The sequence below is a fragment of the Aeromonas sp. R2-1 genome (assembly GCF_040908425.1).
Taxonomy (GTDB): Bacteria; Pseudomonadota; Gammaproteobacteria; order Enterobacterales; family Aeromonadaceae; genus Aeromonas; species Aeromonas caviae.
The window spans coordinates 113,938-170,184 of the sequence record NZ_JBFODR010000042.1 but is presented as its reverse complement, the minus strand read 5'-3'; the positions used below and the strand labels follow the sequence as shown (position 1 = coordinate 170,184).

58 protein-coding genes and 2 tRNA genes (2 of these 60 cut by a window edge) are annotated in these 56,247 nt (G+C 61.4%); 29 read left to right on the top strand and 31 right to left on the bottom strand.

The window, feature by feature from the left end:
* From leuS to AB5Y80_RS15970, 15 genes are all read left to right on the top strand, one after another.
* On the top strand, nt 1–1,098 hold the final stretch of the coding sequence (gene leuS, locus AB5Y80_RS16040) for a leucine--tRNA ligase (protein WP_368173179.1). 1,479 nt of this gene lie to the left of the window's left edge; 1,098 of the gene's 2,577 nt are visible here — the last part of the coding sequence; its start codon lies off the left edge, out of view; it ends in the stop codon at nt 1,096–1,098.
* 112 nt (nt 1,099–1,210) lie between these two features.
* Nucleotides 1,211–1,693 carry an LPS assembly lipoprotein LptE gene (gene lptE / locus AB5Y80_RS16035; RefSeq protein ID WP_043153202.1) on the top strand — a complete coding sequence of 161 codons (483 nt, stop codon included), beginning with the start codon at nt 1,211–1,213 and terminating at the stop codon, nt 1,691–1,693.
* Between the two features lie 27 nt (nt 1,694–1,720).
* Nucleotides 1,721–2,752 carry a DNA polymerase III subunit delta gene (gene holA, locus AB5Y80_RS16030; RefSeq protein ID WP_368173178.1) on the top strand — a complete coding sequence of 344 codons (1,032 nt, stop codon included), beginning with the start codon at nt 1,721–1,723 and terminating at the stop codon, nt 2,750–2,752.
* A 40-nt stretch (nt 2,753–2,792) separates the two neighbouring features.
* Complete coding sequence (gene nadD / locus AB5Y80_RS16025; RefSeq protein ID WP_368173177.1) at nt 2,793–3,446, top strand: nicotinate-nucleotide adenylyltransferase; 654 nt, start codon at nt 2,793–2,795, stop codon at nt 3,444–3,446.
* Nucleotides 3,447–3,658: 212 nt separating this feature from the next.
* Nucleotides 3,659–4,000, top strand: a complete 342-nt coding sequence (gene rsfS, locus AB5Y80_RS16020) for a ribosome silencing factor (protein ID WP_010673762.1) — start codon at nt 3,659–3,661, stop codon at nt 3,998–4,000.
* 21 nt (nt 4,001–4,021) lie between these two features.
* Nucleotides 4,022–4,489 (top strand): 23S rRNA (pseudouridine(1915)-N(3))-methyltransferase RlmH, encoded by a 468-nt coding sequence (gene rlmH, locus AB5Y80_RS16015; protein ID WP_368173176.1) that lies wholly within the window; start codon nt 4,022–4,024, stop codon nt 4,487–4,489.
* Between the two features lie 64 nt (nt 4,490–4,553).
* Entirely contained in the window at nt 4,554–6,467 is a 1,914-nt protein-coding gene (mrdA, locus tag AB5Y80_RS16010; RefSeq protein WP_010673761.1) for a penicillin-binding protein 2, read from the top strand.
* A complete protein-coding gene (gene rodA, locus AB5Y80_RS16005; protein WP_039041107.1) occupies nt 6,464–7,567 on the top strand; it encodes a rod shape-determining protein RodA in 1,104 nt (367 codons plus the stop codon). Before mrdA ends, rodA begins: the two co-directional genes overlap by 4 nt.
* The gene (gene mltB, locus AB5Y80_RS16000) at nt 7,567–8,565 is read left to right on the top strand and encodes a lytic murein transglycosylase B (protein WP_223955692.1); all 999 of its coding nucleotides are present in this window, start codon (nt 7,567–7,569) and stop codon (nt 8,563–8,565) included. The genes rodA and mltB overlap by 1 nt, the downstream gene beginning before the upstream one ends.
* Nucleotides 8,507–9,442 (top strand): septal ring lytic transglycosylase RlpA family protein, encoded by a 936-nt coding sequence (locus tag AB5Y80_RS15995; RefSeq protein WP_052816020.1) that lies wholly within the window; start codon nt 8,507–8,509, stop codon nt 9,440–9,442. The genes mltB and AB5Y80_RS15995 overlap by 59 nt, the downstream gene beginning before the upstream one ends.
* A 165-nt stretch (nt 9,443–9,607) precedes the next feature.
* Entirely contained in the window at nt 9,608–10,837 is a 1,230-nt protein-coding gene (locus AB5Y80_RS15990) for a D-alanyl-D-alanine carboxypeptidase family protein (RefSeq protein WP_039041110.1), read from the top strand.
* 279 nt (nt 10,838–11,116) lie between these two features.
* Entirely contained in the window at nt 11,117–11,380 is a 264-nt protein-coding gene (gene ybeD, locus AB5Y80_RS15985; protein WP_010673756.1) for a DUF493 family protein YbeD, read from the top strand.
* Between the two features lie 93 nt (nt 11,381–11,473).
* The gene (gene lipB / locus AB5Y80_RS15980; protein WP_010673755.1) at nt 11,474–12,166 is read left to right on the top strand and encodes a lipoyl(octanoyl) transferase LipB; all 693 of its coding nucleotides are present in this window, start codon (nt 11,474–11,476) and stop codon (nt 12,164–12,166) included.
* A gap of 85 nt (nt 12,167–12,251) precedes the next feature.
* Nucleotides 12,252–13,217 (top strand): lipoyl synthase, encoded by a 966-nt coding sequence (gene lipA, locus AB5Y80_RS15975; protein WP_109111910.1) that lies wholly within the window; start codon nt 12,252–12,254, stop codon nt 13,215–13,217.
* A gap of 145 nt (nt 13,218–13,362) precedes the next feature.
* Nucleotides 13,363–13,851 (top strand): GNAT family N-acetyltransferase, encoded by a 489-nt coding sequence (locus tag AB5Y80_RS15970; protein ID WP_010673753.1) that lies wholly within the window; start codon nt 13,363–13,365, stop codon nt 13,849–13,851.
* 33 nt (nt 13,852–13,884) lie between these two features.
* Here the strand turns inward: AB5Y80_RS15970 and nqrE are convergent, their stop codons facing one another.
* The 6 genes from nqrE to AB5Y80_RS15940 all read right to left on the bottom strand — a co-directional run bounded on the left by nqrE (nt 13,885) and on the right by AB5Y80_RS15940 (nt 19,562).
* Entirely contained in the window at nt 13,885–14,484 is a 600-nt protein-coding gene (nqrE, locus tag AB5Y80_RS15965) for an NADH:ubiquinone reductase (Na(+)-transporting) subunit E (RefSeq protein WP_010673752.1), read from the bottom strand.
* A gap of 191 nt (nt 14,485–14,675) precedes the next feature.
* The gene (locus tag AB5Y80_RS15960; protein ID WP_368173175.1) at nt 14,676–14,969 is read right to left on the bottom strand and encodes a hypothetical protein; all 294 of its coding nucleotides are present in this window, start codon (nt 14,967–14,969) and stop codon (nt 14,676–14,678) included.
* Nucleotides 14,970–15,286: 317 nt separating this feature from the next.
* Nucleotides 15,287–15,790 carry a GNAT family N-acetyltransferase gene (locus AB5Y80_RS15955; RefSeq protein WP_368173174.1) on the bottom strand — a complete coding sequence of 168 codons (504 nt, stop codon included), beginning with the start codon at nt 15,788–15,790 and terminating at the stop codon, nt 15,287–15,289.
* 39 nt (nt 15,791–15,829) lie between these two features.
* A complete protein-coding gene (locus AB5Y80_RS15950) occupies nt 15,830–17,011 on the bottom strand; it encodes a MerR family transcriptional regulator (RefSeq protein WP_368173173.1) in 1,182 nt (393 codons plus the stop codon).
* A 150-nt stretch (nt 17,012–17,161) separates the two neighbouring features.
* Nucleotides 17,162–18,892, bottom strand: a complete 1,731-nt coding sequence (recJ, locus tag AB5Y80_RS15945; protein ID WP_010673748.1) for a single-stranded-DNA-specific exonuclease RecJ — start codon at nt 18,890–18,892, stop codon at nt 17,162–17,164.
* Nucleotides 18,858–19,562 carry a disulfide isomerase DsbC N-terminal domain-containing protein gene (locus AB5Y80_RS15940; protein WP_039041117.1) on the bottom strand — a complete coding sequence of 235 codons (705 nt, stop codon included), beginning with the start codon at nt 19,560–19,562 and terminating at the stop codon, nt 18,858–18,860. The genes recJ and AB5Y80_RS15940 overlap by 35 nt, the downstream gene beginning before the upstream one ends.
* Nucleotides 19,563–19,821: 259 nt before the next feature.
* On the opposite strand from AB5Y80_RS15940, the gene mscL reads away from it, so the two are divergent.
* Complete coding sequence (gene mscL, locus AB5Y80_RS15935; protein WP_010673746.1) at nt 19,822–20,232, top strand: large-conductance mechanosensitive channel protein MscL; 411 nt, start codon at nt 19,822–19,824, stop codon at nt 20,230–20,232.
* Between the two features lie 73 nt (nt 20,233–20,305).
* Here the strand turns inward: mscL and xerD are convergent, their stop codons facing one another.
* Nucleotides 20,306–21,205 (bottom strand): site-specific tyrosine recombinase XerD, encoded by a 900-nt coding sequence (gene xerD, locus AB5Y80_RS15930; protein ID WP_042014490.1) that lies wholly within the window; start codon nt 21,203–21,205, stop codon nt 20,306–20,308.
* Between the two features lie 183 nt (nt 21,206–21,388).
* Between xerD and fldB the strand changes: the two genes are divergently transcribed.
* The 5 genes from fldB to AB5Y80_RS15905 all read left to right on the top strand — a co-directional run bounded on the left by fldB (nt 21,389) and on the right by AB5Y80_RS15905 (nt 26,315).
* Nucleotides 21,389–21,907, top strand: a complete 519-nt coding sequence (fldB, locus tag AB5Y80_RS15925) for a flavodoxin FldB (protein ID WP_041212516.1) — start codon at nt 21,389–21,391, stop codon at nt 21,905–21,907.
* 510 nt (nt 21,908–22,417) lie between these two features.
* Complete coding sequence (locus AB5Y80_RS15920; protein ID WP_368173172.1) at nt 22,418–23,818, top strand: TldD/PmbA family protein; 1,401 nt, start codon at nt 22,418–22,420, stop codon at nt 23,816–23,818.
* Between the two features lie 106 nt (nt 23,819–23,924).
* The gene (locus tag AB5Y80_RS15915) at nt 23,925–25,265 is read left to right on the top strand and encodes a TldD/PmbA family protein (protein ID WP_182935335.1); all 1,341 of its coding nucleotides are present in this window, start codon (nt 23,925–23,927) and stop codon (nt 25,263–25,265) included.
* A gap of 142 nt (nt 25,266–25,407) precedes the next feature.
* Complete coding sequence (locus AB5Y80_RS15910) at nt 25,408–25,785, top strand: VOC family protein (protein ID WP_041212513.1); 378 nt, start codon at nt 25,408–25,410, stop codon at nt 25,783–25,785.
* A 224-nt stretch (nt 25,786–26,009) separates the two neighbouring features.
* On the top strand, nt 26,010–26,315 hold the full coding sequence (locus tag AB5Y80_RS15905; protein WP_167824698.1) for a type 1 fimbrial protein: 306 nt from the start codon (nt 26,010–26,012) through the stop codon (nt 26,313–26,315).
* Between the two features lie 72 nt (nt 26,316–26,387).
* Here the strand turns inward: AB5Y80_RS15905 and AB5Y80_RS15900 are convergent, their stop codons facing one another.
* Entirely contained in the window at nt 26,388–27,314 is a 927-nt protein-coding gene (locus AB5Y80_RS15900) for a L,D-transpeptidase family protein (protein ID WP_041212511.1), read from the bottom strand.
* A gap of 443 nt (nt 27,315–27,757) precedes the next feature.
* Here AB5Y80_RS15900 and yegQ point away from each other — a divergent pair, with 443 nt between their 5' ends.
* Entirely contained in the window at nt 27,758–29,122 is a 1,365-nt protein-coding gene (yegQ, locus tag AB5Y80_RS15895; RefSeq protein ID WP_010675357.1) for a tRNA 5-hydroxyuridine modification protein YegQ, read from the top strand.
* 1 nt (nt 29,123) lies between these two features.
* A complete protein-coding gene (locus AB5Y80_RS15890) occupies nt 29,124–29,372 on the top strand; it encodes a YfhL family 4Fe-4S dicluster ferredoxin (RefSeq protein ID WP_010675358.1) in 249 nt (82 codons plus the stop codon).
* A gap of 204 nt (nt 29,373–29,576) precedes the next feature.
* Here the strand turns inward: AB5Y80_RS15890 and AB5Y80_RS15885 are convergent, their stop codons facing one another.
* The gene (locus tag AB5Y80_RS15885; RefSeq protein ID WP_039041125.1) at nt 29,577–29,969 is read right to left on the bottom strand and encodes a DUF1090 domain-containing protein; all 393 of its coding nucleotides are present in this window, start codon (nt 29,967–29,969) and stop codon (nt 29,577–29,579) included.
* 160 nt (nt 29,970–30,129) lie between these two features.
* Between AB5Y80_RS15885 and AB5Y80_RS15880 the strand changes: the two genes are divergently transcribed.
* On the top strand, nt 30,130–30,483 hold the full coding sequence (locus AB5Y80_RS15880) for a DsrE/DsrF/TusD sulfur relay family protein (protein WP_010675361.1): 354 nt from the start codon (nt 30,130–30,132) through the stop codon (nt 30,481–30,483).
* Nucleotides 30,484–30,486: 3 nt separating this feature from the next.
* Here the strand turns inward: AB5Y80_RS15880 and AB5Y80_RS15875 are convergent, their stop codons facing one another.
* The 16 genes from AB5Y80_RS15875 to rlmE form a co-directional block, all read right to left on the bottom strand.
* On the bottom strand, nt 30,487–31,698 hold the full coding sequence (locus AB5Y80_RS15875; RefSeq protein WP_368173171.1) for an MDR family MFS transporter: 1,212 nt from the start codon (nt 31,696–31,698) through the stop codon (nt 30,487–30,489).
* 142 nt (nt 31,699–31,840) lie between these two features.
* Nucleotides 31,841–33,979: a polyribonucleotide nucleotidyltransferase gene (gene pnp / locus AB5Y80_RS15870; protein ID WP_029314766.1), complete on the bottom strand. Its 2,139-nt coding sequence runs from the start codon at nt 33,977–33,979 to the stop codon at nt 31,841–31,843.
* A 180-nt stretch (nt 33,980–34,159) separates the two neighbouring features.
* Complete coding sequence (gene rpsO, locus AB5Y80_RS15865) at nt 34,160–34,429, bottom strand: 30S ribosomal protein S15 (protein ID WP_010675364.1); 270 nt, start codon at nt 34,427–34,429, stop codon at nt 34,160–34,162.
* A 135-nt stretch (nt 34,430–34,564) separates the two neighbouring features.
* A complete protein-coding gene (truB, locus tag AB5Y80_RS15860) occupies nt 34,565–35,515 on the bottom strand; it encodes a tRNA pseudouridine(55) synthase TruB (RefSeq protein WP_041215670.1) in 951 nt (316 codons plus the stop codon).
* A 1-nt stretch (nt 35,516) separates the two neighbouring features.
* Entirely contained in the window at nt 35,517–35,951 is a 435-nt protein-coding gene (gene rbfA, locus AB5Y80_RS15855; RefSeq protein WP_010675366.1) for a 30S ribosome-binding factor RbfA, read from the bottom strand.
* Nucleotides 35,952–36,006: 55 nt separating this feature from the next.
* The gene (infB, locus tag AB5Y80_RS15850) at nt 36,007–38,709 is read right to left on the bottom strand and encodes a translation initiation factor IF-2 (protein ID WP_043153231.1); all 2,703 of its coding nucleotides are present in this window, start codon (nt 38,707–38,709) and stop codon (nt 36,007–36,009) included.
* Nucleotides 38,710–38,729: 20 nt separating this feature from the next.
* Nucleotides 38,730–40,232: a transcription termination factor NusA gene (gene nusA, locus AB5Y80_RS15845; protein ID WP_039040286.1), complete on the bottom strand. Its 1,503-nt coding sequence runs from the start codon at nt 40,230–40,232 to the stop codon at nt 38,730–38,732.
* Between the two features lie 14 nt (nt 40,233–40,246).
* Nucleotides 40,247–40,705, bottom strand: coding sequence for a ribosome maturation factor RimP (rimP, locus tag AB5Y80_RS15840; protein ID WP_048207078.1), 459 nt, complete (start codon nt 40,703–40,705; stop codon nt 40,247–40,249).
* Between the two features lie 166 nt (nt 40,706–40,871).
* A tRNA-Met gene (locus tag AB5Y80_RS15835) sits at nt 40,872–40,948 on the bottom strand.
* 91 nt (nt 40,949–41,039) lie between these two features.
* Nucleotides 41,040–41,124: transfer RNA gene (locus AB5Y80_RS15830), tRNA-Leu, on the bottom strand.
* Nucleotides 41,125–41,131: 7 nt separating this feature from the next.
* Nucleotides 41,132–41,458, bottom strand: a complete 327-nt coding sequence (secG, locus tag AB5Y80_RS15825; RefSeq protein WP_010633113.1) for a preprotein translocase subunit SecG — start codon at nt 41,456–41,458, stop codon at nt 41,132–41,134.
* Nucleotides 41,459–42,223 (bottom strand): triose-phosphate isomerase, encoded by a 765-nt coding sequence (gene tpiA, locus AB5Y80_RS15820; RefSeq protein WP_048207072.1) that lies wholly within the window; start codon nt 42,221–42,223, stop codon nt 41,459–41,461.
* Nucleotides 42,224–42,354: 131 nt separating this feature from the next.
* On the bottom strand, nt 42,355–43,689 hold the full coding sequence (gene glmM / locus AB5Y80_RS15815) for a phosphoglucosamine mutase (protein WP_039040289.1): 1,335 nt from the start codon (nt 43,687–43,689) through the stop codon (nt 42,355–42,357).
* Between the two features lie 18 nt (nt 43,690–43,707).
* Nucleotides 43,708–44,553: a dihydropteroate synthase gene (gene folP / locus AB5Y80_RS15810; protein ID WP_253584482.1), complete on the bottom strand. Its 846-nt coding sequence runs from the start codon at nt 44,551–44,553 to the stop codon at nt 43,708–43,710.
* Nucleotides 44,554–44,637: 84 nt separating this feature from the next.
* The gene (ftsH, locus tag AB5Y80_RS15805; RefSeq protein ID WP_042865085.1) at nt 44,638–46,590 is read right to left on the bottom strand and encodes an ATP-dependent zinc metalloprotease FtsH; all 1,953 of its coding nucleotides are present in this window, start codon (nt 46,588–46,590) and stop codon (nt 44,638–44,640) included.
* A 45-nt stretch (nt 46,591–46,635) separates the two neighbouring features.
* Complete coding sequence (gene rlmE / locus AB5Y80_RS15800; RefSeq protein ID WP_010675375.1) at nt 46,636–47,265, bottom strand: 23S rRNA (uridine(2552)-2'-O)-methyltransferase RlmE; 630 nt, start codon at nt 47,263–47,265, stop codon at nt 46,636–46,638.
* Between the two features lie 97 nt (nt 47,266–47,362).
* On the opposite strand from rlmE, the gene yhbY reads away from it, so the two are divergent.
* Both yhbY and AB5Y80_RS15790 read left to right on the top strand, forming a co-directional pair.
* Complete coding sequence (gene yhbY, locus AB5Y80_RS15795) at nt 47,363–47,659, top strand: ribosome assembly RNA-binding protein YhbY (RefSeq protein ID WP_010675376.1); 297 nt, start codon at nt 47,363–47,365, stop codon at nt 47,657–47,659.
* 105 nt (nt 47,660–47,764) lie between these two features.
* Nucleotides 47,765–48,358, top strand: a complete 594-nt coding sequence (locus AB5Y80_RS15790; protein WP_103259668.1) for a PilZ domain-containing protein — start codon at nt 47,765–47,767, stop codon at nt 48,356–48,358.
* A 47-nt stretch (nt 48,359–48,405) separates the two neighbouring features.
* Here the strand turns inward: AB5Y80_RS15790 and greA are convergent, their stop codons facing one another.
* From greA to pomA, 3 genes are all read right to left on the bottom strand, one after another.
* On the bottom strand, nt 48,406–48,882 hold the full coding sequence (greA, locus tag AB5Y80_RS15785) for a transcription elongation factor GreA (protein WP_010675378.1): 477 nt from the start codon (nt 48,880–48,882) through the stop codon (nt 48,406–48,408).
* A 145-nt stretch (nt 48,883–49,027) separates the two neighbouring features.
* Nucleotides 49,028–49,921 carry a flagellar motor protein MotB gene (locus tag AB5Y80_RS15780; protein WP_042878323.1) on the bottom strand — a complete coding sequence of 298 codons (894 nt, stop codon included), beginning with the start codon at nt 49,919–49,921 and terminating at the stop codon, nt 49,028–49,030.
* 10 nt (nt 49,922–49,931) lie between these two features.
* Complete coding sequence (pomA, locus tag AB5Y80_RS15775; RefSeq protein WP_029314770.1) at nt 49,932–50,690, bottom strand: flagellar motor protein PomA; 759 nt, start codon at nt 50,688–50,690, stop codon at nt 49,932–49,934.
* A gap of 234 nt (nt 50,691–50,924) precedes the next feature.
* On the opposite strand from pomA, the gene xseB reads away from it, so the two are divergent.
* From xseB to dxs, 3 genes are read left to right on the top strand one after another with little or no spacing between them, the layout of a single operon-like run.
* Complete coding sequence (xseB, locus tag AB5Y80_RS15770; protein ID WP_010675381.1) at nt 50,925–51,176, top strand: exodeoxyribonuclease VII small subunit; 252 nt, start codon at nt 50,925–50,927, stop codon at nt 51,174–51,176.
* Nucleotides 51,177–52,067, top strand: coding sequence for a (2E,6E)-farnesyl diphosphate synthase (gene ispA, locus AB5Y80_RS15765; protein WP_368173170.1), 891 nt, complete (start codon nt 51,177–51,179; stop codon nt 52,065–52,067).
* A 21-nt stretch (nt 52,068–52,088) separates the two neighbouring features.
* The gene (gene dxs, locus AB5Y80_RS15760; RefSeq protein ID WP_323880015.1) at nt 52,089–53,954 is read left to right on the top strand and encodes a 1-deoxy-D-xylulose-5-phosphate synthase; all 1,866 of its coding nucleotides are present in this window, start codon (nt 52,089–52,091) and stop codon (nt 53,952–53,954) included.
* Nucleotides 53,955–54,175: 221 nt separating this feature from the next.
* On the opposite strand, the gene AB5Y80_RS15755 is transcribed toward dxs, so the two are convergent.
* The 3 genes from AB5Y80_RS15755 to AB5Y80_RS15745 all read right to left on the bottom strand — a co-directional run.
* Nucleotides 54,176–55,117 (bottom strand): ABC transporter permease, encoded by a 942-nt coding sequence (locus tag AB5Y80_RS15755; RefSeq protein ID WP_043153239.1) that lies wholly within the window; start codon nt 55,115–55,117, stop codon nt 54,176–54,178.
* A gap of 4 nt (nt 55,118–55,121) precedes the next feature.
* Entirely contained in the window at nt 55,122–56,096 is a 975-nt protein-coding gene (locus AB5Y80_RS15750; protein ID WP_194860084.1) for an ABC transporter permease, read from the bottom strand.
* 96 nt (nt 56,097–56,192) lie between these two features.
* Nucleotides 56,193–56,247 carry the 3' end of an ABC transporter substrate-binding protein gene (locus tag AB5Y80_RS15745; RefSeq protein WP_010675386.1) on the bottom strand. It continues 1,502 nt past the right edge of the window, so 55 of the gene's 1,557 nt are visible here — the last part of the coding sequence; its start codon lies beyond the right edge, outside the window; its stop codon occupies nt 56,193–56,195.

The following is a 56,247-nucleotide window of genomic DNA, read 5'->3' as shown; positions in this document are numbered from 1 at the left end:
GAGTCCTCCTGGTACTACGCCCGCTACTGCTCCCCGGACTACGACAAGGGCATGCTGGATCCGGCGGCTGCCAACCACTGGCTGCCGGTGGATCAATACATCGGCGGCATCGAGCACGCCTGTATGCACCTGCTCTACGCCCGCTTCTTCCACAAGCTGCTGCGTGATGCGGGCCTCGTGAACAGCGACGAGCCGTTCAAGCGCCTGCTCTGCCAGGGCATGGTGCTGGCTGACGCCTTCTACTACAAGGATGAGAAGGGCGGCAACGTCTGGGTCAGCCCCCTCGACGTCAAGGTGGAGCGTGACGACAAGGGCCGCATCACCAAGGCGGTCGACCTTGAGGGTCGTGAAGTGATCCACTCCGGCATGACCAAGATGTCCAAGTCCAAGAACAACGGCATCGACCCGCAGCTGATGGTGGAGCGTTACGGCGCCGATACTGTGCGTCTGTTCATGATGTTCGCCTCGCCGGCCGAGATGACCCTGGAGTGGTCCGACTCCGGCGTCGAGGGTGCCCAGCGCTTCCTGCGCCGTCTGTGGCGCATCACCTTCGAGCACGTCAGTGCCGGCGTAGCTCCGGCACTGAATGTGGCGGCACTCAGCGGCGACCAGAAGGCCGTGCGCCGCGAGCTGCACAAGACCATCGCCAAGGTGAGCGACGACGTGGGTCGCCGTCAGACCTTCAACACCGCCATCGCCGCCATCATGGAGCTGATGAACAACCTGGCCAAGCTGGGCAGCGACGAGCAGGATCGCGCCCTGATGCAGGAAGCGCTGGAAGCGGTCGTGGTCATGCTCTATCCCATCACCCCGCACATCGGCTTCGAGCTGTGGAAAATGCTGGGCAAGGAAGGGGACATCGATGTCGCGGCCTGGCCGGTGGCTGACGAAGCGGCCATGGTCGAGACCGAGAAGCTGGTGGTGGTACAGATCAACGGCAAGATGCGCGGCAAGCTGACCGTGCCGGCCGAGATAAGCCAGGCCGACGTCGAGAAGCTGGCCATGGCCGATGCGTCCGTACAGAAGTTCACCGACGGTCTGACCGTGCGCAAAGTCGTGTACGTGCCGGGCAAACTGCTCAACATCGTGGCCAACTGATGACGCCTCCCCTGGCGGCGGCCGACGGTCTGGGCCAGGGGCTGACGACACACGGATGATGACGGCGGGCCCTGCGCCCGCCGCTCTTCCCTTCATGCAAAGAGGATTTTTTATGGGCACCATCTTCACGCGCTGGATGGCCATCGTGCTGGCAGGACTGCTGCTGCAGGCCTGCGGTTTTCAGATGCGGGGCACCGCCATTCCCCCCGAGCTGATGACCATGAAAGTGGTCGGTGACAACAAGAGCGACTTCTACCGACTGGTCACCACCCGTCTCAAGGCCGCTGGCGTCGAACTCGCCGACAAGGAGGGCATCCCGGTGCTGACCCTGGCCGGGGTACGTAGCCGCAGCCAGGTCGCCTCGGTCGACTCCATCGGCCAGGACCGCGAATACCTGCTCAGTTACAGCACCCAGTTCACCGTGGTCATGCCGGGCAAACCGACCCAGGTCTTCCCCATCACCTTCAACCGCAGCTTCCTGAACAAGCCGGATGCGGCACTCGCCTCCTCCCGCGAGCAGGAGCAGCTGGGCAAGGAGATGCAGGAACAGGCCGCCAACCTGGTGATCCGCCAGCTCAGCCAGGTCAAGTTCTGATGCAAGTATCTTGATGAGAGTTCGTTGATGAGAGTCTATCCCGAGCAGTTTGCGGATCACCTCAAAGCAGGGCTCAAGCCCTGCTATCTCATTTTTGGGGACGAGCCCCTGCTCAAACTGGAAGCTGTCGACGCCGTGCGTCAGGTGGCACGCAAACAGGGCTTCGATGAGCGCTACAGCTTCGTGGTGGAACAGGGGCTGGACTGGAACCAGGTCTACGATGCCTGCCAGGCCATGAGCCTGTTCTCGGCACGCCAGATCATCGAGCTGGAGCTGCCGGCCAAGGTCGACAAGGAGTTGGCCGCCCGCATCAGCGAGATCGGCAAACAGCTGCACCCAGATCTGCTGCTGGTCCTGAGCGGTAATCGCCTCAACCAAACCCAGATGAAGGCAGCCTGGTTCGACAAGCTGAGCCAGAGCGGCACCTATGTGCCGGTCAACCACCCCGAGCCCCGTTTCTTCCCGCGCTGGATGAGCGCCCGCTTCCAGCGCTTCGGCCTCAAGGCGCTGCCGGATGCGGTCAACTTCATGTGCCACGCCTACGAGGGCAACCTGCTGGCCGCCAGCCAGGAGATAGAGAAGCTGACCCTGCTCTCGCCGCCCCAGCCCATCAGCGTCGCCTATCTGCAGGAAACCATCATCCGCCACGCCCACTTCACCCCGTTCCAGCTCATCGACACCCTGCTGGAAGGGAAGGTGAACCGGGCCCAGCGCATCCTGCTGGCCCTGCGCGCCGAGGGCACCGAGCCCGGCATGCTGGCCTGGACCTTGTGCCGCGAGCTGGAGCAGCTCACCGAGCTGGCGCTGGCGGCCAGGGCCGGTCAGCCGCTGGTGGAGCACTTCTCCCGCCTGCGCATCTGGCAGAGCCGCCAGCAGCTCATTCAACAGGCGCTGACCCGGCTGCCCTTCGCCAAGCTGCAGCAGTTGTGGCAGCTGATGGCCCGCCTCGACGACGCCCAGCGTCGCTTCGATACCGAGCAGGCCTGGCTGATGCTGCAGACTCTCGCCCTCGGTTTTCGCGATGGTACCCCCTTGCCGCTGGCGGGATCTGACGCATGATCCAGCCCGTCGACATCCCCGCCATCGCCGGAGGAAGCCCATGTTGAAACCGCCCATCGGCATTCTGGGGGGAACCTTTGATCCCATCCACATCGGTCACCTGCGCCCGGCCATCGAGGCCCGCGACGCCCTGGGCCTGGCCGAAGTGCGTCTGCTGCCGAACCATATTCCGCCCCACCGGGCCAGCCCCTTCTGCTCGAGCGAGCAGCGCCTGGCCATGGTCGCCCTGGCAGCAGCGGAAAACCCGGGCTTCGTGGTGGATGAGCGGGAGCTCAGGCGCGACACCCCCTCCTGGACCATCGACACCCTTGTCGAGTTGAGGAGCGAGCTGCCGGACACCCCGCTCTGCTTTTTGATGGGGATGGATTCCCTGCTCGGCCTGCCGAGCTGGCACCGCTGGCAGGAGCTGCTCGATTACGCCCACCTGGTGGTGAGCTACCGCCCAGGCTGGCAACCGGATTATCCCGTCCAGGTGGCCGAGCTGCTGGCCCGCCACCAGACCCGGGACATTCGGGCTCTCCATCGCCAGCGCCACGGTCATGTCTGGCTTTGTGACAACCTGCCCGTCGAGCTGTCGGCCACACGCCTGCGTGCCCTGCTCGCGGCAGGCCAGGATCCCAAATACCTGCTGCCCAACCCGGTCGCCGACTATATCCGGCGCCACGGGCTCTACCGCTCATCGGCAACGCAGTAAACGGCGCCACGCAGGCGGATCAGCCGACACGTCCGGGCGCACCGGGCCCGGCCCTGACTATTGCCAGGCCGGGTTGCACACTATAGTGATCGTCAAGGGGCCCCTCCCCCACGGGACGGCTCCCCGGGCGATGCTCCCTTTGCCAGGCTGGGAAACGGGAGTGACCATGATATAATCCGCCGCCCTCTGGCGCCGGAAGATAGGAGAAGACATTGCAAGGCCAAGAATTGCTCGCCTTTATCGTCGACAAGATCGATGACATGAAAGGCCGCGACATCATCACCCTCGATGTGCGCGGCAAATCCAGCATCACGGACACCATGATCATCTGCTCCGGCAACTCCAATCGTCACGTCAGTGCCATCGCCCACAACCTCGCCAGCGAGGCCCGTCATGCGGGGCTCGACCTGCTGAGCGTGGAAGGGGAACTCACCGGTGAGTGGGTGCTGGTGGACATGGGGTCGGTCATCGTCCACGTGATGCAGGATGAGTACCGCGACTTTTACCAGCTGGAAAAACTCTGGAGCGGCGCCGCCCAGGTCAATTCGCAATAAAGGGCGACAGCGTAACCAAAGATGAAGATCCAGTTGATTGCCGTGGGCACCAAGATGCCTGCCTGGGTAGAGCATGGCTTCGAAGAGTACCGTCGCCGCTTCCCCAAAGACATGCCGTTCGAGCTGGTCGAGATCGGCGCAGGCAAGCGCGGCAAGAATGCCGACATTCCCCGCATCCTGCAAAAGGAAGGGGAAGCCATGCTGGCCGCCGCCGGCCGCTCTCGTATCGTGACCCTGGACATTCCGGGCAAGCCCTGGACCACGGAGCAGCTCGCCGTGCAACTGGAAGCCTGGAAGCTGGATGGCCGGGATGTGGCGCTGCTGGTGGGTGGCCCGGAGGGGCTCTCCCCCGAGTGCAAGGCTGCCGCGGAGCAGAACTGGTCGCTCTCGCCCCTGACCCTGCCCCATCCCCTGGTGCGGGTACTGGTGGCCGAGAGCCTCTACCGCGCCTGGAGCATCACCACCAATCACCCTTATCACAGAGAGTGACCCATGCCGACCCTGAGCATGCATTTCTCCTCTCTCACCCGCACGTCAGCCACAAGGTAACGGCATGCTGAAGAATCGCATTGAAATGCGCGATCACAGTGCCGAGGGACGTCTGTTCTTCCGGCGCACCCTGGTCGCCTACATCGGCATGGTCACCCTCATGCTGGTGCTGCTGGCTAACCTCTACTACCTGCAAGTAGAGTCTTACGAAACTTATCAGACCCGATCCAACGACAACCGCATCCGTGTGGTACCGGTGGCGCCGCCCCGTGGCCTCATCTACGACGCCAACGGTGTCCTGCTGGCGGAAAACCGCCCTGTCTACAGCCTGGAGATCGTGCCCGAAGAGACCGAGAACCTGGAGAAGACCGCGGACGACCTCATCACCCTGCTGGCCCTGCCGGAGGGGACCAAGGAGAAGTTCCTGGCCGAGGTCAAGCGTCAGCGCCGCTTCAAGCCCGTGCCCCTGTTCGAGAAGCTGACCGAATACCAGGTCGCCCTCTTCTCGGTCAACCAGCACAACTACCCGGGGGCCAGCATCGAGGCCTACCTCAAGCGCTACTACCCGTTCGGCGACACCCTGACCCATGCCCTGGGCTACGTGGCCAAGATCAACACCCGTGACGTGGAGCGCCTCGAGAAGGAGGAGAAGCTCGCCAACTATGCCGCCACCAAGGACATCGGCAAACAGGGGGTGGAGAAGTACTACGAGGATCAGCTGCACGGCGTGGCGGGTTATCAGGAGGTCGAGGTGAACAACCGCGGCCGGGTAGTGCGCACCCTGAAATTCCAGCCCCCCGAGCCCGGCAAGGACATCTACCTCAACATCGACATCCGCCTGCAGTTGAAGGCACAGGAGCTACTGGCCGGCCGCCGGGGCGCCATCGTGATGATGGAACCCAACACCGGCGCCATCCTGGCCATGGAGTCGAGCCCGAGCTACGACCCCAACCTGTTCGTGACCGGCATCTCCAGCGCCAACTACTCGGCGCTGCTCAACGATCCCGCCCGGCCGCTGGTCAACCGCACCACCCAGGGCATCTATGCCCCCGCCTCCACCGTCAAGCCCATGATGGCGGTGATGGGGCTCAACGAGGGGGCGATCACCCCCAATTACCGCTACTTCGGCGGGCCCAGCTTCTCCATCCCGGGCACCACCAAGAAGTTCCGGGACTGGCGCCGCTGGGGCCACGGCTGGCTCGACGTCTATCGCGCCATCGAGGTCTCGGCGGATACCTATTTCTACGATCTCGCCTACCGGGTCGGCATCGACAAGATCAACAGCTACATGACCAAGTTCGGCTTCGGCCAGTACAGCGGCGTGGACCTCTATGAAGAGACCCGGGGCGTCATGCCCTCCCGGGACTGGAAGATGGCCCGCTGGCGTCAACCCTGGTACCAGGGGGACACCATCTCCATCGGCATCGGCCAGGGCTACTGGAGCGCCACCCCGATCCAGCTCGCCAAGGCCATCAGCATCCTGACCCAGAACGGTCACGACGTGACGCCGCACCTGCTCAAGAGCACCGCCTCCTCCGATGGCGTGGTCAACGCCCCCATCAACCCGAACGTGGCCATCGCCGCCAAGAGCGATACCTACTGGCAGGTGGCCAAGGACGGCATGTGGCGCGTCATCAACGGCCACGAAGGGACGGGGCGCCGCGCCTTCGCCAATACCCCCTACAAGGCGGCGGGCAAGTCCGGCACCGCCCAGGTGGTGGGCCTGAAAGAGAACCAGGTCTACAACGCGGCCACCACCAAGGTGGAGCACCGCGACAACGCCCTGTTCGTCGCCTTCGCCCCCTTCGAGGCACCCAAGGCGGTCGTCGCCCTGGTGCTGGAGAACGCCGGGGGCGGCAGCGCCATGGCGGCACCGGTCGCCCGCCACATGCTGGATGCCTATCTGCTCCCGCCGGAACCCCAGTTGCCACCGGCACCGGAAAAGCCGTCCCAACCGAGTGAGGTCGTTTCCCAATGAGTAATTCTGCCCGCCAGCAGAGCATCTGGTACAAGCTGCACATCGACCTGCCGCTGCTGCTCGGCCTGCTGACCCTGATGGCCCTCTCCATGGTGGTGCTCTACTCCGCCTCGGGCCAGGATCTCGACTCCATCGTGCGCCAGCTGGTGCGCGGCGCCCTGGCCTTCGGTCTGATGATCGGCATAGCCCAGCTGCCGCCCTCCCTCTATGCCCGCTGGTCGGTGCCCCTGTTTGCGGTGGTGGTGCTGCTGCTCATCGCGGTGGACGTGTTCGGCCATATCGGCAAGGGGGCCCAGCGCTGGCTCGATCTCGGCTTCATGAAGTTCCAGCCCTCCGAGGTGATGAAACTCTCCATGCCCATCATGGTGGCCGCCTGGCTCAGCCGGCACTCCCTGCCGCCAAAGTTCAGCCATGTGATGATCGCCCTGGTGATGGTGCTGCTGCCCACCCTGCTGATCGCGGCCCAACCCGATCTCGGCACCTCCATCCTGGTGGCCGCTTCCGGCTTCTTCGTCATCTTCCTGGCGGGGATCAGCTGGTGGCTCATCGGGCTCGCGGTCTTGCTCATCTGCGCCTTCATGCCGGTTCTCTGGTTCTTCCTGATGCACGACTACCAGCGCCAGCGGGTGCTGATGCTGCTGGACCCGGAGAAGGACCCCCTCGGTCGCGGCTATCACATCATCCAGTCCAAGATTGCGATCGGCTCCGGCGGCGTGTTTGGCAAGGGGTGGCTGCAAGGCACCCAGTCCCAGCTCGAATTCCTGCCAGAGCGCCACACCGACTTCATCTTCGCCGTCTTCAGCGAGGAGTTCGGTCTGGTGGGAGTGGCCCTCTTGCTGGTCATCTACCTCTACATCATCAGCCGCTGCCTGTTTATCTCCATGCAGGCCCAGAACAGCTTCGAACGCCTGCTGGGGGGTGCCCTGACCCTGACCTTCTTCGTCTATGTGTTCGTCAACATGGGCATGGTAAGCGGCATCCTGCCGGTGGTAGGAGTTCCCCTGCCACTGGTGAGCTACGGCGGCACCTCCATGGTGACCCTGATGGCGGGCTTCGGCGTTCTGATGTCCATCCAGACCCACAGGCGGCTGCTCGCCTGATGCGACTCGGCTGGCTGGCTCTATCTCTGTGCACCCTGACGGCGGGTGCTGCCGTCTCGCCGGCCCGGCTCAGCCTGCTGGCCGAGCAGCAGCAGGTGCCGCTGGCAGAGTTGCAGGCCGCCGCCGCCCAGGCCAGCCTGCGCCAGGAGGTGCTGGACACCATCCGCCGCCCCTGGGAAGCCAAGCCCTGGCACCGCTACAGGCCGCTGTTCGTCACCCCGGAGCGAATCCGGGACGGAGTGGGATTCTGGCAGCGCCATGCCGCCACCCTGGCACGGGCAGAGCAGACCTACCAGGTCCCCGCCTCCCTCATCGTCGCCATCATCGGCATCGAGACCTTTTACGGTCGACAGATGGGGCGCCATCCAGTGCTCGACAGCCTCTACACCCTGGGATTCCACTACCCCGAACGGGCGGATTTCTTCGCCAAGGAGTTTGCCCAGCTGGTGCTGCTTGCCCGGGAAGAGAAGTGGCCGCTCACCAATCTCAAGGGCTCCTATGCCGGCGCCATGGGCATGGGCCAGTTCATGCCCTCCAGCTACCGCCACTACGCGGTCGACTTCGACGGAGACGGCAAGCGGGATCTCTTCGCCAACCCGGCAGATGCCATCGGCAGCGTGGCCAACTACTTCGCCCTGCACCACTGGCGCTGGGGCGAGCCGGTGGTGGAGCCCGCCTTGATCGGATTGGCGCCAGTAGGTACCCTGCTTGCACCCGAGCCCGAGCTAAGACACCGCTGGGCAGATCTGGCCGCTGCGGGCATTGAAGTCGCCACACCGCCGTCACCCGAGACGCCGGTAAAACTGCTGGCGATGGAGCAGGCCGAAGGACCGGAATACTGGGTCGCGCGCCACAATTTTTACGTGATCACCCGCTACAATCGCAGCCCTCTCTATGCGATGGCGGTGCATCAACTCAGTCAAGCAATCCAGGACGCTTATGCATTACAGCCACAAACTTCTTCCCCTCAGCCTGACCTTGTTGCTGGCCGCCTGTAGCAGCCAACCCGAACCCCAGCCGCTGCCGCCAGAGCCCGTCCCCCAGGAGAAACCCCAGGTCATCGAGATCCCCCAGGCGACCGGCGCCATTCCCCGCCCCGAACCCATGAGCGAGAGCGGCAACCGGGACTACTGGATCGGCAAGCAGAAGTTTGAGGTGTGGCGCGACATCAAGCACTACAGCGAGGAAGGCACTGCCAGCTGGCTCTCCCGGGATCTGGACGGCAACAAGACTGCCAACGGCGACGTGCAGGACAGCACCCTGTTCAGCGCCGCCCACCGCAACCTGCCCCTGCCAAGCTACGTGCGGGTCACCAATCTGGACAACGGTCTGGAGACCATAGTACGCGTCAATGATCGCGGCCCCTTCGGCAGCGATCGCCTCATCGATCTCTCCCACGCCGCCGCCGCGCAGCTGGAGATGGTGGAAGGGGGTGAGGCCCGGGTGCGCCTCGAACTCATCACCGATCAGCCGGATCAGATGGTAGAGATGGTGCCCATGACCCCGATGACGCCCATGGAGCCTGCGGCGCCAGCCGCCAATTCCTTCGTGAACGAGACGCCGGCCCCCACGGCACCGGCCAAGGCCGCCCCTGCTCCTGCTCCTGCTCCTGCCGCCACGGCGACCACCACCGTCTCCCCCCCCAAGGCCGGTGCGACCCAGGGCAAGATGATCCAGGTGCTCGCCAGCGGCTCGCAGGCGCGAGCTGAGGCCATGGGCAAGGTGATGACCCAGCGCTATGGCGTGCCGTACCAGGTGGTGGCGCACGGCGCCGTCTTCCGCGTCCTGCTCGGGCCCGTGGCCAGCGACAAGCAGGCCCCCCTGCTCGAGCAGATCCGCCAGGGCGGGTTGGAGCAGGCCTTCATCGTGCCCTGATACCCGCCCCGACCTCGCGCCGGGATACGACGCGAGGTCGGGGGCCATCCCATAAAATCCCGTCCAGGTCGCATCTCGGACTATGACCGACACGCACATCTGGTATAGTGGGGCCCGCTTTTTTTCAACTTGGGTACATCCCATCCAGGCACCAGGAATTTCAAGATGTCCAAATTTGCCCGCTCCGTTATTCTGGCCTCCCTGTTAAGCGCCACCGCTCAGGCCAACCAGCCTGTTCCGACCCCGGATTCGGCCCTGCCGAGTGCCCAGCCGGTTCCCACTTTGAACAGCGCCCCCATGGTGGTGCCTGCCGCGCCCGAGATCTCCGCCAAGGCCCACATCCTGATCGACTACTTCTCCGGCCAGGTGCTGGCCGAGCAGAACGCCGACGAGCGTCTGCCCCCCGCCAGCCTGACCAAGATGATGACCTCCTACATCGTCGGCGACGAGCTGCACAAGGGGAACATCAAGGGCACCGACATGGTGACCATCAGCCAGAACGCCTGGTCCAAGAACTACTCCGACTCCTCCAAGATGTTCATCGAGGTGGGCAAGCAGGTCTCCGTCGATGATCTCAACAAGGGCATCATCATCCAGTCCGGCAACGACGCCTGCGTCGCCATGGCCGAGCACCTGGCAGGCAGCACCGACTCCTTCGCCAGCCTGATGAACGCCTGGGCCGCCAAGCTCGGCATGAAGGACTCCCAGTTCAAGAACCCCCACGGCCTGGATGAAGAGGGCCACTACAGTACCGCCCGCGACATGGCCCGCCTGGGTCAGGCTCTGATCCACGATCAGCCGGAGGAGTACAAGATCTACTCCCAGAAGTCCTTCGTGTTCAACGGCATCACCCAGCACAACCGCAACCGCCTGCTGTGGGACCAATCCCTGCAGGTTGACGGCATCAAGACAGGCCACGTCAGCCAGGTAGGCTACAACCTGGTCTCTTCCGCCACCAACAACGAAGGCATGCGCCTGATCGCCGTCGTCATGGGGGCCAACAGCGAGGCTTCTCGCGCTGCCGAGAGCAAGAAGCTGCTCACCTACGGCTTCCGCTTCTTCCAGAGCCTGACCCCCTACAAGGCGGGCACCGAACTGGTCACCCAGAAGATCTGGATGGGCGACAAGTCTGAAGTGAAGCTGGGGGTCGACAAGGACGTCTCCGTGCTGGTCACCCGTGGCCAGGGCAACAACCTCAAGGCGGACTTCCAGCTGGAGAGCGAGCTGAAGGCGCCCCTGGCCAAGGGCCAGCGCGTCGGCACTGTGTACCTCAAGCAAGGGGACAAGGAGATCAAGCAGGTTCCCCTGGTTGCCCTGGAAGAGGTGCAGGAAGGTGGCCTGATGAGCCGCCTGTGGGATTACCTGGTGATGCTGGTCTCCAGCTGGTTCAAGTAACAGACCCTTCCTCAAGCAGCGGCGCCAACAGGCGCCGCTGCTGTCTTTTGCGGTCTGTCCAGTCAATAACCCTGTAATCTGCAGGTTCCGCCGACTGACGATTTGTGGTAAAAAGCAGCATTTCCACGTCTTGCCGCACCGCCGGGTCTTGATCCCGAGGCGGCTCATGCCCATATAGACTGGGAACTGCCCCCTGGGGGCTGATGAGGGGATCGTTTTGGCGGCCCTCAAAGGCGTAAAGATGACGTCGCTTCCCGGCGACCCAGAAAGGTGAAGTAGATGAATACCAAGTTTGATGAACTGCTGGAGTTCCCCTGCAAGTTCCCGTTCAAGGTGCTTGGCGTGGCTGATCCCGCCCTGCCCGACATGGTGGTGGAAGTGCTGCAGCAACATGCTCCCGGCACCTACAGCCCGACCGTTCAACCGAGCTCCAAGGGCAACTATCACTCGGTACGAGTGACGGTCACCGCCCAGAGCAAGGAACACATCGAGGCCATGTATACCGCTCTTGGCAAGATCGAGCTGGTTCGTTACGTCCTGTAAGTTGCCTCTCTCGCCCCGCCACCGGGGCGACTGATTATTTGCCGCCCGGTCGCAGCGGCGACCGTACCGACACCGCGCCGCCAGTGAGGAAAGATGTCACTCGAAACGCCCGCCGAGCCACAACCGTCAGCCGGCCAACTGCTCGTCAGACAGCTGGGCCGTCGCCCCTACCAGCCGGTGTGGGACGCCATGAAGGCGTTCACCGACAATCGCACCCCCGACACCCCGGACGAGTTCTGGGTGGTGGAGCATGACCCCGTCTACACCCAGGGCCAGGCCGGCAAGGCCGAACACCTGCTCGCCCCGGGCAACATCCCGGTGGTGCAGAGTGATCGCGGCGGCCAGGTGACCTATCACGGCCCGGGCCAGCTGGTGCTCTACGTTCTGGTGGATGTGCGCCGCAGCAAGCTCTCTGTACGGGAGCTGGTGACCTGCCTCGAAACCGCCATCATCAACACGCTCGCCAAAAGCAATATCGAGGCCTACGCCAAGGCCGATGCCCCGGGCGTCTACGTGAAGAGCGATCTGGGTATGGAAGCCAAACTGGCGTCCCTGGGTTTGCGCATTCGCAAGGGGTGCTCGTTCCACGGGTTGGCCCTCAACGTCAACATGGACATGACTCCCTTCCTGCGCATCAATCCGTGCGGCTATGCGGGCATGGCCATGACCCAGACCAGCGCCCTGGGCGGCCCGCAGAGCGTCGCCGAGGCACAGTCCCTGCTGGTGACGGAGCTGGCCCGCCTGATTGGCTACCAAGAGATCACGAATACCGAAGAGGCGGCATGAGCAACCCCATGCCCCGTGGTCACGAGGGAGCCGCAAGGCCCCTGGTGACCGTCAACCAGACAATAACAAACACCGAGAGTGAATCATGAGCAAACCCGTTCGTATGGAGCCGGGCGTCAAGCTGCGCGATGGCGACAAGATGGCCCTGATCCCGGTGAAATTCATGCCGGATCCCAACGAGGAAGTGCTGCGCAAGCCGGAGTGGATGCGGATCAAGCTGCCGCCGTCGAGCCAGAAGATCGAGCACATCAAGAGCACCCTGCGCAAAAACAAGCTGCACTCTGTGTGTGAAGAGGCTTCCTGCCCCAACCTGGCGGAGTGCTTCAACCACGGCACCGCGACCTTCATGATCATGGGCGCCATCTGTACCCGCCGCTGCCCCTTCTGCGACGTGGCCCACGGCCGTCCGTTGCCGCTGGATCCGGAGGAACCGAAGAAGCTGGCACTCACCATCAAGGAGATGAACCTCAAGTACGTGGTGATCACCTCGGTGGACCGCGACGATCTGCGGGACGGCGGTGCCCAGCACTTCGCCGACTGCATCCGCGAGATCCGCGAGCACAGCCCCCAGACCCGCATCGAGATCCTGACCCCGGACTTCCGTGGCCGGATGGAGCAGGCGCTGGAGGTGTTCCGCGAGACCCCGCCTGACGTTTTCAACCACAACCTGGAAACCGCCCCGCGCATGTACCGGGTTGCCCGTCCGGGTGCCGACTACAAGTGGTCCCTGGAGCTGCTGCGCCGCATCAAGGAGATGCACCCCCACGTGCCGACCAAGTCCGGCCTGATGATGGGCCTTGGCGAGACCAACGAGGAGATCGTCGAGGTGCTCAAGGATCTGCGCGAGCACGGCGTCAACATGCTGACCCTGGGCCAGTACCTGCAACCGAGCCGCCACCACCTGCCGGTGAAGCGTTATGTGCCGCCCGCAGAGTTCGACGAACTCAAGGATGTGGCCATGGAGCTTGGCTTCAGCCACGCCGCCTGCGGTCCCTTCGTGCGTTCCTCCTACCACGCAGACCTGCAAGCCAAGGGGGAAGAGGTCAAATAAGCCTCTTTTCCTGCTGGCAGAAAAAAGAGCGCCCTTGGGCGCTCTTTTTTTATCGCCGTCACCTCGCAGGCAGCGGTTGTCCCTTTGTGATTGGCGCCGTTCTGGCGTAACGTGGCCACTCCCCTTCTCTGGAGTGCTGTGCCGGATGCCGACTCTCACCGTTCGCCTGATCCCCCTGCGTGACGCAGACTTTCCCGCCTATCGCGACTACTTCATCGAGGATTACGCCCAGGATCTTGCCAGCAACCACGGGATGGCGCTGCCTGACGCCCACCGTCAGGCCGACGCCTCGTTGCAGCAGCTCCTGCCACTGGGTGTCGCCACCCCGGGTCATCACCTGCTCGCCATGGTACCTGAAGCCTCGAACGCACCGGGCGAGCCTCTGGGCTATCTCTGGCACGCCATCGACGGCGCCGCCGGCACCACCTTCATCTACGACTTCTATGTGACACCGCCCCATCGTGGTCGCGGCCTCGGCAAGGCTGCCATGGCCGCCCTGGAGGCGCAGCTCGCCCCCCTAGGCATCCACCAGATCAAGCTGAGGGTGGCCCATGACAACCCGAGGGCACTGGCGCTCTATCAGGCGCTGGGCTTCACCATCACGGGCTACAACATGGCAAAGCGTCTGGATTGAGCACCTTCATTGGGCCACCACCCGGCCCATGGCTCAGAGCGAGATGCCGGAAAAAGACATGAAGCCGAGGGACATCAGCCCGGCCACGATGAAGGTAATGCCGATCCCCCGCAGCCCCTCGGGCACATCCGAATACTTCATCTTCTGGCGCAACCCCGCAATGGCGACGATGGCCAGCAGCCAGCCCAGCCCTGAGCCCGCCCCGTAGACCACGGATTCGATGAAGTCGTAATCCCGCTGGGCCATGAACATCACCCCGCCGAAGATGGCGCAGTGCACCGTCAGCAGCGGCAGATAGATGCCGAGCGCGTGATGGAGCGCCGGGAAATGTTTGTCGAGCACCATCTCCATCACCTGCACCAGCGCCGCCAGCACCCCGATGTAGACGATGAAATCGAGAAAGCCCAGATCAAACTCCCCGAGGAAGGTACTCTCGGGACGCAGGATATGGCGGTAGATCAGGTTGTTGAGGGGGATGGCGATCACCATGACCACCAGCACCGTCATGCCCAAACCGAAGGCGGTGTTGATGTTCTTGGAAACGGCCAGGAAGGTGCACATGCCAAGAAAGAAGGCCAGCGCCAGGTTTTCCACAAAGATCGACTGGATGAAGAGATTGACGTAATAGTCCATGAATGAGTTCACCACTTGGTTGCAATAAGAGCATGTCCGCGCCCGGCCAACGGCCAGTCGCGAAGATGACGTTTACAGAGAGAGCTGGCGCAGCACCCGGTAATGACCACGGCAGCCGCCAGACTGCCGAGCAGCCCGGTCAGCGGTACTCAATGACGGGGATCAAACGGGCGGGCGCCCGGCTGGTGAACCTAGTCGCCCTGGCAGAAGCGATATTGCAGGTGGTGGCAGCGAAGCCGCCGTGTGTGCAGAGCGCCGAAGTAGTCGGGCCGCTGCCTGAGATAGATGAGAGGCAGGAAAAACAGCAGGCCGCAGAGCAGGCCGAGGATCTCGTGCTGGAACCAGGCCAGCAGCACCTGATAGAGCTCGGCTTGAGCGGCCCCTTCCAACCGTCGACCCTGCTCGAAGCTGAGCCGCCACTGGCCGCCCGGCGGCAGGCTGACGCTGTTGACCAGCCCGGGATCGGCCGGCTCATGCAACTGCATCGAGGCGTCCTGGCCGACCGCTGCCTGACGTACGGCTGCACCGACCTCTGCCGCGGCGAAGGCGGCAAGCCATAGAAGGCAGGCGATGGCGAGCGCCATCGGCCAGGTAGAGCGTCGGCCAGAGGGTGACAAGCGGGGAGTCCCTTCTTTAAAAGAGAATTCAGCTAGGCCGAATATATCACAATTCATCTTTTTATTGAATTTTAAACCCTGCAAACACCCACAAATTGATACTAAAAACCCTCTTTATAAATAAAGAGGGCAATTAAAAACCACAATGAGCGCAAGGAGCCCTCTCTTTTCCCTCACGGTGACCCTCACTCCTGCACAAAGGCCGGGTGGTAGCGCACTTCACCACTGGGCATGGCAGCGCCGAACAAGCGGGCCATGAAGTACTCGGGCGGCACGCCGGGCAGCGTCAACCCCGGCTCGGGCACGAAACCGAAACGGCCGTAGAAGCCGGGATCCCCCAGCACCACGCAGCCGGCCGCCCCCATCCCCTTGAGCTCGGCCAGACCCGCGTCCATCAGCCGTGACCCCAGCCCCTTGCCGTGCAGCGCAGGAGAGACCGAAATGGGGCCAAGACCATACCAGTGCGGGCTGCCATCGCTGATGGTCACCGGCGAGAAGCAGAGGTGGCCGACCACTTGCCCCGCCAGCTCCGCCACCAGCGACAGGCTGAGTGCCCCGGCCTGGCGCAGGCCACGCACGATCAACTGCTCGTTGTGATCGGTATGGGGGGCATTGAGGAACGCGGCCACGGTCAGCGCTTCAATGGCGTCGTGATCGGCGCCTGCTTCGGGCCGAATGATGATGTTCATAGGTTTTCTCCGTTTGTTATCTTGCAATGGATGGCCTGATCAGACTGCCTGCAGGCAGCAGATCACATAGCCGTAGCTGCCCAGGTATTGGCGGTGGATGGCCACTTCCCGGCTCAAGTCCTGCCAGGCTGGGCTATCCCCTAGCTCGGCACTGTGGCGCGCCAGATTGCGCTCAATGGGATCCAGATAGTTGTGCCAGGCCCTTTGCGGCAACTCGGTGTGCCACAGGCAGCGATAACCCGCCTCCTGCACCGCTTTGAGCAGGCCCGCCAGGGTCTGCATGGCGGGATAATCCCGCTGCCAGAACGCCAGCGCCTCCTCTGGGGGCGTGTCCGTCAGCCACACCAGGTCGCTCAGCACCAGGCAGGCATTAGGATCGGCAAGGTGCGCCCGCCAGGCTTTGAGCGCATTGGCCACCCCTATGGTGTACGCGCTCCCCTCGGCCCAGATGAGATCGGCGGGGGCCAGGTCTGCCGGCAGCGCCGCCATGTTGGCGCACAGGGTAGTGACCTGACTCAGCCCCGCCGCGCTGGCCGATCTCGCCACGGCGGCCAGCGCCTCCTCGTCCAGATCGATGGCCACGATGGTGGCGTCCGTCACCTGTGCCAGCGCCAGGGTGGCGGCGCCACGCCCACAGCCCATGTCGAGGATCCGGCGAGGCTGGCTGGGCAGCGCGGCAAATTGCTGCTGGGTGAAGAGGCTATCGCCCGGCCCCCAATAGCTCATGCCATCCAGCAGCAGCTTGAAATCCCGGATGTAGCGTTCATGTTCATTCATGTCTTTGCTGAGCCACTGCAGGTGGTAACGCGCTTGTTCACTGAATCCCTGCTTCATCACCCAGGCAAAGTAAGCCTGCGGGGCTTGATGCTGCAGTTGCCGCTGCCAGGCCTTGAACTCGTCGCCGGAGTGCGCACGCAAACCGGCGAGATCCGCCAGCAGATCCCGGGCGCGTTGCATCCGCGCCAGCTCTTCATCCAGCTCCCTGACCCGGGCTTCCAGTGTCGCCTGCTCCAGCTCGCCCGCCAGACAGGCGAGGCACTGCTTGAGGCTGAGCCCGCCGGCCTGCAGGGCCTGTACCATCCGCAGCCGCTGCAGATCGTCATCGTCGTAGTGGCGATAGCCGTTGGCGCCCCTCGTGCCCGCAATCACCCCCAGCTTCTCGTAATAGAGAAGGGTGGAGCGGGCCAGGCCGCAGCGCCGGGCCAGTTCGGATATTTTCATGACAACCACTCGCTGAGGGGTCCGTGACCCGATGAAGGGAAGCTTAAACTGTGAAGCAATAGACGGGTCAACGACAACATCCGGGTTCATACCATAAAAAAACGGCCACCCAGAGGTGGCCGTCATCGGCAGCAAGAGAGACTCGCGGGATCAGAGGCCGGCGGCCTCCAGATGCTCCACCAGCAGTTGCACGCTGCGGTTGCCGCGCCACTCGTTGACGTCGAGCCGGTAGACCAGCCGCACCCGCTTCACCGAGGCATCGGGCCAGCGCTGCAAGTCGACGCCAAAGGCGATGGCATCCACCGCGTGGCCGGAATCCGTGGTCAACATCATCTTGAGGTGCTTCTCCCCCACCAGCCGCTGCTGCACCAGCACGAATTCCCCGTCAAACAGCGGCTCGGGGAAGGCCTGACCCCAGGGGCCGGAGGCGCGAATAAGCTCCGCCAGCTCGAGGGTGAGCTCGTCCGGCAGCAGCTCGCCATCGGTGAGCAGCACCCCGGTCAAGAGCTCAGGGGTCACCAGCTCGCCGATGACCGCCTCGAAGGCCCGGCCGAAGGCCTCGATATTGGCCTTGGGCAGGGTCAACCCGGCCGCCATGGCGTGGCCGCCAAACTTGCCCATCAGGCCGGGGTGGCGGGTATCGAGCAGTTCCAGCGCATCGCGCAGGTGCACCCCCGGGATGGAGCGCCCGGAGCCCTTGAGCTCGGTCTCGCTGCTCTCGGCAAAGGCGATGACCGGGCGGTAGTACTTCTCCTTCACCTTGGAGGCCACCAGCCCCACCACCCCCTGATGCCACTCGTTCCGGTGCAGCACGATGCCGGAGGGCACCTCGCCGTCACGAAAACGGATCTGCTCCAAAGTGGCGAGCGCCTCCTGCTGCATCCCCTGCTCGATCTCCTTGCGCTCCTGGTTGAGGCTGTCCATTTCGGAGGCGAACTGGCGCGCCAGGTTGATGTCGTCACAGAGCAGACAGGCGACCCCGAGGGACATGTCATCGAGCCGGCCCACCGCGTTGAGGCGCGGCCCCAGCGCAAAGCCGAGATCGGCAGCGCACAGGCGACGCCCGTCGCGGCCCGACACGTCCACCAACGCCTGGATGCCGGGGCGACAACGGCCGGCCCGGATCCGCTGCAAACCCTGATGAACCAGGATGCGGTTGTTGCCATCGAGCGCCACCACGTCGGCCACAGTGCCGAGGGCCACCAGATCCAGGTAATCCGCCACGTTGGGGGCGCGCAGCCCCTGGCGCTCATACCAGCCGCTCTGGCGCAGATGGGTGTTGAGGGCTGCCATCAGATAGAAGGCGACCCCGACCCCGGCCAGGGACTTGGAGGGGAAGTCGCAGCCATGCTGGTTGGGGTTCACTATCGCGTCGGCGTCAGGCAGCTCCTGACCCGGCAAATGGTGATCGGTAACCAGTACCTGCATGCCTGCCGCCTTGGCCGCCGCCACCCCGGCGATGCTGGAGATGCCGTTGTCCACCGTGATCAGGAACTCGGCGCCGCGGGCCACCGCCAGCTCGACGATCTCCGGGGTGAGGCCATACCCAAACTCGAAGCGGTTGGGCACCAGAAAATCGATGTGGTGCCCCCCCATGGCGCGCAAGGCCAGCACGCACAGGGCCGAGCTGGTGGCGCCGTCGCAGTCGAAGTCACCGACGATGAGAATGCGTTTTTGCGCCGTCAGCGCCTCGGCCAGCAGCGGCACCGCCTGCGCCATGCCGAACAGACGCTGGGGCGGCAGCAGCTGGTTGGCGCTGCGCTCCAGCAGGGCAGGGTCTTCTACCCCGCGGCTGGCGAAGATCTGGCGAAGCAGCGGGTGCAGGGTGGCGGGCAGATGGGAATCATCAACTCGCGGACGACGACGGATTTGCAGGGGCATTGATGTGATCCAGTATCTTGAGCAGTTGTTCGGGGCTCTGGTAACCGCGCACCAGGTCGCCATTGGGCAGGACCCAGCTCGGTGACGCCTTGATCCCGAGCCATTGGCTCAGGCCGATATGATGGGCAAGGATCGCATTACAGCCGCTCTCAGGCAAACGATCGCTGAAGTTGAGTTCGCGCAGCAGCCCGGGATCGCACCAGCTAGCCTGATCCGAGGCGGCGACAGGCGCAGGCAGCAGTTGCACGCTCACACCCCTCGCCTGCAAGCGGGGCAATTCCTCCAGCGCGATGCGGCAAGGACCGCAGGCGAGATCGGTAAACAGGGTGAGGCGGTGGCGTTCAGGGGTGGCCTTGAGCCAGAGCCGGGCCTCCCCTATCTGGGAGAGCGCCAGCCTGCGTTGCTGCTGCTGGCTGAGCCGGGTGAGGTTTCTCATATCGTGGGCCAGATCCAGCATGGAGCCCTGCAGCACATAGTCTCCCCTGGCATCGCTGTAGAGCAGTCCCTGGGCCGTGCCCAGCAGATAGAGGCCCGGCATGGGGGTCTCGTCCACCAGGTAGACCTGCACACCGAGGCGCTGCTCTATGGTCTGTTTCAACACATGGGGGTCCATCCCCGCGCTGGCCGCAAAAGCGCACAGCAGCATCATTCCCAGCAGTAAATATCGCATTAGCTCATTCACTTGGCATGATTGAAGGGCCTCATAAGGTAACCCAGACAATTCCCTCTCCCAAAGACCTTAATTAGTGATCGATTAATAACGTCCGCAAGAAAAAATCACGAGATGACAGGTTGCCAATCGGGCTTGAGCCCCGCAAGCTAATCAGGACGACGGGAGACATCTTTAGTCATCCCTCTGTTTTGCTGATGTTTTATTATTCAAATCGACGTGCTCTCAGGTGGCATGTCGTCCATTTCTAGGGGGAAAAATGAGTCTGATTCAAGAGTTCAAGGCCTTTGCATCCAGGGGCAATGTGATCGACATGGCGGTCGGTATCATCATAGGTGCCGCCTTTGGCAAGATTGTCTCCTCCTTCGTGGGAGACGTGATCATGCCCCCCATCGGGCTGATCCTGGGGGGCGTGGATTTCAGCGATCTCGCCGTGACCCTGAAGGCCGCCGAAGGGGATGCCCCTGCCGTGGTCATCGCCTACGGCAAGTTCATCCAGACCTGTATCGACTTCCTGATCATCTCCTTCGCCATCTTCATGGGGCTCAAGGCCATCAACACCCTGAAGAAGAAGCAGGAAGAGGAAGCCGCCGCCCCGGCCGGCCCCACCAAGGATCAGGAGCTGCTGACCGAGATCCGCGACTTGCTGAAATCCCAGCAGGGGAAATAACCGTTTCCTCCCTGTCGTGTGCTGAAAAAAAACCGCCTTCGGGCGGTTTTTTGTTGCAAGGCCGGTGAGGCGATCAGGCTCTGGGGTGGTGCTGGCCGTGCAGTGCCTTGAGCCGCTCGTTGGCCACGTGGGTATAGATCTGAGTGGTGGAGAGATCCGCGTGGCCCAGCAGCATCTGCACCACTCGCAGATCGGCGCCGTGATTGAGCAGGTGGGTGGCGAAGGCGTGACGCAGGGTGTGGGGGGAGAGTTCCCCCCTGATGCCGGCTCTCAGGGCATAGAGCTTGATGCGGTGCCAGAAGGTCTGGCGGGTCATCATCCGGGCCCGCTTGGAGGGGAACACCACGTCCGAGCTGGTGCCACCCAGCAGCAGGGTGCGCCCCTCCCGGTAGTAGCGCTCCAGCCAGTGCACCGCCTCCTCCCCCATGGGCACCAGGCGCTCCTTGTTGCCCTTGCCCACCACCCGCACCAGCCCCTGGCGCAGGCTGACGTGTTCGGCGGTCAGCCCCACCAGCTCGGACACCCGCAGCCCGGTGGCGTAGAGCAGCTCGAGCATTGCCTTGTCCCGCAGCTCCAGCGGATCGTCCACCAGGGGCGCTTGCAGCAGCGCCTCCACCTCGGCTTCGCTCAGATCCGATGGCAGCTTTTTGGGGAGCTTTGGCCCCTCCAGCAGCACGGTGGGATCGTCGCTGCGCAGCTTCTCGCGATTGAGATACTGGTAGAAGCGGCGCAGGGCCGAGAGGAAACGGGCCGTACTGCTGGCCGCGAACTGATGGTCCACCCGCCAGGCGAGGTAGTGCTGGATGTCGTCCAGCCCCGCCAGCAGCAGGGAACCGCCTTGCTCATCGAGCCAAAGGGCAAATTTTTCCAGGTCGGTGCGATAGGAGCTGACCGTGTTGTCGGAGAGCCCCCGCTCCAGCCAGAGGGCGTCGAGAAACGGCTCGATCAGGGGATGGGATTCTGCTTTGCTCATGGTGGGCCGCGCTCAGGGAAACAGGTCGCCATTGTAACGTGCCGACCCACCCGGGCCGCAAGGCAAGGCTGCACATCCCCTCAGGCGGTGAAGAGCCCGGCGCAATCTGCTAGACTGGCGCCCTCCCCCCGGGCGCCGCTGTGCCGGTCACGCCCCTTGCCGACTGCGATCAAGAGAAGAGCGATGAAGATAGGTTTGTTTTATGGCTCCACCACCTGCTATACCGAGATGGCCGCCGAGAAGATCCGCGCCCTCATCGGCCCCGAGCTGGTCGATCTCCACAACATCAAGGATGTGCCCCTCGCCCGCATGCAGGAGTACGACATCCTGATCCTGGGCATCTCCACCTGGGACTTCGGCGAGCTGCAGGAGGACTGGGAATCCCGCTGGGAAGACATCGCCGACCTGCATCTGGAGGGACGCATCATCGCCCTGTTTGGCATGGGCGATCAGCTGGGCTATGGGGAGTGGTATCAGGATGCCCTCGGCCTGCTGCACGATCAGCTGGTCCCCAAGGGGGTCAAGCTGGTGGGCTACTGGCCCAACGAGGGGTACGAGTTCGATGCCTCCAAGGCGCTCATCGACGATGGCCGTCACTTCGTCGGGCTTGCCCTCGATGACGCCAACCAGTACGACCAGACCGAGTCCCGCATCGAACAGTGGGTCGACCAGATCCTGAGCGAGATCCACGAACTGCTCTGATCCTGGCCGCCTGGATGTTCGACGACGCCAGCCAATGGACGACCAGACCGACCCCGTATCGAGCAGTGGGTCGACCAGATCCTGAGCGAGATCCACGAACTGCTCTGATCCTGGCCGCCTGGATGTTCAACGACGCCGGCCAATGGGCGACCAGATCGACCCCGTATCGAACAGTGGGTCAACCAGATCCTGAGCGAGATCCACGAACTGCTCTGACCCTGATCGCCTGGATGTTCGACGACGCCGGCCAATGGACGACCAGACCAACTCCGTATCGAGCAGTGGGTCGACCTCATATAAAACGAGCGCCATGAGCGGCGCCAACCTCCCCTGCCGGTAGCCTGCGCTCGGGCTGCCGGGCGCATAAATCGCACCGATTTTCTCGTTTGGTATCATCGGCTGACGCTATAGCGACTTTTTGCTTCTGGTCTGCAACAATGAGGTCGACACCCCATAACAACACAACGCCGGGTGTCGGAAGCAAACGGACAGACCAGAAAAGGATATTCTATGACTTCATTCTCCCTGTTGGCCCCCGCCATCGCCCGCGACGTGCTCGATCACGCGCTGGCACTCGGGGCCGATTTCGCCGAGCTGTTTGTGGAGCGCAAGCGCCGCAGCCAGCTCAGCCTGCTCTCCAGCCAGATAGAGAACATCAGCGGTGGTCTCGACTTCGGTATCGGCGTTCGCCTGTGCTACGGCCACAAGGTGCTCTATGGCTACACCAATCTGGCCGATCGCAACGAGCTCTTGCGCATCGTTACCCTGCTGGCGGCCAAGGACAGGCGTGACCCCGTAGTGGCTGCCACCGCCTTCGATTTCAGTCGCCTGAGCGATCGCAACCCTGTGGCCCTACCGCTCTCAGCCGACAAGTTGCTGGAACAGAAGATCGCCTACCTGCATGCCATGGACGCTGCGGCCCGCGCCGAGAGCGACAAGGTGAGCCAGTTCTCGGGCAACGTGCTCGGCTGGGAGCAGGAGGTGGAGATCTTCAACAGCGAAGGGGTCCAGGTGAGCGATCGCCGCCACTACAACCGCATCATGGCCCAGACCATCGCCCTGGACGGGGGCGAGCAGAGCGTTGGTTATGAAGCCCCCGGTGCCATGAAGGGATGGGAGCATGCCGAGAGCATCGATCCCCGCGAGCTGGCTCTCACCGCCACCCGCCAGGCACTGGTGAAGCTGGGCGCCGCCCCCTGCCCGAGCGGCAAGCTGCCGGTCATCATGGAGAGCGGCTTTGGCGGCGTCATCTTCCACGAGGCGTGCGGTCACCTGCTGGAGACCACCTCGGTGGCCAAGAAGGCATCCGTGTTCCACGACAAGATGGGCCAGCTCATCGCCAACCCCGCGGTCAGCGCGGTGGACGAGGGCTTGCAGGGCAACGCCTGGGGCTCCATCAACGTCGATGACGAGGGGATGGCGACCCAGCACACCCAGCTCATCAAGGACGGCGTGCTGACCGGCTTCCTGGTGGACAGAATGGGGGCCCTTCGCACCGGCTACGCCCGCACCGGTTCCGGGCGCCGGGAATCCTACAAGTTCGCCCCCGCCTCCCGCATGCGCAACACCTATATCGAACCGGGCAACTACAGCCTCGACGACATGCTGGCAACCGTGGAGCACGGCATCTATGCCAAGCGGATGGGGGGGGGCTCTGTGCAGCCCGGTACCGGCGAGTTCAACTTCAACGTGCAGGAGGCCTACCTCATCGAGGGGGGCAGGATCACCCGGCCCCTCAAGTCGGCCACCCTGATCGGCACCGGCCCGCAGGTATTGAAGGAGATCTCCATGGTGGGGCGCGATCTGGCCCTCTCCGCCGGCATGTGCGGCTCGGTCTCCGGATCCATTCCCGCCTCGGTCGGCCAACCGCCGCTCAAGGTTGACAGCATTCTGGTCGGAGGGAACGCCTGATGAACATCCATTACACTCTGTGCGGTTCCATCTCCCGCCTCATTCGCGTTTCAGTCGGCCCGTCGCCGCTCAAGGTTGACAATATCCTGGTCGGAGGGAACGCCTGATGAGCCAACTCGACATGAACCAACTGCTTGCCCGTCTGCTGGACCAGGTCGCCGATCTGGGTGCCGAGGCGGACATCATCGCCAATCAGGAGAAGGCCTTCTCCCTCAAGGCCGACAAGGGCGAGCTCAGTGAATACAAGGTCACCAGCAGCCAGCAGATCGGCATTCGCCTCATCAAGGAAGGCCGGGTCGGCATCGCCTATTCCGAGTCCCTCGACGCGTCGGCCCTGGACGCCATGGTGCAGGATGCGCTCGATGCGAGCCGCTTCGCCAAGGTGGACCCGGATCAGCGCATCACAGTGCAGCAGAGCAGGCTCATCACCGACTGCGCCGAGATACATCAAGCCGACACCACGGCGGTGGAAGAGAAGATCGCCCTGACCCTGCGCCTTGAGTCCGACATGCTAGCCCTGCCGGACGTGACCGGCGCCCCCTACAACGGCTTCTTCGAGGGGGAGAGCCGCCTCTGGCTTGCCAACAGCCAGGGCAGCATCTGTGAACATCAGGAATTCAGCGTCGGCTGCCACAGCTCCGCTCTCATCGAGCGGGAGGGCCGCCAGTCCATGCACTACCAGGGACAGTACGCACGGCGCTTCGACGAGTTGGAGAGCCAGCCTCTCATCCGCCAGATCCACGCCGTGGCCGATGGCCTGCTGATGGGTGAGGCGGTGCCAAGCGGTCGCTACAGCGTCATCTTCAGCACCCACTGCTTTGCCAGCCTGTTTGGCTGCTTCCAGTCCGCCCTGTCTGGCAAGTGGGCCCAGCAGGGGATCAACCCCTGGCGCGACAAGCTGGGCCAAAGCGTGGCTTCTCGCTGGCTCACCCTAGAGAGTCGTGCCTATATGCCGGGGGGCATGAAGATCAAGGCGTTTGACGGCGAAGGAGCCGCCACCTCGGATCTCCTGCTCATCGGCGAGGGGGAGCTCAAGACCCTGCTGCACAACAGCGCCACCGCCCGCCACTTCGGCGTGACGAGCAACGGTGCTGCCGCCCGCAGTGCCCGCAGTGCCCTGGACGTGGCCCCTCGTCACCTGGTGTTCGGGCTCGGCCCCCACGGCGAGGCCGAGGTACAAAGCGGTGAGTACCTGGAGCTGGTCAAGCTGGACGGCTTGCACTCCGGGGCCGATGCGGTGAGCGGCGACTTCTCGTTCGGCGCCTCCGGCTTCCTCTGCCGCAATGGCGAGCGCGTGGCGCCGGTACGCGGCATCACGGTGGCGGGCAACTTCTATCGCCTGCTGGGTGAGCTGGAAGCGGTCGGCAACCAGCTGCACCACGACGATGGCAAGGACTTCTATGCCCCGCTGATCCGCTTTGGCGGGCTCAGCATTGCCGGCAAATAAGAGGGGGAGCCTTACTCGGCTCTTCCCCCTTCAAGCGGCGCCATCAGGCGCCGCTTTTTTTATCCATGGCGCCCCCCGACAGCCACTTCTAACCTCAAAGAGCCACCGACCGCGTTGGCCGGGAACTCTGGAGAATACGACGATGGACAACACCCTGGTCTGGGCCGACATTCCGACACGGGATCTGGATCGCGCCATGGACTTCTACTCGGCCCTGCTCGATGTGCAGGTCACCCCCATCCAGGAAGAGACCATGCGCTTTGCCATGCTGCGCCACGACGGCAGCAACGCGGCGGCCTGTCTCGGCCCCATGGACAAATATCACCAGCCCGGCGGTGCCGGTCCCCTCATCTATCTCTCCCTCGGTGACAGGCTGCAGGAGGCGGAGCTGCTGGTCCCCCGGCTCGGCGGGCGGGTGCTGGAGCCTCTGCACAGCATCGGCAGCGGTCATGGCTCCCGGGTCATCATCGAGGATACCGAAGGCAACTGGCTGGCCCTCTATGCCCCGCCGACCGCCTGAGGAAGATGGAAGCCTCATCGGGATACCCTCCGCCGAGTCACTCGCAGCCGGCCATGGCAAGGGCAACCCTCGGGTTGCCCTGTTTTTTCATTTAACCCGCCAGAGTCGGTCTCTATAGCAACCACTCAAATAGCACTCACACTCCCTCTGACCGGGCCGATATTGGCAGTGCAGGAAATGAAAAGTGGTTTTCTACCTGCGTGCAAGACAATCAGGAGGTCTGCATGAAGCCAATCGTAGTCGCACTCACCTTCGCCAGTTTGGGTATGTCGGTGGCACAGGCGGGGCCGGCGACCAGTACTGGTCACATCACAGTCAGCGGAGCAATCGTTGAAGATGCCTGCCACATCGAGCAACAACAGGATCGGGTGCAGGTCACCTGTCTATCGGGCCCACAGCAAACGACAGAGACCCTCAATCTGAGACAGTTGGCAAAACAGTCGTCACAGCGACTCGCCACCAGCCAGGTTTCCTATCGATGGATTGACTCGCGCCAAACCATGGCAATCATCACCATTAGCCACGAATGAACCTTGCCAATACCGGAAACAACAACGGCGACCATCAGGTCGCCGTTGTTGTTTAACTGCACTTGCCGGCCATTACGCCTCTGGATTGAGGCGGGTCGGGATGCCGGTACGCTGTTCCAGCACCTGCTTGACCACGTTGGAATCGCTGTCAGCGTGGGCGATGAAGCGGGTGGTCGCCGGGGTCATGGGCAGCGGCACGGAGGCGGTGGAGTTGAACTCTTCCTCGGTGCGCGACAGCGGCTCGTGCACTTCCATGTAGCGACCGCCATCCGGCTCGACCGTGGTCTTGACCGGCTGGTTGACGAACTGGACGCGGGTGCCGACCGGCACGTGATCGAACAGGTACTTGATGTCGTCGGCGCGCAGGCGCACGCAGCCGCTGCTCACCCGCAGACCGATGCCGAAGGTGGCGTTGGTGCCGTGGATGGCGTACAGGTTGCCGATGTAGAGCGCATGCAGGCCCATGGGGTTGTCCGGGCCGGCCGGCCAGACCGCGGGCAGGGTCTTGCCCTGGGCGGCGTAGCGGCGACGGATGTTCTCGGTCGGGGTCCAGGTCGGGTTGGCACGCTTGCGCTCAACCTTGGTGATCCAGTTCTCCGGGGTGTTGACCCCGAGCTGGCCTATGCCGATGGGCAGCACATGCACCACGTTCTTGCCCTTCGGGTAGTAGTAGAGACGCATCTCCGCCACGTTGATGACGATCCCTTCGCGGGGAGCGTTGGGCAGGATCAGCTGATGGGGAATGATCAGCGTGCTGCCCGCCTTGGGCAGGTAGGGGTCGACGCCCGGGTTGGCTTCCATGATGTTGGTCAGACCCAGCTGGAAGTCGGAGGCGATCTGCTCCAGCGGACGGTTGTCTGCGGGCACCACGTATTCCTGGTTCTCACCGATCAGGCGGCTGTTGGCCGCAGGCAGCTGGTATTCAACGGCGGCGGCCTGCTGGCTGACCAGCGCCAGCGTACATAAAAGAGCCGAAGCGGCAATGCGAAGGGGATTCATAAAATTCCTGTATGGTTTCCTGTTCCTGTGGGCCTTTGCCCTGCTCATCATCGGTCTCTTGTGGGCCCGTCACCGGGGACCAACAACCGAGCGCGCATTCTTTCCCGAGCAGGGCAAAATTTCAACTTGGAGATGGTCTTTTTCGCCGAAAAGATCCATTTCACTGCCAACTCGGGGGCATCTTTCACCCCTTGCACTCTAGCAACCCCAGTCTGAGCGTAAAATGAACATGACGCAGGTATGCCAGGGTCGTCCCAAATTGCATGACGAGGCGGTCACGAGTACAATCTCGCACCCCGTATATCCGGAGTATTGAGTCACCTCCTGCTCCGATGTACCCCCATCGGATGGCCGTGCGTCGAAGACGGTCGCGCCACCGATGAACCCACACGACGCCATCAGGTGGCGCCGTCCTGATTTGCAATCAGATAAAAGAGTCCAACATGTTCAGACCAGAATTGCTCTCCCCTGCCGGGACCCTCAAGAACATGCGCTACGCCTATGCCTATGGCGCAGACGCCGTCTATGCGGGCCAGCCGCGCTACAGCCTGCGGGTACGCAACAACGAATTCGATCACGAGAATCTGCAGCTCGGCATCAACGAGGCCCATGCCCTCGGCAAGCAGTTCTATGTGGTGGCCAACATCCAGCCCCACAACTCCAAGCTCAAGACCTTCATCCGCGACATGCGCCCCGTGGTGGATATGAAGCCGGATGCACTCATCATGTCCGATCCCGGCCTCATCATGATGATGCGCGAAGCCTTCCCCGACATGCCTATCCACCTCTCGGTGCAGGCCAATGCGGTCAACTGGGCCACGGTGAAGTTCTGGCATCAGATGGGCCTGACCCGTGCCATCCTCTCCCGCGAGCTGTCTCTCGACGAGATCGAGGAGATCCGCATGCAGGTGCCGGAGATGGAGCTGGAAGTCTTCGTCCACGGGGCGCTGTGCATGGCCTACTCCGGCCGCTGCCTGCTCTCCGGCTACATCAACAAGCGTGACCCCAATCAGGGTACCTGCACCAACTCCTGCCGCTGGGAGTACAAGGTGCACGAGGGCAAGGAAGATGACGTGGGCCAGATCGTCCACCGCCAGGAGCCCATCGCCGTGCAAAAGGTGGATCCGACCCTGGGCGCAGGCAAGCCGACCGATGCCCTGGTGCTGCTGGAGGAGTCCAACCGCCCGGGCGAGTTCATGACTGCGTTTGAAGACGAGCACGGCACCTACATCATGAACTCCAAGGATCTGCGCGCTGTCGAGCACGTCGAGCGCCTGACCAAAATGGGCGTTCATTCCCTGAAAATCGAAGGCCGTACCAAGTCCTTCTACTATTGCGCCCGTACCGCCCAGGTCTATCGCAAGGCCATCGACGATGCGGTGGCTGGCCGTCCGTTCGATCCGACCCTGATGGGCACCCTCGAGAACCTGGCCCACCGCGGCTACACCGAGGGCTTCCTGCGCCGTCACAACCACAGCGAATACCAGAACTACGACTACGGTTACTCCGTCTCCGACACCCAGCAGTTCGTCGGCGAGATCACCGGTCGCAACGGTGACATGGTCGAAGTCGAGGTGAAGAACAAGTTCCTGCTGGGCAACAGCCTGGAGCTGATGACCCCCCAAGGCAACCTCAGCTTCAACCTGGAGCAGATGCAGAACCGCAAGGGCGAGCTCATCGACACCGCACCGGGTAACGGCCACGTGGTCTACGTGCCGGTTCCCAAGGAGATCGACGTGAATTACGGCATCCTGCTGCGCAATCTCGGCGAGCGAGAGGATACCCGTCAACCTCACTCGGCGGCCTGAGATGGCACTGCTCATCACCGACAAGTGCATCAACTGTGACATGTGCGATCCGGAGTGTCCGAACCAGGCCATCACCCTGGGGAGCAAGATCTACGAGATAGACCCGGATCGCTGCACCGAATGCGTCGGCCACTATGAGAAGCCGACCTGCATCAGCGTCTGCCCCATCGATTGCATCATCTGGGATCCCGCCCATGTGGAGACCGAAGATCAGCTGATGGAAAAATTCGTGCGGATGCACAGGCAGTAGCTGTAGCACCTGCACCTGCATCAGCGTCTGCGCCCCATGGACGGCATCCTCCGGGATCCCGTCCATAGGGTGGAAACCGAAGATCAGCTGATGGAGAAATTCGTGCGGATGCACAGGCAGTCAGCGTCTGACACTCGCGGGCGCATTATCCAGAAATAGAAAAAGCCGGGCATGCCCGGCTTTTTCTATTGCGCTGCCCTTCCCTCAGGGTTTGACCAGTTTTTGCAGCGCCTCGAGTTCGCGCTGGGCTTCCAGCAACTCGGCCTGGGACTCCTCCAGCTTGGACTGCTTCTTGGCAATCTTGTCCGGCTTGCCCGATACCCGTGCGCTCTGCAACTCGGCCAGCCGCTCTTCCACTTCTTCCCTCTGCTTGACCACCTTGCGTTGCTGCTCCTCAAGGAGCCCGGCATCGGTACAATGGGCCTCCAGGTTGCGCAGTGCCCGCTCAAGGCCGGCTACCTGCTCCTGGTTGTTGTGCGCCCTGGCGAACGCAAGCTGATCCGTCACGGCCTGCTGTCTGGCCTTGCAGCCGATGTTTTCACTACCATAGGCTTGTCCGGCCAACAACAATAAGCCTATTCCGGCGATCTTCCACATAACAACCTCTTTGCTCTGTCATACTGGATGGCCGTCCATGAGACCTGACTCCCTGTGTGAGGTCAAGACACACGGGGCCGGGCTACGACAGAGTGTGCTCTGCATCATGCCGGGCCGCTTTCGCCGAGGCTACAATGGCCCTTTCAATCAGGAGAGCCACATGACCCAACACATTCTCATCATTGCCAACGGCGCCCCCTATGGCAGCGAGTCCCTGTTCAATGCCCTGCGCCTCGGCATCGCCCTCAAAGAGGAGGGAAAGGTAGACCTCAACCTCTTCCTGATGTCGGATGCCGTCACTGCTGCTCTGGCCGGGCAGGCTCCGGCCGAGGGCTACAACCTGCGCCAGATGCTGGAGATACTGCTGGCTCAGGGCACCCGGATCCGGCTTTGCAAGAGCTGCACCGATGCGCGCGGCATCACCCCGCTACCCCTTGTCGAGGGCATAGAGATAGGCACCCTCCCCTTGCTTGCCCAATGGACTCTGGCCGCCGACAAGGTGCTGACCTTCTAGCCGTCAGGGCCCGGCCCGGACCAGCGCAGGGCGCGAGGTCCGGGTACTCAGACCATAGAGCATCAGGATCACCAGGCAGAGCAGCGCCATCAGGGCGTAAAGCCAGCTCCCGCCCCAGTGGGCCAGCACCCAGCCTCCCAGCAAGGCCCCCATGGCCACCCCGAGTCCGGAGATGGAGGCCGCCCCGAAATAGCTCCCCTTCAAATGACCAGGCGCCATCTGATCGATCAGCACATTGAGCAAGGGGAAGAGGATGCACTCCCCGACGCTCAAGAGGATCACCGCCACTATCCAGTGCCACCAGATGGCGGTATCCCCCAGCGCAAACTGCAACTGGGCGCCGAGAAAGAGCGCCACCCCGAGTTGCAGCTTGCGCCGCGTGGACCAGCGGGCAGTCAGGTGCAGCAGGGGGAACTGCAGCATCACTATGGTCAGCGCATTGGTCGTCACCAGCCAGCCGACGAGCCGCTCCACCTCCGGCGTCCCCGCGCGGGTCAGATACTGGATGAGGGGCGACTCGAACTGGGCGTAGACCAGCATCAGCAGCAGATTGGCCATGATCAGCAGCAGAAACCCCCTGTCCTGCCAGAGCACCCGCAGCACAGCCCGCATGCCGGGCCCGGCCGCCTGGCTGGTGTGGCAACCCGCCAGCCTGAACCCGATGACAAAGACCATGCCAAGCAGCAGATAGCTGGCACTGAGCAACAGGAAGGTCTCCTGACGCGCGCTCAGGCCATAGGTGACGCCGAGCAGAGGACCGATGGCCGCCCCCAGGTTGAGCAGGAAATAACGCAGGTGCAGCGCCAGCTCACGGGCTTTGGGCTCGGCCAGATTGTCGGCCATCAGTGCCTTGCCCGGTGCGTCGATGAGCCCGTAGGAGAGTCCGCTGCCGATCACCCCGAGTGCCAGCCAGCCCACCTGGTGGGAGAGGCCGAGCAGGGCCACGCTGGCGGCGGAAACCAGGCAGCCGAACAGCAGGATGTTGCGCCGCCCCCATTTGTCCGAGAGCCAGCCGCCATAGAAGCTGACGAGAGTGGAAAGCGCCGCCGTGGCCCCCAGGATGGCGCCTATCAGGGTCGCCGAAAGTCCGTAGTCACGGTAGAGCAGGATGGAGAGAAAGGGCCAGACCATGAAGAAGGTGGTACGCACCATGAAAGTGCCCAGGATGACGATCCAGACCAGGGAAGGAAACTGCCTGAGGTAGGCCCATGACATGCTGCAATTCCTTTTGCCAACGAAGCGGGGTCGTCCCTTATATCAAGGGGCACCAAAAGGAACAAGGAGACAATCTGCACCATGCCGGGCGGCAGGCACAAAAAAGCCGACCCAAGGGTCGGCTCTTTCACATACGGCAGCCTTATTCGGCAGCCGGCTCCTCGACGGCAACGGCAGCAGGAGCAGCAGCCGCTTCGGTCGGTGCGTTCGCTTCCTTGATGGAGAGACGCACACGGCCCTGACGGTCCACTTCCAGTACCTTCACCTTCACCACGTCGCCGATTTTCAGGAAGTCGGCCACGTTCTGCACGCGGGCATCGGTGATCTGGGAGATATGCACCAGACCGTCTTTACCCGGCAGGATGTTGACGAAGGCGCCGAAGTCAGCCAGGCGCACGACCTTGCCTTCGTAGATGCGGTTCACTTCGATCTCGGCGGTGATGGCCTCGATGCGACGGATCGCTTCCATGGCGGCTTCGTTGGCCACAGCGGAGATGCGAACGGTACCGTCATCATCCAGCTCGATGTTGGTGCCGGTCTCTTCGGTCAGTGCACGGATCACGGAACCACCCTTGCCGATCACGTCCTTGATCTTCTCAGGATTGATCTTGATGGTGTGGATGCGCGGGGCGAAATCGGAGATCTGAGCACGGGGAGCCTGGATAGCTTCGTCCATCACTTTCAGGATGTGCAGACGAGCGCCACGAGCTTGCTTCAGCGCAATCTCCATGATCTCTTTGGTGATGCCTTCGATCTTGATGTCCATCTGCAGCGCGGTCACACCTTCGCTGGTACCGGCTACCTTGAAGTCCATGTCGCCCAGGTGATCTTCGTCACCCAGGATGTCGGACAGCACGACGAAACCTTCTTCTTCCTTCACCAGACCCATGGCGATACCGGCAACGGAGGCCTTGATCGGCACACCGGCATCCATCAGCGCCAGGGAGGAACCACAGACAGACGCCATGGAGGAGGAGCCGTTGGATTCGGTGATTTCAGAGACCACGCGCACCACGTACGGGAACTCGGCGGCGCTCGGCATCACGGCAGCAACGCCGCGCTTGGCCAGACGGCCGTGACCGATTTCACGACGCTTCGGGCTGCCCATCATGCCGGTCTCGCCGACGCAGTAGGGCGGGAAGTTGTAGTGCAGCATGAAGCGATCGGCGCGGTTGCCGGTCAGCTCGTCGATGTTCTGGGCGTCACGCTCGGTACCCAGAGTGGCCACCACGATGGCCTGGGTTTCACCACGGGTGAACAGGGCAGAACCGTGGGCACGGGGCAGGATGCCGGTACCGACGGAGAGGGCGCGGATCATTTCCGGATCGCGACCGTCGATACGCGGCTCACCACGTACTACGCGACCACGGACGATGCGGCTCTCCAGGCTGTGGAACTCTTCGCCGATCTTCTTGGCATCTTCTTCCACGCCGGATGCGATGACTTGCTCGACCACGCGGCCCTTGATGGCAGCGATGGTTTCGTAGCGAACAGCCTTCTCGGTGATACGGTAGGCTTCACCCAGCTCAGCTGTGGCCAGTTCGGCAACTTTGGCTTTCAGCGCTTCGTTGACGGCAGGCGGGGTCCAGTCCCAGGGCTTGGTACCGACGTCGGCAGCGAATTCATTGATGGCGTTGATCACGGTCTGCATCTGCTCGTGACCGTAGACCACGGCGCCCAGCATCACCTCCTCGGAGAGGATGGCCGCTTCGGACTCCACCATCAGCACCGCATTGGCAGTACCGGCAACCACCAGATCCAGATCGCTCTGGGGCAGTTCGGTGGTGGTCGGGTTCAGCACGTACTGGCCGTTCATGTAACCCACGCGGGCTGCACCGATCGGGCCGCCGAACGGGATGCCGGAGATGGCCAGGGCCGCGGAGGCACCGATCATGGCAACGATGTCGGGAGAAACGGCCGGGTTCACGGACATGACGGTGGCAACCACCTGAACCTCATTGAGGAAGCCTTCCGGGAACAGCGGACGGATGGGACGGTCGATCAGACGGGAGATGAGGGTCTCACCCTCGCTCGGACGGCCTTCACGACGGAAGAAACCACCCGGGATACGACCAGCAGCATAGGTACGCTCCTGATAGTTGACGGTCAGCGGGAAGAAATCACGGCCGTGATCGGCCTCTTTCTTGCCAACGACAGTCACGAAGACACAGGTATCGTCCATGCTGACCATGACGGCCGCAGTGGCTTGACGGGCCATCACACCAGTTTCCAGTGTGACGGTGTGTTGACCGTACTGGAATGACTTTACAATAGGATTCACGTGAATTTCCTTTTAACAATTTGGCGCTTTAAATTCGCGTGCAAGTATACTTGATTCGCATCAAAAGGTAAGCGCGGACGTCAATTCTGTGAGGCAGGCAACGGCCTGCATCCTGTTTGAAACGGGCAATAAAAAAGGGGAACCTCGCGGTTCCCCTTTTTTGCGAAATCTGATGGTCGATTAACGACGCAGACCCAGCTTGGCGATCAGAGCAGCGTAACGCTGAACGTCTTTACGCTTCAGGTAGTCCAGCAGCTTACGACGCTGGGAAACCATGCGCAGCAGACCGCGACGACCGTGGTGATCCTTGGCGTGCTCCTTGAAGTGACCTTGCAGATGGTTGATCTGGGCAGTCAGCAGGGCAACTTGCACTTCGGGGGAACCGGTGTCGTTGGCGCCACGAGCGTTGTCGGCAACGATTTGAGCTTTGATCTCAGCATTTAGAGACATGGTATTACTCCAGTAGAGTGTTTAAAGGTTCACAGCCAATCTCTAATTCAGCCGTGAAATGAGGGCGGTATCATAATCGTCCCCGCCCCTTTTCGCAACGGGAAAGACGCGTGACAGACCGATACCGCCTGAGGATCACTCCTCGTCGTGGTAGCGAACCAGACGCTTGGGCGCCACGCGCCCCTCGTCATCGATCTCGCCAACCCCGATGAATTCGCGCTCCGGGCCAACCGTCATGCGGACCTGGCCGCTTTGGGGGCTACCTGCCACCTGCACGGCCTGACCCTGGTTCACATAGGCGGCCACGGCGACCAGCATGTTCACCTCGGGCAGAGAGGCCACGGCGGTGTCCATCGGCAGCAGCAGGGGATCCAGCTGCTCCCGTGGCGGAATGCTTTCGGCCTTGGCCTGCTCGAAGATACACTCGAGCTGCTCCAGGGTCAGCATCCGCTCGTAGGGGTAGCTGGCCACCTGGGTGCGACGCAGCTGGGTGACGTGAGCGCCACAGCCCAGCACTTCCCCCAGATCGTCCACCAGGGAGCGGATATAGGTACCCTTGCTGCAATGCACTTCCAGCTTCACCTCGTTCCCCTCGAAGCCGAGCAGCTTGAGTTCGAAGATGGTGATGGGACGGGCTTCCCGCTCGATCTCGATCCCTTCACGGGCATATTCGTAGAGCGGGCGGCCGTTGTGCTTGAGGGCGGAGTACATGGACGGCACCTGCATGATGGGGCCGCGGAACTGGTCCAGCGCCTCGATCAGGGTACCCACGGCCACGTTCACCGGGCGGGTGGAGACCACCTCGCCGTCGGAGTCGCTGGTATTGGTGCGCTCGCCCAGCTTGGCGGTCACCTCATAGCGCTTGTCCGCTTCCAGCAGATACTGGGAGAACTTGGTGGCCTCCCCGAGGCAGATCGGCAACATGCCGGTGGCCAGGGGGTCCAGGGCGCCGGTATGGCCAGCCTTGGCGGCGTTGTAGATCCGCTTGACCTTCTGCAACACATCGTTGGAAGTCAGGCCGGTCGGTTTGTCCAGCAGCAGGATGCCGTGTACGTCACGGCCTTTGAAACGACGTCTACGAGACATCTCAGGCGTTATCCTCAGTCGTGTCATCCGGTGCGGATTGCTCTTCGTCACGACCGGCTTCAGTCATGCGACGCTTGTCTTCACGCACAGTGTTGGTCACCAGGTTGGAGAGGCGCATCCCCTCGACCAGGGTCTGATCGTAGTAGAAACGCAGCTCGGGCACCACCCGCAGACGCATGGCGCTGCCCAGCAGGCTGCGGATGTAACCGGCAGCCTCGGTCAGGCCCTTGAGCCCTTCCTTGATGCGCTCGGCGTCATTCTCCAGTTGCAAGAAGGTGACATAAACCTTGGCATAGTTGAGGTCCTTGGAGACCTCCACGTCGGAGACGGTCACCATGCCGATGCGCGGGTCTTTCACCTCGCGCTGCAGGATCAGCGCGATTTCACGCTGGATCTGCTGCCCGACCCGACGGGTCCGGCTGAATTCTCTGGCCATATTCTATCCTGCGATAAAAGGGGGCCGCGGCCCCCTATTTTGTCTAACGCTCGGCTTACAGAGTCCGCTGGATTTCAACGGTCTCGTACACCTCGATCTGGTCGCCTTCACGCACGTCGTTGTAGTTCTTGACCGCGATACCACACTCGTAGCCGTTGCGAACTTCGTTGACGTCATCCTTGAAGCGGCGCAGGGATTCCAGCTCGCCTTCATAGATAACCACGTTGTCACGCAGAACGCGAATGCGGTTGGAACGCTTGACCACACCTTCGGTAACCATACAGCCGGCAACGGCGCCGAACTTCGGCGACTTGAAGACGCTGCGCACTTCAGCCAGACCGATGATCTCCTGACGATACTCAGGAGCCAGCTTGCCGCTCATGGCCTGCTTCACTTCGTCGATCAGGTCATAGATGACGGAGTAGTAACGCAGATCCAGGCTCTCGGATTCGATGACCTTGCGCGCAGAAGCGTCGGCACGGACGTTGAAGCCCACCAGGATGGCGCTGGAAGCCGCGGCCAGGGTCGCGTCGGTTTCGGTGATGCCACCTACGCCGGAACCCACGATCTTCACCTTCACTTCGTCGGTGGAGAGTTTGACCAGCGCATCGCAGATCGCTTCCACAGAGCCTTGTACATCGGCCTTGATCACCACGTTCACTTCGGACACTTCGCCCTCGGTCATGTTGGCAAACATGTTTTCCAGCTTGGCCTTCTGCTGGCGAGCCAGCTTGACTTCGCGGAACTTGCCCTGACGGTAGAGCGCCACTTCACGGGCTTTCTTCTCGTCACGCACGACCGTGGCTTCGTCACCGGCAGAGGGAACACCGGACAGACCCAGAATTTCCACTGGCAGAGAGGGACCTGCTTCCTTGATCTCGCGACCCAGTTCGTCACGCATGGCGCGCACCCGGCCGTATTCGAGACCGCACAGCACGATGTCGCCCTGACGCAGAGTACCTTCCTGTACCAGCACGGTGGCAACCGGACCACGACCTTTATCCAGGAAGGATTCGATCACGACGCCGTTGGCCATGCCGTCAACCACGGCTTTCAGCTCCAGGACTTCGGCCTGGATCAGGATGGCTTCCAGCAGGTCGTCGATGCCTTCGCCAGACTTGGCGGAGACGTGCACGAACTGGCAATCGCCACCCCAGTCTTCGGACATGACGTTGTAACGGGCCAGCTCGGTCTTGACGCGATCCGGATCCGCTTCAGGCTTGTCGATCTTGTTCACCGCAACAACCAGCGGCACACCGGCCGCCTTGGCGTGCTGGATAGCTTCGATGGTTTGCGGCATCACGCCGTCGTCAGCTGCAACAACCAGCACCACGATGTCGGTCGCCTTGGCACCGCGAGCACGCATGGAGGTAAACGCCGCGTGACCCGGGGTATCCAGGAAGGTGATCATCCCGCTGTCGGTCTGTACGTGGTACGCACCGATGTGCTGGGTAATGCCACCGGCTTCGCCCGCGGCGACCTTGGCTTTACGGATATAGTCCAGCAGCGAGGTCTTGCCGTGGTCGACGTGACCCATGATGGTCACGACCGGCGCACGCGGCTTGGCTTCGGAGGTCTCGTCACGATCGCTAAGTACCGCCTCTTCCAGCTCGTTCTCACGGCGCAGCACTACCTTGTGACCCATCTCCTCGGCGACCAGCTGAGCGGTCTCCTGGTCGATCACCTGGTTGATGGTGGCCATGGCACCCATCTTCATCATCACCTTGATGACTTCAACGCCCTTGACGGCCATCTTGTTGGCGAGCTCCGCCACTGTGATGGTCTCGCCGATGACGACGTCACGGTTGACCACGGCAGCCGGCTTGTTGAAGCCGTGTTTCATGGCGTTCGGCATGGCCATCTTGCCACGCTTGCCTTTGCGGGCACGGGGATCGCGGGAGTTGCGGTCATTGCGGTCGTCTTCGCGACGGCCGACTTTCTTCGGCGCCTTGGCAGCGGCAGCCGTGCGACGGCTGGTCTCTTCCTTACGATCCAACTCATCTTCGGCCGCTTGCGCGTGCTTGTTGGTGGTCAGATGGTAATCGCTGCTCTCTTTGGCGCGAGCCGCTTCTTCTTCAGCCCAGCGGGCCGCATTCTGTTCCGCCATGATGCGAGCCTCTTCGGCTTTCTTCGCGGCGAGTTCTTCAGCTTTTTGCAAAGCTGTCTGTTCCTGTTGGCGCTTCAGTTCTTCTGCTTCGCGCTTGGCCATCTTTTCTGCCTCTTGCTGAGCTGTGCTACCGGCTGCTTTGGCGGGCTGTTGAGCCTGTCGAGCCTTCTGTTGTGCCTCGATCCGCGCCTTTTCCTCAGCTTCACGACGAGCCTGCTCAGCCTCACGGCGAGCCTTCTCTTCAGCGTCGAGGCGGGCCTTCTCTTCGGCCTCGCGACGAGCTTTTTCTTCTGCTTCCAAACGCGCTGTTTCCTCGGCTTCCGCCTGGCGCTGTTCATCTTCCAGCGCCGAGCGTCTTACATAGGTGCGAGACTTGCGCACTTCTACCTGCACTTCCTTGTTCTTGCCACCAGTCCCCTGAACACTCAGAGTGCTCTTGGTCTTGCGCTGCAAGGTCATGCGAGCAGGTGCGGTGACCTCGTCACCTCCATGCTGTTTCTTCAGATGTGCCAGCAGAGTCTGTTTCTCAGACTCGCTGACCATGTCGTCGGCCTTGCTCTTCACGATGCCGGCATCGACAAACTGCTGGAGAAGACGATCAACCGGCGTGTCGATGTCAGTGGCAAGTTGCTTAACTGATACTTCTGCCATTCATTTTCCTCCGTTTGACCTTATTCAGACTGCTCTTCTCCGAACCAACAGATATTGCGAGCAGCCATAATGAGCTCACCAGCCTTCTCGGCGGTCAACTCTTCGATGTCGGCAAGGTCATCGATACCTTGCTCTGCCAAATCTTCCAGGGTGCCGACACCGCGAGCGGCCAGGGCATAGGCCATTTCACGGCCGAGGCCGGAGAGATTGAGCAGTTCTTCGGAAGGCTCGACGCCTTCAAAGGATTCTTCTTTGGCCAGGGCCTTGGTGGTCAGGGCATCCTTGGCACGCTTGCGCAGCTCTTCGACCATGTCTTCATCCAGACCGTCGATGGCCAGCAGCTCGTTGACCGGGACGAAGGCAATCTCTTCCAGGGTGGAGAAGCCCTCTTCCATCAGCAGGCCGGCGAAATCGTCGTCGATATCGAGGGTGCTGGTGAACAGCGTCAGGATGCGGTCGTTCTCGGCCTGGTGCTTGGCACGCATGTCCTCGACGGTCATCACGTTCAGTTCCCAACCGGTCAGCTGGGAGGCCAGACGCACGTTCTGACCGTTGCGGCCGATGGCCTGGGCCAGGTTGGCTGCTTCCACGGCGATGTCCATGGTGTGGTTGTCTTCATCGACGATGATGGAGGCCACATCGGCTGGCGCCATGGCGTTGATCACGTATTGGGCCGGGTTGTCATCGTACAGCACGATGTCGGCACGCTCACCGCTCAGCTCGGCGGAGACGGCCTGAACGCGGGCACCACGCATGCCGATACAGGCACCGATCGGGTCAATACGACGATCGTTGGTCTTCACCGCGATCTTGGCGCGGGAACCCGGATCACGGGCGGCGCCCATGATTTCGATCATCTCTTCGCCGATTTCCGGCACTTCGATGCGGAACAGCTCTTTCAGGAAGTCCGGGCTGGAGCGGCTGACGAACAGCTGGGAACCACGGGCTTCCGGACGCACGGCGTAGAGCAGGCCACGGATACGGTCGCCGGGACGGAAGGTCTCACGGGGCAGCATGTCGTCACGGAAGATCACGGCTTCGGCATTGCTGCCCAGATCCAGGATCACGTTGTCGCGGTTGCTCTTCTTGACCACGCCGCTGATGATGGTGCCTTCCTTGTCCTTGAACTGGTCAACGACCTGGGAACGCTCGGCCTCGCGCACTTTCTGCACGATGACCTGCTTGGCGGTCTGGGTGGTGATACGGTCGAAGGTCACAGAGTCAATCTGGTCTTCAACATAGTCGCCGATCTGGATATCCGGCTGCTCGATCTGAGCGGCTTCGAGAGTGATTTCCCCGTACGGGTTCTCCATGGAAGCCTGATCGGCTACCACGACCCAACGGCGATAGGTGTCGTAGTCACCGGTCTTGCGATCGATCTCGACACGCACTTCAATCTCGCCTTCGTATTTTTTCTTGGTCGCAGTCGCCAGCGCAGTCTCCAGAGCCTGGAAAATCTTCTCGCGGGGGACAGCCTTCTCGTTGGACACAGCGTCAACGACCAGCAAAATCTCTTTATTCATATCCGATAGCCTCGTTAACCAAAGTTCGGCACTATGTTCGCTTTTTGGATATTGGTGAAAGCCAACACCTCGTCCTTACCATCTACCGTCAGAGTGATCATGTCCCCCTGCACGGTTTTGATTACGCCTTTGAACTTGCGGCGGTTGTTTGTTGCCATCCGAAGCGTTACCGCCGCCTCCTGGCCAACGTATTTTTCGAACTGGGCGACCTTGAACAGTGGACGATCCAGACCCGGGGAAGACACCTCAAGGTAGTACTCCTCGGTGATGGGATCTTCGACATCCATGATGGCGCCGACCTGGCGGCTCACCTCGGCACAGTCTTCCACCGTCACGCCTTGCTCCGAGTCGATGAAAACGCGCAAGGTCGAGTGCTTACCCGCACGGATAAACTCGATACCCCACAGTTCAAAACCCAAGGCAACGACCGGAGCCTCGAGCAGATCGGTCAAACGTTGTTCCAACGTAGCCAAAGTCACCCTCCGAAAAACGAAAAAAGGGCATATAGCCCAGATAGAAATAGATTCAGAGTAAATTGCACATAACAAAAAGCCCCGATGTCAAATCGGGGCTTGGCGCTTTACCCTGATTGTCGCCTCGCAGCGACCGCCTTCCTGAGCGTAGGAAATGCGTGAAATTTGGTTGCGGGGGCCGGATTTGAACCGACGACCTTCGGGTTATGAGCCCGACGAGCTACCATGCTGCTCCACCCCGCGTCCGAAATCGTGCGAGATTATAGCCACTTCACTCTCGTGAGACAAGACTCAGCGGCTATAACATCCCGGTTACCCGGGTTCACTGCTTAATTGGTGCCGTGGGCGGGACTCGAACCCGCACACCCTAGAGCACTACCCCCTCAAGATAGCGTGTCTACCAATTCCACCACCACGGCAAAACTCTTATTCGGGAACGTCAGTATCTTTCTTCACTGGCGCTTTGCTCTGCTCAACTTGTTGAGTCTGTTGCAGATTTTCCCATTCACTACCCTGTTTGACCTTGTTGCTGGACATGGAACCCAGAACCAGACTAATCAAGAAAAACAGAGTAGCCAAAATCGCTGTTGTGCGGGTCAGGAAACTGCCTGAACCACCGGAGCCGAACACAGTATTCGATGCCCCTGCGCCGAAGGAGGCGCCCATATCAGCCCCTTTACCTTGCTGAATCATCACCAGACCAATCAGAGCCAGCGATACCAGCAGATAAACGACCAAAAGAATCTCGTACATTTAACTTGCACCCTTTGCCGCTTCAACTATTCCTAAAAACGCCTCGCCATCAAGACTTGCCCTGCCTATCAGACCGCCATCAATATCGGACTGCGCAAACAAATCTTGTGCATTGGCCGGTGTCACGCTCCCACCATAGATGATTCTGACTTTCTCACCTATTACCGGAGTATCCTCCGCCAAGCGACCGCGAATAAAGGAATGAACCTCTTGTGCCTGCTCGGGTGTGGCGCATTTACCTGTACCTACAGCCCAGATTGGCTCGTAGGCGATGATAGCATTATCGAAAGCCATCGCGCCATTTTTCTCTATGACGATGTCCAGTTCCTCGGCAATCACCTCGAAGGTTCTTCTTGCCTGCCTCGCTGCTCCTGACTCACCCAGACAAAGTATGGGTATCAGACCTGCTGCTCTGACTGCCGCAAACTTCTCTGCGACGATAAAACTGGTCTCACCAAAGAGACGCCTGCGCTCGGAGTGGCCAACAAGTACATATCGGCAACCTGCCTCGACCAGCATCTCACACGAGATTTCACCCGTATAAGCGCCTTGTCTGTGCTGGCTCACGTTCTGAGCCCCCAGCTTCACTCTTCCCTGCTCACCGAGCAGTTCGGCCGTGAAACCGAGATGCACATGGGATGGACACAAGACCACATCTACGTCTTCATCAATGCGCTCTGTGCACTGACTCGTAAACTGCTCTAACTGCGACCTACTACCGTGTAACTTCCAGTTGGCTGCTACAAACGGCTTGCGATGTCCCATCGGCAACTCCCTTGCGAAAGCGGGGCTGATAATATCCAGAGGATGCTCAGCTGACAAGTGCTATTTTCAAATTTTCGAATCGTTTGAACAAGATACAACCAAGGCGACTAAAAAGCCGCCTTGGTTGTTCATTAAAACGCCGACTCGACCTGTTTGGCGATGCGCTCTGCCATATCGCGCACCTGCTGTTCGTGTTCACCTTCGACCATGACCCGGATCAGGGGCTCGGTGCCGGATTTGCGCAACAGCACCCGGCCACGGCCGGCCAGTTCCTGCTCCACTGCCGCCACTTCCTGCTGAACGGCACTGGAGGTCAGCGGATCCTTGCCTTCGGCGAAGCGCACATTGACCAGCACTTGCGGGAACTTGCTCATGCCCGAACGCAATTTGGCCAGCGGCATCTCGGCACTGCGCATGGCCGTCAGCACCTGCAGGGCGGCGACGATACCATCCCCCGTGGTGGTCTGATCCAGGCAGATGATGTGACCGGAGTTTTCGCCCCCGATGCGCCAGCCCTTCTCGTTCATCATCTCAAGCACGTAGCGGTCACCCACCTTGGCACGGGCAAAGGGGATGCCCAGGGTCTGAAGTGCCAGCTCCAGCCCCATGTTGGCCATCAGGGTGCCCACAACACCGCCCTTGAGGCGGCCATGGCGCAAGGCATCCCGGGCGATGATGTAAAGAATCTCATCCCCGTCGATGATGTAACCTGTGCTGTCCACCATCACCAGACGGTCGCCGTCACCGTCGAAGGCGACGCCGAGATCGGCCTTGCATTCCTGGACCTTGGCGGCCAGCGCCTCCGGTGCGGTGGAACCGACGCCGTCATTGATGTTGAGCCCATCCGGGCTGCAGCCGATGGCGATGACTTCGGCACCCAGCTCGCGGAAGACGGAAGGGGCGATATGGTAGGTGGCACCATGACCGCAATCCACCACCATTTTCAGCCCTTCCAGGCTCAGATTGGAGGGGAAGGTGCTCTTGCAGAATTCGATGTAGCGACCAGCCGCATCATCGATGCGCTGCGCCTTGCCAAGCTCCGCGGACTCCACGCACTTGAGTTCGTTGTCGAGCTCGGCTTCGATGGCCAGCTCGACATCATCGGGCAGCTTGGTGCCGTCGGCGGAGAAGAACTTGATGCCGTTGTCGTAATAGGGGTTGTGGGATGCACTGATGACGATGCCGGCTTCGGCACGGAAGGTGCGAGTCAGGTAGGCAACTGCCGGGGTGGGCATGGGTCCCATCAGTATGGCCTTGAGACCGGCGGCGGAGAGCCCCGCCTCCAGTGCCGACTCCAGCATGTAACCGGAGATACGGGTATCCTTGCCGATCAGCACCTTCTTGGTCCCTTTCTTGGAGAGCACCTTGCCGGCGGCCCAGCCGAGTTTCATGACGAAATCCGGGGTGATCGGGTATTCACCCACCTTGCCGCGCACGCCGTCGGTGCCGAAGTACTTTCTGGTCATTGTCTGTTTCTCGTTTTTCTATTTGGATATGAAATCTTGTCCCGTCATGGTCATCCAGCCTGTACGCAAGACATCCATGGTGGCCCGCACGTCGTGCACCCGGATGATCCTGGCGCCATGTTGCAACCCGATCAGGGCACAGGCCAGACTACCAGCCAACCGCTCGGCTACCGGGCGGTCAAGCAGGTTGCCTATCATAGACTTTCGTGACATGCCCACCAAGAGCGGAAGTTGGTAATCGAGCAGTGACGCCTGCTGTGCCAGCAGCTGATAGTTGTGCGCCAGCGTCTTGCCAAAGCCATAGCCTGGATCCAGTACCAGATGCTCACGCGGGATACCAGCCCCCAGACAAGCGGCAATCCGCTCGTCAAAGAAGGCTCTCACCTCCCCCAGCAAATCGTCATAGTGCGGCTCCACCTGCATGGTACGGGGCTGCCCCTGCATGTGCATGAGGCATACCGGTACGCCAGCCTCGGCCGCCGCGCCCAGCGCTCCCGGCTCTTGCAGAGCGCGGACATCATTGATGAGGTGACCACCTGCAGCACAACCCTCCCGCATGACAATCGCCTTGGAGGTATCGAGGGAGATCATCACATCCAGCTCGGCGACCATGCGCTCCACCACGGGGATGACCCTGTCCAGCTCCTCCTGCTCGCTCACGTCGGGGGCGCCCGGGCGGGTCGACTCGCCACCTATATCGATAAGGGTGGCCCCATCGGCCACCATGTCGCGGGCATGACCCAACGCCAGATCGATCTGCTTGAAGCGGCCACCATCTGAAAAGGAGTCCGGCGTCACATTGAGAATGCCCATGACATGGGGACGGTCGAGAGAAAGGGTACGTCCCTTACTGATTAACTGCATTGCTTCAACTACCTCCAACAAGAGCGGCAAACTCTTCGTGCAAAGAAAAACCCCGGGCAAGCCCGGGGTTTGTATCATGGCAACTTATTTGGCCGGGACATCGTTCGCCTTGTCGATGTCGCTCAGAGGTGCATTGCCCTCTTCAGCCGGCGCCTTGGCCTCCGGCCCGTTGTTCACGCTGGCACCACCTTGCGGGGTGTCACCGTGCTCATCATGCCAGTTGCTGGGAGCACGCACTTCGCGACGCGCCATCAGATCATCGATCTGCTTGGCATCGATGGTTTCGTACTTCATCAGCGCATCTTTCATTGTGTGCAGCACATCCATGTTGTCCAGCAGGATCTGCTTGGCACGATCGTAGTTGCGATCAATGACCTGCTTGACCTCGGCATCGATGATGCGGGCGGTATCGTCAGACATGTGCTTGGCCTTGGCCATGCTGCGGCCGAGGAAGACTTCACCGTCCTCTTCTGCGTAAAGCATGGGGCCGAGACGCTCGGACATGCCCCACTGGGTGACCATCTTGCGGGCAATGTCGGTCGCACGTTCGATGTCGTTGGATGCACCGGTCGACACCTTCTCGGCACCGTAGATCAACTCTTCCGCCAGACGACCACCATACAGGCTGGAGATCATGGACTCCAGATGCTGCTTGGAGTGGCTCCAGCGGTCCTGCTCCGGCAAGTACATGGTCACACCCAGCGCACGACCGCGCGGAATGATGGAGACCTTGTAGACAGGATCATGATCCGGCACCACGCGACCAATAATGGCGTGACCTGCTTCGTGATAGGCCGTCATCTCCTTCTCGGACTCTTTCATCACCATGGAGCGACGTTCCGCCCCCATCATGATCTTGTCCTTCGCCTTTTCGAACTCCAGCATGGAGACCACTCGGCGGCTCTCGCGAGCAGAGAAGAGGGCAGCCTCGTTCACCAGGTTGGCCAGATCGGCACCGGAGAAACCAGGGGTACCACGGGCAATCAGCGCCGGATTGACGTCATCCGCCAGCGGTACCTTGCGCATATGCACTTTCAGGATCTGCTCACGACCGCGAACATCCGGCAAGCCGACCACGACCTGGCGGTCGAAACGACCCGGACGCAGCAGCGCAGGATCCAGTACGTCGGGACGGTTGGTGGCGGCGATGACGATGATGCCTTCGTTGCCTTCGAAACCATCCATTTCAACCAGCATCTGGTTCAGGGTCTGCTCACGTTCGTCGTGACCACCACCCAGACCGGCGCCACGCTGGCGACCGACCGCATCGATCTCATCAATGAAGATGATGCAGGGGGAGGATTTCTTGGCCTGTTCGAACATGTCACGCACCCGGGAGGCACCGACACCCACGAACATTTCCACGAAGTCCGAACCTGAAATGGTGAAGAACGGCACCTTGGCCTCGCCTGCAATGGCTTTGGCCAGCAGGGTCTTACCGGTACCAGGAGGACCTACCAGCAGGACGCCGGTCGGGATCTTGCCACCCAGCTTCTGGAATTTGGTCGGGTCACGCAGATAGTCGACCAGCTCCTTGACCTCTTCCTTTGCCTCGTCACAACCGGCTACGTCGGCGAAGGTAGTCTTGATCTGATCTTCGCTCATCAGGCGAGCCTTGCTCTTGCCGAACGACATGGCACCCTTGCCGCCACCGCCCTGCATCTGACGCATGAAGAAGACCCAGACACCGATCAACAACAGCATCGGGAACCAGGAGATGAAGATGGACGTGATCAGGGACGGTTCTTCCGGCTTCTCACCCATCACCTTGACGTTATGGTTGAGCATGTCGTTGAGCAGTTGGGGATCCGGCGCAGGAATGATGGTGGTGAAACGTTCACCGGTGCGCTTGACGCCATTGATGACCTTGCCATCCATCCGCACTTCACGGATCTGCTCCTGGGTCACTTCTTTCACGAAGCTGGAATAGTCCAGCTGGCGACTGGTGGTATCGCTGGGGCTGAAGCTATTGAACACCGACATCAGCACGACGGCGATGACCAGCCACAGGATTAGGTTTTTCGCCATGTCACTCAAATCAATGACCTCGCAGACTGACAGTTAACGATGAGGGTTAGGGTACTACAGTTTAAAACCGGTAGCCACAATGTAGACTTCTCGTGAACGGGCACGGGACGAGTCTGGTTTTCGAATCTTGACGACAGAGAAAAGTCTACGTATTTCATTGAGATAGGCATCAAACCCCTCCCCCTGGAACACCTTGACTACAAAACTGCCATTACTGCTCAGGACCTGATTGCACATGTCCAGCGCCAGTTCCACCAGGTACATGGCACGGGCCTGATCCACCTGCTGGGTCCCGCTCATGTTGGGCGCCATGTCCGACATGACGACATCCACCTTGTCGGGGCCGACTCGCTCCAGCAAGGCGCCGAGTACAGTTTCCTCCCGAAAGTCCCCTTGCAGGAAATCGACACCGGCAATGGAATCCATCGGCAAAATATCGCACGCAATGACGCGCCCCTTGTCACCAACCTGGTCGATGGCAAATTGGGACCAGCCACCGGGAGCAGCCCCCAGGTCCACTACCGTCATCCCCGGCTTGAGCAGCCGGTCTTTGCCCTGGATCTCATCGATCTTGAAAACGGCGCGAGAGCGCAGTCCCAACTTCTGGGCTTTCTTGACGTATTGGTCGTCGAAATGTTCTTTTAACCAGCGGGTTGAACTGGGGGAACGTTTTTTCTGGGTCATGATTGTCGACTTTAAAAAACCACAAGGGTTATTAGTATTAAGGGCTAAGTGGGGGTAGAATACGCCCCTTTCAACCCTGACTTATGAAGAAATTGCCATGATTCTCAACAATAAACAGAAACAGTATCTCAAGGGCCTGGCCCACAGTCTGAAGCCGGTCGTCCTGCTGGGACAACACGGTCTGACCGAAGGGGTGCTGGCCGAGATCGATCTGGCCCTGAACCACCATGAGCTGATCAAGGTTAAGGTTGCGTCTGAAGATCGTGAGATGAAACAGCTGGTGATGGATGCCATCGTTCGCGAGACCGGCGCCATCAAGGTACAGAGCATGGGCCATGTACTGACCATCTACCGTCAGGCCAAAGAGCCCAAGATCCAGTTGCCGCGCAAGTAACAGGAAAGAGCATTCGCTCTTTCCTTCATTTCCCTTCTTCCCAAGTCGCTTGCCAAAATAGTGGTCAGGCCCTTAACCTGCGATGAATAGTCGCGGACACCCACTATGGACAAGCATCAGCTCCTCACCGATGAAGAACTGGCCATGCTGCGGGACCTGGGAAACGATGAAGACATTGCCACCAGCCAATACCTGCGCGGCACCCTGCCCCTTCCTCTCCAAAGCCTGTTGCAGCGAGCCAAGCCTCTGACACTCGAAGCCCGCATCGCCGGCTACCAATTGCGTTTCCCGCTCCACTGCACCCAGGCAGAGGAGGGCCACACCGAGCTGCGCATCGCCGCGCCGACCATTACCGAGCTGGGTTCGCCCCATCTGCGCGCCTGGCGACTCGACGAAAAGGCCGTGCTCTGCACCGAAGACGCGGAGTACGAGGTATACAGCCTCTCCCTTGGCGGTCTCATCGTGGCCGGCTTGCCGGACTCCTCTGCCAAGGGAGATCCACTTGGCGGATACCTTCGCATCGAGGATCTCCCTCCCCTGGCCATGACAGGCACCCTCATCAGGCACGTGGATGCCAATCAACATCACCATGACTGGGCCGTCCAGTTCCGACTGGGCAAGGAGGATCAGGAACAATTGCGGGACTGGCTCTTCCAGCGCCACCAGGACGCCTTCGTCCAGGCCTATCAGGGTGACTAAAGACAACAGGGGAGCCCGGCTCCCCTGTCTCTTTCCCCGCCGTTCAATCAGAGATAGGCAACTTCCAGGATCTCGTACTCCACATCGCCACCCGGCGTCTTGACGATGGCAACGTCATCCACTTCCTTGCCGATCAGGGCGCGGGCAATGGGGGAGTTCACGGAGATCATGTTCTGCTTGATGTCTGCCTCGTCGTCTCCCACGATGCGGTAGACCACTTCCTCTTCCGTTTCACTTTTGAGCAGGGTCACAGTTGCGCCGAAGATGACGCGGCCATTGTTGGCAATCTTGGTGACATCGATAATCTGGGCATTGGAGAGCTTGCCTTCGATTTCCTGAATGCGGCCTTCACAGAAACCCTGCTGCTCGCGGGCGGCATGGTATTCGGCATTTTCTTTCAGATCGCCATGTTCACGGGCATCAGCAATCGCTTCGATAATCTGGGGACGCAGCTCGGTCTTGAGATAATCGAGCTCTTGACGCAGCTTTTCAGCGCCGCGAACAGTCATCGGAGTATGATTCATAGTCGAAACCTGGGTTGCTTTATAAAGAGAAGCTGCGGCAATCAAAAGAGAGCCGCAGCTGTCGGTTCGGATGGGGCATCTTAATATGAAGCCGCCACAAAATCCATGTCAGCCCCTGCGAGCGGGATCCCGCTTTGGGCCAGCGTTACTTGGATTCCGAGACGCCAAGCGGAGCCGACACCGTCGGTTTGCCCTGCATGATGGCGATCTCGACACGTCGGTTCATGCGCCGATTCTCCGGGCTGTTGTTGGGCACCAGCGGCTGGGAATCCGCCATCCCTTGCACCACCAGACGATTGCCGTCAAAACCGGGCACCTTGATCATCTGGTGGGCAACCGCCACCGCCCGCTGGGATGAAAGCTCCCAGTTGGACTGGAACAACTCGTCCTCGGTGGCCACATTGTCGGTGTGGCCGGAGACGGTGATCTCCCCCGGCACATCCTTGAGCAGTGCAGCCACCTTGCGGATCACCGGCCAGAACTGGGGTTGCAGGAAGGCGGATCCCGCCGGGAACGCCGCTTTCTCGCGAATGCGAATGATGATCTGCTGGCCCAGCGCCTCTATCTCGATGGCCCCATCCTGGATCTGGGCCTGCATCTGCTCCGCCAGAGCCTTGGCTAGAGTGTTGGACTGTTCCTGCGCCTTCTGGGCTTCCTGGGCGGTATCGCCACCGCTCTGCTGGCCTTCGGTCTTGTCATGTCCACCCGCCTTGTCCGCATCCCCAGGCTGGAAATCCAGCTCGGTCTGGGTCATGTCGATGGTCTGCTGCATGATGGTGTCAATAGGCGTCGGCTCGGGGCGACCAGGACGAAACTCTTGGGCGATGACGGAGGTTCCCTTGGGGATATCCTTGACCTCCAGGATGTTCTGCACCCCGAACGCCTTCTCCATGGAACCGGCGATCTGCTTGAACTTCTGCACATCCATCTCGGCAAAGGAGAGCAAGAGCACGAAGAAGCACATCAGCAGGGACATGAGATCCGCGAAGGTTCCCATGTAACCGGGCAATCCGGGAGGCGGGCACTTGCACTTTGCCATCTGCGCGCTCCTATTCGGTCCCGTTGTTGCGTTTGGACTGATTCAGGTAGTTCTGCAACATGGCCTGGATCACCCTCGGGTTCTGTCCATCCTGGATCCCCATGATGGCGTCGAGGATCAGGGTGCGACTCAACTGTTCCTCGCCGCTGCGCAGTTCCAGCTTGTCCGCGATGGGGATGGCAATCATGTTGGCCTCGATGGCGCCATACAGGGTCGTCAGCAAGGCCACCGCCATGGCCGGACCGATGGATTTGGGGTCGCTCATGTTGGCCAGCATGGCCACCAACCCCACCAGGGTACCGATCATGCCCATGGCCGGACCGAGATCCCCCAGGGAGCGGAACACCTTGATGGCCGTGGCGTGACGCTCGGACGTCAGTTCGATGTCCTTCTCCATCACCGCACGCACCACGTCGGCATCATGGCCGTCCACCAGCATGTCGATGCCCTTCTTCATGAAGGTATTGGGGATCTCCGCCGCCTCCAGGGCCAGAAAGCCCCCCTTGCGGGCCGCATCCGCCAGTTCCACCGCCTTGGTGATGAGATCGTCGAGCTTGTCCCCCTTGTACATGAAGGCCTTGCCCGCGACCTTGAAGGCCATCAGAAACTGACCGAGGTTGAACTTCATCATGCAGATGAACACGGACCCCAGTATGGTGATGTAGACCGATGGCATGTCCACATACATGCTCATGGGGCCGCCCAGCAACATGCCGTACACCACGACCCCGAACCCCAGCACTAAGCCTATCAGACTCCCTAAATCCACATCCCTACTCCTGTCGCCGAACGTGCCGTCTCATTATATTGCGTTGAATTTTCTGCTATTGCGTCCCCGGCAGCAAGCCCGGTACACCGCAATCGCCGATCGGCAATGCGTGGTTGCATGCCCGTTCTTATCGGCCAGGGTCAGGATAGTTTGAGGACGCCGCGTTTTTCTGCCTCCCCCCTGTGGCCGGTCGATGTTAAGATGAGCCGTTTTTTTCAATCCCCGAGGATGGACATGGCCAGTAAAAAAATCGACCGTCTGAGTTTTGATGCCACCCTGGAAGAGCTGGAAACCATAGTGCATCAACTCGAACAGGGCTCGCTCCCCCTCGAGGAGGCACTCAAACAATTCGAACAGGGCATCCATCTGGTGCGCGCCGGCCAGCAGAAGCTGGAACAGGCCGAGCAGAAGATCCAGATCCTCCTGACCCAGGCCGATGGCAGCGAGCAAGCGGTCCCCTTTCGAGCAGAACAAGGAGAGGAGTGAGTGACCCTGGACGATTTCTCCCGCCTGCATCGGCGCCGCATCGACGACTGCCTCTCGGCACAGCTTGACGCCCTGCCCACCATGGCGCCACGCCTGCGGGACGCGATGAAATACGGCCTGCTGCTCGGCGGAAAGCGGGTGCGCCCCTTCCTGGTCTATGCCGTCGGCGAGATGCTGGGCGTCAAGAGCGAACTGCTGGATGGCCCCGCCGCCGCCGTGGAGTGCATTCACGCATACTCCCTCCTGCACGACGACTTGCCCGCCATGGACGACGACGACCTGCGTCGTGGTCAGCCCACCGTACACAAGGCCTTCGATGAAGGCACAGCCATCCTGGCGGGCGATGCCCTGCAGACCCTGGCGTTTTCCATTCTGGCCGACCACCCCATGCCCGATACATTGATGGCCAACCGGGTGCGGATGCTGAGTGCCCTGGCTCGCGCGTCCGGCTATCTCGGCATGTGTGGCGGTCAGGCACTGGATCTGGACGCCGAAGGGCGCCGGATCAGCCTCGCCGAGCTGGAGCAGGTGCACCGCCACAAGACCGGGGCCCTCATCGAGTGCGCCGTGACCCTCGGCGCCCTGTGCAAGGCTGACGTGGAACCCGCCACCCTCACCGCCCTGCAAACCTATGCCGCCGCCATCGGACTCGCCTTCCAGGTGCAGGACGACATCCTCGACATCACGGGCGATACTGCCACCCTGGGCAAGCCGCAAGGCTCGGATCTGGCGCTGGAAAAGAGTACCTATCCGGCCCTGCTCGGACTCGACAATGCCCGTGAGCTGGCTCGCGAACTGCATGACAAGGCCTTAACAGCCCTGCAATCCTTGCCCTACAATACCGACATTCTGGAAGCGTTTGCCGATTACATCATCGAGCGAACCCACTAAACGCTGGATAACAGTAACAATATGAGCGTTGATATTAGCGATTTCCCCAACCTGGCCCTCGCAGACACGCCGGTCGATTTGCGATCCCTCCCCTTCGAGCGGCTGCCCGTGGTGTGCAACGAGCTGCGCGAGTATCTGCTGCGCTCGGTGAGCCGCTCCAGCGGCCACTTCGCCTCCGGCCTTGGCACCGTCGAGCTGACGGTCGCCCTGCACTATGTCTACAACACCCCCTTCGATCGGCTGGTGTGGGACGTGGGCCACCAGGCCTATCCCCACAAGATCCTGACCGGACGACGGGAGCGCATTCACACCATTCGCCAGAAAGATGGCCTGCACCCCTTCCCCTGGCGGGAAGAGAGCGAGTACGACGTGCTCAGCGTGGGTCACTCCAGCACCTCCATCGGGGCGGCGCTCGGCATGGCGGTGGCGGCCGAGAGTGAAGGGCTTGGCCGCAAGGTGGTCGCGGTTATCGGTGACGGCGCCATCACCGCCGGCATGGCCTTCGAGGCCCTCAATCACGCCGGCGACGTCCACAAGGACATGCTGGTGGTGCTCAACGACAACGAGATGTCCATCTCCGAGAACGTGGGGGCCCTGAACAATCACCTCGCCAGGCTGATGTCCGGCAAGCTCTACACCACCATTCGCGAGGGGGGCAAGAAGGTGCTGGCGGGGCTGCCGCCGGTCAAGGAGCTCGCCAAGCGGGCCGAGGAGCACCTCAAGGGCATGGTGGTTCCTGGCACCCTGTTCGAGGAGTTCGGCTTCAACTACATCGGCCCCATCGACGGTCACGACATCCATGCCCTGGTCGAAACCCTGCGCAACATGCGCAATCTCAAGGGTCCCCAGCTGCTGCACGTCAAGACCAAGAAGGGCAAGGGCTACGAGCCAGCGGAAAAAGATCCCATTGGCTATCACGCCGTCCCCAAATTCAACCCGGATGACTGTGCCCTGCCCAAGAGCGCCGGTGGCAAACCCACCTTCTCCGCCATCTTCGGTCAGTGGCTGTGCGACATCGCCGCCAAGGACGAGCGCGTGGTCGGCATCACCCCCGCCATGCGCGAAGGCTCCGGTCTGGTGAAATTCAGCCAGCAATATCCGGATCGCTACTTCGACGTGGCCATCGCCGAGCAACATGCGGTCACCTTCGCCGCCGGTCTCGCCATCGCCGACCAGAAACCCGTGGTCGCCATCTATTCGAGCTTCCTGCAGCGGGCCTATGACCAGCTTATCCACGACGTGGCGCTGCAGAACCTGCCGGTGCTCTTCGCCATCGACCGGGCCGGTCTGGTGGGGGCCGACGGCCCGACCCATCAGGGGGCGTTCGACATCAGCTTCCTGCGCACCGTGCCCAACATGGTGGTAATGACCCCGTCCGACGAGAACGAGTGCCGCCAGATGCTCTACACCGGCTATCTGTGCAACGGGCCAGCGGCGGTGCGCTACCCTCGTGGCAGCGGCACCGGTATCCAGGCCGAGAGCGAGATGCAGGCCCTGCCCCTCGGCAAGGGACGTGTCGTTCGTGAGGGCAAGGGGACCGCCATCCTGGCGTTCGGCACCCTGCTGCAACAGGCCAGAACAGCCGCCGAGGCGCTGGATGCTACCCTGGTGGACATGCGCTTCGTCAAACCCATGGACGAGGCGCTGGTGCTCTCTCTGGCCGCCTCCCACGATCAGTTCGTCACCCTCGAGGACAACGCCGTCATGGGCGGTGCAGGCTCTGCGGTGAACGAGCTGCTGATGGGCTGCAAGCAGTGCAAACCGGTGCTCAACCTCGGCCTGCCGGACCGCTTCATCGAGCAGGGCACCCAGGATGAGATCTACGCCCTGCTGGGGCTGGACAGCGTGGGCATTCAGACCCGCATCGAGAGCTGGCTGCAGGCCTGACAAGGGTTATCGCAAGCAACAAAAAAGGGCGCCTGATGGCGCCCTTTTTTGTTATTCACTGTGCCAGACCAACCCTGTTCAGATACTGTCGCGAGAAGGCCGTCAACAAGGTTACAAGCCGCTCAGGAACCGAGACATACATGAGCACTCCTTGATTCCACATAAGCGAGCAGCACATGAACCTTGATCACGGCCTCGCAGCCAGTTCGTGGAGAGGTTTATCAGCCCTTGTAGATCTTCGGGTTGAACACATCCCGCAGCCAGTCACCCAGCAGGTTGATCACCAGCACCAGCACCACCAGGCAGAGACCCGGGAAGGCGGTGATCCACCAGGACCCGGAGAAGATGTAGTTGAAGCCCACGCTGATGAGCGACCCCAGGGACGGTTGATCCACCGGCATCCCCAGACCCAGGAAGGAGAGGGCCGCCTCGCTCATGATGGCGTTCGCCACCTGCACGGTGGAGATGACCAGGATGGGTGACAGGCAGTTCGGCAGAATGTGGCGGAACATGATGCGCGGGGCGCGGAACCCCATCACCTGAGCCGCTTCCACATACTCCTTCTTCTTCTCCGCCAGCACGGAGGCGCGCACCGTCCGGGCATACTGGGGCCACTCGGCGATACCGATGATCACCACCAGCATCAGGATGGCGAACTTCGAGTAGAACTCGGAGCCAAAGGTCGCCTGGAAGATGGCGGAGATGATGATCGCCACCATCATGGTGGAGAACGACAGCTGCACATCGGCAAAGCGCATCAGCAGGTTGTCGATGCGACCACCAAAGTAACCGGCCATCAGACCGATGACGATACCGAGCACCAGCTGCAGCCCCACCGCGAACAGACCAATGGTCAGCGAGATGCGGGCGCCATAGAGGATGGTGCTCCAGATGTCGCGTCCCTGGTTGTCGGTCCCGAGCCAGAAGCGGGCCTCGCCCCCTTCCAGCCAGGAGGGGGGCAGCTCCGCATCCATCAGATCGAAGCTGGTCTGGTCATAGACGTTGTGCGGTGCGATCCAGGGTGCCAGCAGAGCCGCCAGCACGAAGACCACAAACACCGCAAAGCTGAACATGGCTACCTTGTCCCGCAGGAAGTAGTAGACGATGTCGGAATTTTTGAAACGTGCCCAACGACTCGGGCTCGCAGTCACTGCGTTACTCATGTGCTTACCCCTTGGCGGTCAGGTTGACGGTCGGGTTGATCAACCCGTAGAGCAGGTCGACCAGGGTATTGGTCACCACGAAAATGAGGCCGACGAAGATGACGTAGGCGGTGATCAGCGGCGTATCGACCCGGTGGATCGCCTCAAGGAACAGGAAGCCGGTCCCCGGCCACTGGAACACGCTCTCGGTCAGGATGGTGTAGGCCACCATGGTCCCGATCTGCACACCGCCCACCGTGATGACCGGCAGCATGGTGTTCTTCAGGGCGTGCTGGTAGTAGACCTTGTTGTTGTCCAGCCCCTTGGCACGGGCAAACTTGACGTACTCGGAGGAGAGCTGCTCCAGCATCTCCGAGCGCACCAGCCGGATGAACAGCGGCAGCATGATGGAGGAGAGGGAGACCGCAGGCAGCACCAGGTGCAGGATACCGTCCCAGGTGAAGAAGCCCGACTCCCAGCCCAGCAGGTTGTAGGTCTCGCCACGGCCATAGGCCGGCAGCCAGCCCAGCTGGATGGAGAAGAGGTACATCAGCATGATGGCGGTCAGGAAGACCGGGATCGAGATGCCGATGCTGCTCACCGCCATGATGAACTTGGTGAGGATGCTGCGCGGTCTTATCGCCGAATAAACCCCCAGCGGAATGGAGACCACGACGATGATGAGCGCGGCGGCAAACACCAGCTCAAGGGTAGCCACCAGCTTGTCGAGGATAACCTCGAGGGCTGGTCGCTTGAAGAAATAGGAAGTGCCCAGATCCCCGTGTACCGCGTTCTTCAAGAAGCGGCTGTATTTCACGAGGAAGGGATCATTGAGTCCCATCTTGTCGCGCAGCTCCTGGCGCACGGACTCGGAGACGGATTGTCCCACCAGCTCGCGCAGCGGATCCCCCAGGTTGTCCTGGATGGAGAAGGCGACCAGGCTGATGACGAACATCACTATCACGGCCTGATAGAACCGTTTCAGCAGGAATGTAAACATGCTTGTCCTTCTACGTGGCCTGTGTCTTGGCACAGGCTTCTGTTAATGGCGGGGCAACCATGGGTGCCCCGCCGGGTCCTTCCTTAAACGCTTCGCTTACTTGTTGACCACCAGGTCACCCAGATAAGGGAAGTTCATCACGTTGACCACC

Bases quoted from the DNA above. Each gene is read 5' to 3' on its own strand.
- lptE (WP_043153202.1), top strand. From the start codon at position 1,211: ATGGGCACCATCTTCACGCGCTGGATGGCCATCGTGCTGGCAGGACTG.
- holA (WP_368173178.1), top strand. From the start codon at position 1,721: ATGAGAGTCTATCCCGAGCAGTTTGCGGATCACCTCAAAGCAGGGCTC.
- nadD (WP_368173177.1), top strand. From the start codon at position 2,793: ATGTTGAAACCGCCCATCGGCATTCTGGGGGGAACCTTTGATCCCATC.
- rlmH (WP_368173176.1), top strand. From the start codon at position 4,022: ATGAAGATCCAGTTGATTGCCGTGGGCACCAAGATGCCTGCCTGGGTA.
- mrdA (WP_010673761.1), top strand. From the start codon at position 4,554: ATGCTGAAGAATCGCATTGAAATGCGCGATCACAGTGCCGAGGGACGT.
- rodA (WP_039041107.1), top strand. From the start codon at position 6,464: ATGAGTAATTCTGCCCGCCAGCAGAGCATCTGGTACAAGCTGCACATC.
- mltB (WP_223955692.1), top strand. From the start codon at position 7,567: ATGCGACTCGGCTGGCTGGCTCTATCTCTGTGCACCCTGACGGCGGGT.
- AB5Y80_RS15995 (WP_052816020.1), top strand. From the start codon at position 8,507: ATGCATTACAGCCACAAACTTCTTCCCCTCAGCCTGACCTTGTTGCTG.
- AB5Y80_RS15990 (WP_039041110.1), top strand. From the start codon at position 9,608: ATGTCCAAATTTGCCCGCTCCGTTATTCTGGCCTCCCTGTTAAGCGCC.
- ybeD (WP_010673756.1), top strand. From the start codon at position 11,117: ATGAATACCAAGTTTGATGAACTGCTGGAGTTCCCCTGCAAGTTCCCG.
- lipB (WP_010673755.1), top strand. From the start codon at position 11,474: ATGTCACTCGAAACGCCCGCCGAGCCACAACCGTCAGCCGGCCAACTG.
- lipA (WP_109111910.1), top strand. From the start codon at position 12,252: ATGAGCAAACCCGTTCGTATGGAGCCGGGCGTCAAGCTGCGCGATGGC.
- AB5Y80_RS15970 (WP_010673753.1), top strand. From the start codon at position 13,363: ATGCCGACTCTCACCGTTCGCCTGATCCCCCTGCGTGACGCAGACTTT.
- nqrE (WP_010673752.1), bottom strand. From the start codon at position 14,484: ATGGACTATTACGTCAATCTCTTCATCCAGTCGATCTTTGTGGAAAAC.
- AB5Y80_RS15960 (WP_368173175.1), bottom strand. From the start codon at position 14,969: ATGCAGTTGCATGAGCCGGCCGATCCCGGGCTGGTCAACAGCGTCAGC.
- AB5Y80_RS15955 (WP_368173174.1), bottom strand. From the start codon at position 15,790: ATGAACATCATCATTCGGCCCGAAGCAGGCGCCGATCACGACGCCATT.
- AB5Y80_RS15950 (WP_368173173.1), bottom strand. From the start codon at position 17,011: ATGAAAATATCCGAACTGGCCCGGCGCTGCGGCCTGGCCCGCTCCACC.
- recJ (WP_010673748.1), bottom strand. From the start codon at position 18,892: ATGCCCCTGCAAATCCGTCGTCGTCCGCGAGTTGATGATTCCCATCTG.
- AB5Y80_RS15940 (WP_039041117.1), bottom strand. From the start codon at position 19,562: ATGCGATATTTACTGCTGGGAATGATGCTGCTGTGCGCTTTTGCGGCC.
- mscL (WP_010673746.1), top strand. From the start codon at position 19,822: ATGAGTCTGATTCAAGAGTTCAAGGCCTTTGCATCCAGGGGCAATGTG.
- xerD (WP_042014490.1), bottom strand. From the start codon at position 21,205: ATGAGCAAAGCAGAATCCCATCCCCTGATCGAGCCGTTTCTCGACGCC.
- fldB (WP_041212516.1), top strand. From the start codon at position 21,389: ATGAAGATAGGTTTGTTTTATGGCTCCACCACCTGCTATACCGAGATG.
- AB5Y80_RS15920 (WP_368173172.1), top strand. From the start codon at position 22,418: ATGACTTCATTCTCCCTGTTGGCCCCCGCCATCGCCCGCGACGTGCTC.
- AB5Y80_RS15915 (WP_182935335.1), top strand. From the start codon at position 23,925: ATGAGCCAACTCGACATGAACCAACTGCTTGCCCGTCTGCTGGACCAG.
- AB5Y80_RS15910 (WP_041212513.1), top strand. From the start codon at position 25,408: ATGGACAACACCCTGGTCTGGGCCGACATTCCGACACGGGATCTGGAT.
- AB5Y80_RS15905 (WP_167824698.1), top strand. From the start codon at position 26,010: ATGAAGCCAATCGTAGTCGCACTCACCTTCGCCAGTTTGGGTATGTCG.
- AB5Y80_RS15900 (WP_041212511.1), bottom strand. From the start codon at position 27,314: ATGAATCCCCTTCGCATTGCCGCTTCGGCTCTTTTATGTACGCTGGCG.
- yegQ (WP_010675357.1), top strand. From the start codon at position 27,758: ATGTTCAGACCAGAATTGCTCTCCCCTGCCGGGACCCTCAAGAACATG.
- AB5Y80_RS15890 (WP_010675358.1), top strand. From the start codon at position 29,124: ATGGCACTGCTCATCACCGACAAGTGCATCAACTGTGACATGTGCGAT.
- AB5Y80_RS15885 (WP_039041125.1), bottom strand. From the start codon at position 29,969: ATGTGGAAGATCGCCGGAATAGGCTTATTGTTGTTGGCCGGACAAGCC.
- AB5Y80_RS15880 (WP_010675361.1), top strand. From the start codon at position 30,130: ATGACCCAACACATTCTCATCATTGCCAACGGCGCCCCCTATGGCAGC.
- AB5Y80_RS15875 (WP_368173171.1), bottom strand. From the start codon at position 31,698: ATGTCATGGGCCTACCTCAGGCAGTTTCCTTCCCTGGTCTGGATCGTC.
- rpsO (WP_010675364.1), bottom strand. From the start codon at position 34,429: ATGTCTCTAAATGCTGAGATCAAAGCTCAAATCGTTGCCGACAACGCT.
- truB (WP_041215670.1), bottom strand. From the start codon at position 35,515: ATGTCTCGTAGACGTCGTTTCAAAGGCCGTGACGTACACGGCATCCTG.
- rbfA (WP_010675366.1), bottom strand. From the start codon at position 35,951: ATGGCCAGAGAATTCAGCCGGACCCGTCGGGTCGGGCAGCAGATCCAG.
- infB (WP_043153231.1), bottom strand. From the start codon at position 38,709: ATGGCAGAAGTATCAGTTAAGCAACTTGCCACTGACATCGACACGCCG.
- nusA (WP_039040286.1), bottom strand. From the start codon at position 40,232: ATGAATAAAGAGATTTTGCTGGTCGTTGACGCTGTGTCCAACGAGAAG.
- secG (WP_010633113.1), bottom strand. From the start codon at position 41,458: ATGTACGAGATTCTTTTGGTCGTTTATCTGCTGGTATCGCTGGCTCTG.
- tpiA (WP_048207072.1), bottom strand. From the start codon at position 42,223: ATGGGACATCGCAAGCCGTTTGTAGCAGCCAACTGGAAGTTACACGGT.
- glmM (WP_039040289.1), bottom strand. From the start codon at position 43,689: ATGACCAGAAAGTACTTCGGCACCGACGGCGTGCGCGGCAAGGTGGGT.
- folP (WP_253584482.1), bottom strand. From the start codon at position 44,553: ATGCAGTTAATCAGTAAGGGACGTACCCTTTCTCTCGACCGTCCCCAT.
- rlmE (WP_010675375.1), bottom strand. From the start codon at position 47,265: ATGACCCAGAAAAAACGTTCCCCCAGTTCAACCCGCTGGTTAAAAGAA.
- yhbY (WP_010675376.1), top strand. From the start codon at position 47,363: ATGATTCTCAACAATAAACAGAAACAGTATCTCAAGGGCCTGGCCCAC.
- AB5Y80_RS15790 (WP_103259668.1), top strand. From the start codon at position 47,765: ATGGACAAGCATCAGCTCCTCACCGATGAAGAACTGGCCATGCTGCGG.
- greA (WP_010675378.1), bottom strand. From the start codon at position 48,882: ATGAATCATACTCCGATGACTGTTCGCGGCGCTGAAAAGCTGCGTCAA.
- AB5Y80_RS15780 (WP_042878323.1), bottom strand. From the start codon at position 49,921: ATGGCAAAGTGCAAGTGCCCGCCTCCCGGATTGCCCGGTTACATGGGA.
- xseB (WP_010675381.1), top strand. From the start codon at position 50,925: ATGGCCAGTAAAAAAATCGACCGTCTGAGTTTTGATGCCACCCTGGAA.
- dxs (WP_323880015.1), top strand. From the start codon at position 52,089: ATGAGCGTTGATATTAGCGATTTCCCCAACCTGGCCCTCGCAGACACG.
- AB5Y80_RS15755 (WP_043153239.1), bottom strand. From the start codon at position 55,117: ATGAGTAACGCAGTGACTGCGAGCCCGAGTCGTTGGGCACGTTTCAAA.
- AB5Y80_RS15750 (WP_194860084.1), bottom strand. From the start codon at position 56,096: ATGTTTACATTCCTGCTGAAACGGTTCTATCAGGCCGTGATAGTGATG.